This is a genomic window from Croceitalea marina (assembly GCF_042684265.1).
In the GTDB taxonomy this organism is placed as follows: domain Bacteria; phylum Bacteroidota; class Bacteroidia; order Flavobacteriales; family Flavobacteriaceae; genus Croceitalea; species Croceitalea marina.
Genome location: NZ_JBHULB010000079.1, coordinates 1 through 57,671 on the forward strand (window position 1 = coordinate 1; position 57,671 = coordinate 57,671).

Annotated in this window: 46 protein-coding genes (1 of these 46 running past the window's edge); 32 read left to right on the forward strand and 14 right to left on the reverse strand. The window is 36.4% G+C overall.

What is annotated here, in order from left to right:
* The first annotated feature begins 158 nt into the window (after window positions 1–158).
* Together ACFSQJ_RS15920 and ACFSQJ_RS15925 are read left to right on the forward strand one after the other, a co-directional pair.
* The gene (locus tag ACFSQJ_RS15920; protein ID WP_377767952.1) at window positions 159–350 is read left to right on the forward strand and encodes a hypothetical protein; all 192 of its coding nucleotides are present in this window, start codon (window positions 159–161) and stop codon (window positions 348–350) included.
* A gap of 30 nt (window positions 351–380) precedes the next feature.
* Window positions 381–899 carry a hypothetical protein gene (locus tag ACFSQJ_RS15925; protein WP_377767953.1) on the forward strand — a complete coding sequence of 173 codons (519 nt, stop codon included), beginning with the start codon at window positions 381–383 and terminating at the stop codon, window positions 897–899.
* Between the two features lie 351 nt (window positions 900–1,250).
* Here the strand turns inward: ACFSQJ_RS15925 and ACFSQJ_RS15930 are convergent, their stop codons facing one another.
* Genes ACFSQJ_RS15930 through ACFSQJ_RS15945 form a run of 4 tightly spaced genes read right to left on the reverse strand, consistent with a single transcriptional unit; the run spans window position 1,251 to window position 5,468 of the window.
* Complete coding sequence (locus ACFSQJ_RS15930; RefSeq protein ID WP_377767954.1) at window positions 1,251–1,844, reverse strand: hypothetical protein; 594 nt, start codon at window positions 1,842–1,844, stop codon at window positions 1,251–1,253.
* Between the two features lie 58 nt (window positions 1,845–1,902).
* Window positions 1,903–2,565 (reverse strand): hypothetical protein, encoded by a 663-nt coding sequence (locus ACFSQJ_RS15935; protein WP_377767955.1) that lies wholly within the window; start codon window positions 2,563–2,565, stop codon window positions 1,903–1,905.
* A 5-nt stretch (window positions 2,566–2,570) separates the two neighbouring features.
* Complete coding sequence (locus tag ACFSQJ_RS15940; protein WP_377767956.1) at window positions 2,571–4,127, reverse strand: hypothetical protein; 1,557 nt, start codon at window positions 4,125–4,127, stop codon at window positions 2,571–2,573.
* A gap of 3 nt (window positions 4,128–4,130) precedes the next feature.
* Complete coding sequence (locus ACFSQJ_RS15945) at window positions 4,131–5,468, reverse strand: tetratricopeptide repeat protein (protein ID WP_377767957.1); 1,338 nt, start codon at window positions 5,466–5,468, stop codon at window positions 4,131–4,133.
* A gap of 319 nt (window positions 5,469–5,787) precedes the next feature.
* On the opposite strand from ACFSQJ_RS15945, the gene ACFSQJ_RS15950 reads away from it, so the two are divergent.
* Window positions 5,788–6,249: a hypothetical protein gene (locus ACFSQJ_RS15950; RefSeq protein ID WP_377767958.1), complete on the forward strand. Its 462-nt coding sequence runs from the start codon at window positions 5,788–5,790 to the stop codon at window positions 6,247–6,249.
* Window positions 6,250–6,775: 526 nt separating this feature from the next.
* On the opposite strand, the gene ACFSQJ_RS15955 is transcribed toward ACFSQJ_RS15950, so the two are convergent.
* The 6 genes from ACFSQJ_RS15955 to ACFSQJ_RS15980 all read right to left on the reverse strand — a co-directional run bounded on the left by ACFSQJ_RS15955 (window position 6,776) and on the right by ACFSQJ_RS15980 (window position 11,614).
* Entirely contained in the window at window positions 6,776–7,954 is a 1,179-nt protein-coding gene (locus ACFSQJ_RS15955) for a VapE domain-containing protein (protein ID WP_377767959.1), read from the reverse strand.
* On the reverse strand, window positions 7,941–8,468 hold the full coding sequence (locus ACFSQJ_RS15960; protein ID WP_377767960.1) for a hypothetical protein: 528 nt from the start codon (window positions 8,466–8,468) through the stop codon (window positions 7,941–7,943). The genes ACFSQJ_RS15955 and ACFSQJ_RS15960 overlap by 14 nt, the downstream gene beginning before the upstream one ends.
* A 217-nt stretch (window positions 8,469–8,685) precedes the next feature.
* Window positions 8,686–8,970: a hypothetical protein gene (locus tag ACFSQJ_RS15965; protein WP_377767961.1), complete on the reverse strand. Its 285-nt coding sequence runs from the start codon at window positions 8,968–8,970 to the stop codon at window positions 8,686–8,688.
* A gap of 99 nt (window positions 8,971–9,069) precedes the next feature.
* On the reverse strand, window positions 9,070–10,122 hold the full coding sequence (locus tag ACFSQJ_RS15970; protein ID WP_377767962.1) for a hypothetical protein: 1,053 nt from the start codon (window positions 10,120–10,122) through the stop codon (window positions 9,070–9,072).
* A gap of 36 nt (window positions 10,123–10,158) precedes the next feature.
* A complete protein-coding gene (locus tag ACFSQJ_RS15975; protein WP_377767963.1) occupies window positions 10,159–10,341 on the reverse strand; it encodes a hypothetical protein in 183 nt (60 codons plus the stop codon).
* A gap of 7 nt (window positions 10,342–10,348) precedes the next feature.
* Entirely contained in the window at window positions 10,349–11,614 is a 1,266-nt protein-coding gene (locus ACFSQJ_RS15980; RefSeq protein WP_377767964.1) for a tyrosine-type recombinase/integrase, read from the reverse strand.
* Window positions 11,615–12,032: 418 nt separating this feature from the next.
* Here ACFSQJ_RS15980 and rimP point away from each other — a divergent pair, with 418 nt between their 5' ends.
* Genes rimP through infB form a run of 3 tightly spaced genes read left to right on the forward strand, consistent with a single transcriptional unit; the run spans window position 12,033 to window position 16,521 of the window.
* Complete coding sequence (gene rimP / locus ACFSQJ_RS15985; RefSeq protein ID WP_377767965.1) at window positions 12,033–12,494, forward strand: ribosome assembly cofactor RimP; 462 nt, start codon at window positions 12,033–12,035, stop codon at window positions 12,492–12,494.
* A 12-nt stretch (window positions 12,495–12,506) separates the two neighbouring features.
* A complete protein-coding gene (gene nusA, locus ACFSQJ_RS15990) occupies window positions 12,507–13,739 on the forward strand; it encodes a transcription termination factor NusA (protein WP_377767966.1) in 1,233 nt (410 codons plus the stop codon).
* 40 nt (window positions 13,740–13,779) lie between these two features.
* On the forward strand, window positions 13,780–16,521 hold the full coding sequence (gene infB, locus ACFSQJ_RS15995) for a translation initiation factor IF-2 (protein ID WP_377767967.1): 2,742 nt from the start codon (window positions 13,780–13,782) through the stop codon (window positions 16,519–16,521).
* Between the two features lie 60 nt (window positions 16,522–16,581).
* Here the strand turns inward: infB and ACFSQJ_RS16000 are convergent, their stop codons facing one another.
* On the reverse strand, window positions 16,582–16,950 hold the full coding sequence (locus tag ACFSQJ_RS16000) for an SPOR domain-containing protein (protein WP_377767968.1): 369 nt from the start codon (window positions 16,948–16,950) through the stop codon (window positions 16,582–16,584).
* Window positions 16,951–17,184: 234 nt separating this feature from the next.
* On the opposite strand from ACFSQJ_RS16000, the gene ACFSQJ_RS16005 reads away from it, so the two are divergent.
* From ACFSQJ_RS16005 to ACFSQJ_RS16045, 9 genes are all read left to right on the forward strand, one after another.
* Complete coding sequence (locus ACFSQJ_RS16005; RefSeq protein ID WP_377767969.1) at window positions 17,185–18,558, forward strand: cytochrome c3 family protein; 1,374 nt, start codon at window positions 17,185–17,187, stop codon at window positions 18,556–18,558.
* A 27-nt stretch (window positions 18,559–18,585) separates the two neighbouring features.
* Window positions 18,586–21,702: a TAT-variant-translocated molybdopterin oxidoreductase gene (locus tag ACFSQJ_RS16010; RefSeq protein ID WP_377767970.1), complete on the forward strand. Its 3,117-nt coding sequence runs from the start codon at window positions 18,586–18,588 to the stop codon at window positions 21,700–21,702.
* 33 nt (window positions 21,703–21,735) lie between these two features.
* Complete coding sequence (gene nrfD / locus ACFSQJ_RS16015) at window positions 21,736–23,484, forward strand: NrfD/PsrC family molybdoenzyme membrane anchor subunit (protein ID WP_377767971.1); 1,749 nt, start codon at window positions 21,736–21,738, stop codon at window positions 23,482–23,484.
* Window positions 23,484–24,011: a DUF3341 domain-containing protein gene (locus ACFSQJ_RS16020; protein WP_377767972.1), complete on the forward strand. Its 528-nt coding sequence runs from the start codon at window positions 23,484–23,486 to the stop codon at window positions 24,009–24,011. Before nrfD ends, ACFSQJ_RS16020 begins: the two co-directional genes overlap by 1 nt.
* A gap of 1 nt (window position 24,012) precedes the next feature.
* Window positions 24,013–24,582: a c-type cytochrome gene (locus ACFSQJ_RS16025; RefSeq protein ID WP_377767973.1), complete on the forward strand. Its 570-nt coding sequence runs from the start codon at window positions 24,013–24,015 to the stop codon at window positions 24,580–24,582.
* A gap of 10 nt (window positions 24,583–24,592) precedes the next feature.
* Window positions 24,593–25,975, forward strand: coding sequence for a quinol:cytochrome C oxidoreductase (locus ACFSQJ_RS16030; protein WP_377767974.1), 1,383 nt, complete (start codon window positions 24,593–24,595; stop codon window positions 25,973–25,975).
* A 26-nt stretch (window positions 25,976–26,001) separates the two neighbouring features.
* On the forward strand, window positions 26,002–27,066 hold the full coding sequence (locus tag ACFSQJ_RS16035) for a cytochrome c oxidase subunit II (protein WP_377767975.1): 1,065 nt from the start codon (window positions 26,002–26,004) through the stop codon (window positions 27,064–27,066).
* A 45-nt stretch (window positions 27,067–27,111) separates the two neighbouring features.
* Window positions 27,112–28,941, forward strand: a complete 1,830-nt coding sequence (locus ACFSQJ_RS16040) for a cytochrome c oxidase subunit I (protein ID WP_377767976.1) — start codon at window positions 27,112–27,114, stop codon at window positions 28,939–28,941.
* 154 nt (window positions 28,942–29,095) lie between these two features.
* Window positions 29,096–29,920, forward strand: coding sequence for a GIN domain-containing protein (locus ACFSQJ_RS16045; RefSeq protein ID WP_377767977.1), 825 nt, complete (start codon window positions 29,096–29,098; stop codon window positions 29,918–29,920).
* Here the strand turns inward: ACFSQJ_RS16045 and ACFSQJ_RS16050 are convergent.
* A complete protein-coding gene (locus ACFSQJ_RS16050; RefSeq protein ID WP_377767978.1) occupies window positions 29,917–32,181 on the reverse strand; it encodes an acyl-CoA dehydrogenase family protein in 2,265 nt (754 codons plus the stop codon). The genes ACFSQJ_RS16045 and ACFSQJ_RS16050 overlap by 4 nt on opposite strands.
* Before the next feature lie 86 nt (window positions 32,182–32,267).
* Here ACFSQJ_RS16050 and ruvB point away from each other — a divergent pair, with 86 nt between their 5' ends.
* Both ruvB and ACFSQJ_RS16060 read left to right on the forward strand, forming a co-directional pair.
* Complete coding sequence (gene ruvB / locus ACFSQJ_RS16055) at window positions 32,268–33,290, forward strand: Holliday junction branch migration DNA helicase RuvB (protein WP_377767979.1); 1,023 nt, start codon at window positions 32,268–32,270, stop codon at window positions 33,288–33,290.
* The gene (locus tag ACFSQJ_RS16060) at window positions 33,291–34,619 is read left to right on the forward strand and encodes a cytochrome P450 (RefSeq protein WP_377767980.1); all 1,329 of its coding nucleotides are present in this window, start codon (window positions 33,291–33,293) and stop codon (window positions 34,617–34,619) included.
* Window positions 34,620–34,660: 41 nt separating this feature from the next.
* On the opposite strand, the gene ACFSQJ_RS16065 is transcribed toward ACFSQJ_RS16060, so the two are convergent.
* Window positions 34,661–35,839: an ABC transporter permease gene (locus ACFSQJ_RS16065; protein WP_377767981.1), complete on the reverse strand. Its 1,179-nt coding sequence runs from the start codon at window positions 35,837–35,839 to the stop codon at window positions 34,661–34,663.
* Window position 35,840: 1 nt separating this feature from the next.
* Entirely contained in the window at window positions 35,841–36,596 is a 756-nt protein-coding gene (locus tag ACFSQJ_RS16070; RefSeq protein WP_377767982.1) for an ABC transporter ATP-binding protein, read from the reverse strand.
* A 141-nt stretch (window positions 36,597–36,737) separates the two neighbouring features.
* On the opposite strand from ACFSQJ_RS16070, the gene queG reads away from it, so the two are divergent.
* The 15 genes from queG to ACFSQJ_RS16145 form a co-directional block, all read left to right on the forward strand.
* On the forward strand, window positions 36,738–37,658 hold the full coding sequence (queG, locus tag ACFSQJ_RS16075) for a tRNA epoxyqueuosine(34) reductase QueG (protein ID WP_377767983.1): 921 nt from the start codon (window positions 36,738–36,740) through the stop codon (window positions 37,656–37,658).
* Between the two features lie 149 nt (window positions 37,659–37,807).
* Window positions 37,808–39,451, forward strand: coding sequence for an MFS transporter (locus tag ACFSQJ_RS16080; RefSeq protein ID WP_377767984.1), 1,644 nt, complete (start codon window positions 37,808–37,810; stop codon window positions 39,449–39,451).
* 4 nt (window positions 39,452–39,455) lie between these two features.
* Complete coding sequence (locus ACFSQJ_RS16085) at window positions 39,456–40,691, forward strand: MFS transporter (RefSeq protein WP_377767985.1); 1,236 nt, start codon at window positions 39,456–39,458, stop codon at window positions 40,689–40,691.
* Window positions 40,688–42,553 (forward strand): trehalase family glycosidase, encoded by a 1,866-nt coding sequence (locus tag ACFSQJ_RS16090; protein WP_377767986.1) that lies wholly within the window; start codon window positions 40,688–40,690, stop codon window positions 42,551–42,553. Before ACFSQJ_RS16085 ends, ACFSQJ_RS16090 begins: the two co-directional genes overlap by 4 nt.
* A 38-nt stretch (window positions 42,554–42,591) precedes the next feature.
* Window positions 42,592–44,886, forward strand: coding sequence for an NADP-dependent malic enzyme (locus ACFSQJ_RS16095; RefSeq protein ID WP_377767987.1), 2,295 nt, complete (start codon window positions 42,592–42,594; stop codon window positions 44,884–44,886).
* A 28-nt stretch (window positions 44,887–44,914) separates the two neighbouring features.
* A complete protein-coding gene (gene ruvA / locus ACFSQJ_RS16100; protein ID WP_377767988.1) occupies window positions 44,915–45,496 on the forward strand; it encodes a Holliday junction branch migration protein RuvA in 582 nt (193 codons plus the stop codon).
* 5 nt (window positions 45,497–45,501) lie between these two features.
* A complete protein-coding gene (sov, locus tag ACFSQJ_RS16105; RefSeq protein WP_377767989.1) occupies window positions 45,502–52,662 on the forward strand; it encodes a T9SS outer membrane translocon Sov/SprA in 7,161 nt (2,386 codons plus the stop codon).
* A 92-nt stretch (window positions 52,663–52,754) separates the two neighbouring features.
* Window positions 52,755–53,135 (forward strand): glycine cleavage system protein GcvH, encoded by a 381-nt coding sequence (gene gcvH, locus ACFSQJ_RS16110; RefSeq protein ID WP_377767990.1) that lies wholly within the window; start codon window positions 52,755–52,757, stop codon window positions 53,133–53,135.
* Complete coding sequence (locus tag ACFSQJ_RS16115; RefSeq protein WP_377767991.1) at window positions 53,128–53,523, forward strand: VanZ family protein; 396 nt, start codon at window positions 53,128–53,130, stop codon at window positions 53,521–53,523. The genes gcvH and ACFSQJ_RS16115 overlap by 8 nt, the downstream gene beginning before the upstream one ends.
* 64 nt (window positions 53,524–53,587) lie before the next feature.
* Window positions 53,588–54,292: an energy transducer TonB gene (locus tag ACFSQJ_RS16120; RefSeq protein ID WP_377767992.1), complete on the forward strand. Its 705-nt coding sequence runs from the start codon at window positions 53,588–53,590 to the stop codon at window positions 54,290–54,292.
* Between the two features lie 127 nt (window positions 54,293–54,419).
* Window positions 54,420–55,319, forward strand: coding sequence for a heme o synthase (gene cyoE / locus ACFSQJ_RS16125; protein WP_377767993.1), 900 nt, complete (start codon window positions 54,420–54,422; stop codon window positions 55,317–55,319).
* Window positions 55,320–55,328: 9 nt separating this feature from the next.
* Entirely contained in the window at window positions 55,329–55,910 is a 582-nt protein-coding gene (locus ACFSQJ_RS16130) for a cytochrome c oxidase subunit 3 (RefSeq protein WP_377767994.1), read from the forward strand.
* Window positions 55,911–56,002: 92 nt separating this feature from the next.
* Window positions 56,003–56,980 carry a cytochrome c oxidase subunit 3 gene (locus tag ACFSQJ_RS16135; protein WP_377767995.1) on the forward strand — a complete coding sequence of 326 codons (978 nt, stop codon included), beginning with the start codon at window positions 56,003–56,005 and terminating at the stop codon, window positions 56,978–56,980.
* 51 nt (window positions 56,981–57,031) lie between these two features.
* Window positions 57,032–57,415: a cytochrome C oxidase subunit IV family protein gene (locus ACFSQJ_RS16140; protein WP_377767996.1), complete on the forward strand. Its 384-nt coding sequence runs from the start codon at window positions 57,032–57,034 to the stop codon at window positions 57,413–57,415.
* A 146-nt stretch (window positions 57,416–57,561) separates the two neighbouring features.
* On the forward strand, window positions 57,562–57,671 hold the beginning of the coding sequence (locus ACFSQJ_RS16145; RefSeq protein ID WP_377767997.1) for a hypothetical protein. 523 nt of this gene lie beyond the right edge of the window; only the first 110 of its 633 coding nucleotides appear in the window; it begins with the start codon at window positions 57,562–57,564; the stop codon falls past the right edge of the window.

Below are 57,671 nucleotides of genomic sequence, written 5' to 3' on the forward strand. Positions count from 1 at the left end.
AACACTCAAATAGAATCGATCTTTTTAGTGGCTCACTTTCATCCGCCCCACTATGCTCACTTTGGTCCGCCGCGGGTGGCTCAGTTTAATCCGCCGCAGGTGGTATACTATGCCCGTTTTTTGCAGTTACGGCCATAAACAAACAACTTCCTATTTATATGGAGAGTGCAGAAACATTACATGGTATTTATCTGCCAGTTTGGTTTAAAAATGAAAATTTTAATAAACCAAAAAAATATTCGAGCTTAAAGGAATTGGTATCTAAAATAGAAAGTATCAAAGAGGTTGAGGGAGTATCTGTTTTTGGACTTGATGTTACAAAACCTGTCAGCCCTTCGAAAAACAAATAGATTACTATATTATTTGATGAAATTTAATCAATGATAGAATACCATATTGAAAATTATGTGAGACCATGGGAGCCTTATAAAGAGTCTCTTTCCGATAAGTTAAGAATAGGTCATCTAGTTTTGGATAGATGGGCTAAAAAAATTGTTCTAGTTGATATAAATATATTACTAGAAGTTTTGGAGAATGAAAGAACAAATTCTGGTTCAAAAAAAAGTAAATACTACCCAATTGCAATCACCAGAGAATGGCTTGAAGACGTATTTATGTTTGAATCTAAATATAATGCTCCACATTCAATGACGATATACACAAGTTTAAGGAATGGCTTCCAAGTTCATGAATACAGGGGAAATTTCTATGTAGCAATTAGAATAACGGAAAAAATTTCTGATTACGGAACCCTAAAAACCAAACCGAAAATATTATTTATTAATGAATTGATGGATTATCTTTTTTTATTAAAAAGGGATACATATGGGTTTATAGAAGAAGATTTATTGAAAATAAATTCAGCTATGAATATTGATTGGGAATCATACCTACAATAATCGTTTTATTTTAATGGTTTGAATAGATATTTTATTTAGTTCCTTTAACTTCAAAAACTTAAGATTATCTATAAATTTATTAAGCAAATTAAACGGCATCTAATCTAAAATATCCTCCCCTAATTATAAAAAATCATAAAGTTATGATGAGTTGTATAGAATTTGTTTGTTAGTGGACCACTAAAAATGGCTTAAATGAAGCTATTGAACCTTATTCTCAATAAAGATTTCTGAGCTAGTTACCCCAATAATTTCAGAGATTAGGGGTATATCTACTGTAATGGCGCAACAAATGAGTACGTTATATAGTTATGAAGTATTGTGATTTTTTTTAAATCTGCTTGCTACAAATTATTCATTTACTCTTTTTATTAACAGTTCGTTAGAAAATCCTGGAACACCATATACTGAAAAAGAATCCTTAAAGATTTCTCTAATTGGAAAAGTATATTTTCTTGTTTCACGTAAATAAAATGATAGAAAATATGTTCCTTCTGAGTATTCAACTATTATTTTGTTTACCAAAAACGATTTGTTCTTAATGTAGAGTATGTTATTATCATGAATTTCTTCACCAATTCTAACTTCTAGTGCAGGTTTGAAAAAGGGGAAAATATAGGTATTACTTGTTAAACTATTTATTAATTCACCTTTTGTTTGTGTCAACTTGATGAACTCAAGAGGATATTTCGCCGTATTTTCTTTTGTTGAACTTGAGTTAACATTCAACTTATTATTGTTTGCCAAAGTATACCTTAGTGTTAAGGTATCCTTATATAAAATTATTCTATCTTCTAATATAGCAGGACCCTTTTCAATTAGATTATTATAATCATAAATATAAATACTATCCATTTCAATCCTCATGATTTCCAAAACAGGTGTAAGCGATAAGGAAGGGTCACGAACGTGCATCCATCTTCCATCAATATTTTGGGAATACATTGATTTCATAAAAATTATAGAGCATAAACTTGCAAATAATTTTACTTTCATGAAGTATTTAAGATAATTGATTAATTCTGTAATCTTGATTGCCAATAACTGTAAAATCTTTATTATCCGGTATAAATTTTTTAAAAAAAGCATCACCTACAGTATTTTGAATATTGACTGAATGCGGAATAATTAGATTATCTAATATAGTTTGATCTACACTATATGGAAGAAAAATAGGATTAACAAGAAGTTTGTTTAATAAAAGTTCAATTTTTGCAAATACTTTATCAAGGTGGTGATATCCCGGGGATACGATTATTTTTTTTATAATTCGTAAAGAGGGGTCTAGTTCGAGAGGATGAATTTGTCTATTAGTTTCTTCCATTTCAATAATTTGAACAGAAATGACGTTCTCAATTAAACTGACATAAAAATGAATTTGTGTGGAAACAAATTTATCTGACTCGTTTTTATTGTTAAAATAAACCATCCCCCCATAATTAGGAATGGTTCCAAAAGTTAAATCAATTACTTCTTGCCCTAATTCCTTTTCTATAGTTTTAAGAATTCCTTTAACCCATATTTTTTGATAATTCTTTTGATTAATTAATTTATAATTAATCAAATCATCTAGATTTGAGTGACCCGCTTCAGTATTATCGTAATAATACTTCTTAATTAAACCTGCCAATTTGGGATAATTTAATTTTAAATTTTTAATATCCATATGAATTATTCTGTACAATGCTTAGCTCGACTATTTGGTATAGTTCCTGAACAGAAACGATTGATTACGGATGACCCTGGAGATAAGATTTTCAGATTTAAATTTAGATTGGCAATAAACAAGGCTTCGACACCTTTAACACCTGGATTTGAATTCCCAAGTTCAACCCTAGTAGAAAACAAGGCGGCTCTCCAAGCCAGATTGAATTTACCCGTTGCTTGAGCTTGTGTAACTAGACTTTTCTTACCATTGTACCATCTATATTTTGGTATAGTTACACACATATTTGGAAAGGTTATATTAAAATCGACAGCTCTTCCAAAAATGGCACTTTCACGATAAGATCCTATAATTCGAGCTCCAGTAATATTTGCTACGTTGGAAGCTCCGACACTTCTCCAATTATAGGAACCGCAAAGTAAATTTGTAGTACGTTGAGCATCATCAGGGAAAAGGTCAACTATATTTTCTGTGTACTCATCTAAAATTGATTTTTGAAGATTTTTAAAATATGTAAGTCTTTCATTTGCAATTGAAGGTCCATAAAAATTTAATAATAGATTTATTTGTTGATTTACCCATCCTTCCTTAAAGATTAAAGCATCTACAGGAAGAGGTTCTTGAAAATCTTTTGCTAAATCCTTTAAAATATCATCGTTCCAAAATTGAGGAATAACGACCTGTGGTATTCTTATTCCAAATGGTGAGCTCACGTTTGTTCTTGTGAAAGTCAATAGAGCTGTCATGTAAAAGACTCTTTGTCCAAGATTAAGTCTTTCATAATATTGTAAATGCGCATCAGTAAATCTTTTGAGAAAGAAATCTTCATTCATCGCTTTGACAAGAGCATCAGTTAAGAACTCAGCTTCAATTTTTTTAAAGTGCTTTTCACCAAAATCACTTATGGCATTGTTCCTTAAAGCATCAAGCTGACTAATACTTCTAATATCTCTATATTTCATTCCCTGAATACTATAATCTCTGTAGCCCATGGTAAAATCGCAAACTCCAGGAAAGTTTCGATTACATTCTAATTCAGATAGAAATTCTTTTCTAAAAGATTTTTCTAGATATAATTCATTTGAGTATTTGACTTTATCAACTTCTAAATTTACCCCTTCTCTAGATGTACTAGTTGCTATCCTGGATACATTTTCGTTTACCTTCGTTAGATTTTCTTCGTAGCTACGGAAAAATGCTTTTTGTGCATCTTTGAAGGTACTATAGTTTTTACCATATCGTTCACTAATTTCTTTTTTAAATGTATCTTCTTGATTCTTGTACCAATCATTTAATTTTTTTTGAGCTATACCTATAATTGCATTTTCAAGATCTAGTAATACCCCTATATCATCGAAATAAAGTTCAAAGTTAAATTCGCCACTCTCTGTACAACAGCTGTTGTCTATTGGCTCTCCAAAAGGATCTACTATAGGGACACCATTGCCGTCAATGTCTTCTATTCCAACGGGTTGGTCGAACCTTCTAAATTGTGCGTTCAATGTATTTATATGAAATAAGACCGAATAAAGAATAATAAGAATAGTTAGATATTTTTTCATAGTCTAGTTTTTTATAATGATTTTGTTTTCTGTATGTCCATTGGCTGTAACAGAAACTACGTACTGACCTTTCTCGCTAGGGGGATTGTTGATTTCAAGAGTGTGATTACCTGTTGTTTTCATTCCGTTGTAAAAAACCTTTTGGTAATTAGGAGTTCCATAGTGATTGAGAATTTCAACTTTAACCTTCGAGTCTTCAGGTAAATCAAAGTTTATCAGGAAATAATTTTCAAACCCGTTAGGATATAACCTTATAAAATCCGCAGCCTGCTCTTTAAAAGCACTTTGAGCATTATCCCAATCTTTATCCTTTTTCTTAAGTAAAATTATCATTGGCCTTCCCTTTTCGTTCCATAAAGGGATATAATTATTGACTCTACCTAATAAGTAATCATGACCATTTAAAGTTATTTTCCTAATCTCTAAGCTGTTTAATTGAACCTTGAGATGAGAAAAATTCTCATAATCAGTATACTTTTTTCTAATACTTAATGTTAATCTATTTAAGTCTAATAATCCAGAATTATAGGTTCCAGGCGCATATGCAATACTATCATTAATAATGGTTTTTACGTTTAGTCTGTTATTAATATTAGTTTCTTTTGTGAAACTAAATTCAACTGGATTTATTTTTATTATCTTTTCCTTGGACCAGTCCAATTCAATTAAATTTCCTTCCCATTCACCCTCAAGTTCGCTATGAATTGGTATGCGGTCATAATTTTTCAAATCATACATGCTTTGTATTTTTTTGTCTTTTATAAAAGCATTTAGATTTTTTGGAAGCTCTAACTCAGATTCTTTATTTTTCTCAAATTGTTTAACCAGAACTTGACTATTTAGTAATTGATTATTCTTCAAAAGTTGAATGGCCTTTTGCTTATTTACCTTTTCTCCAAAACCAAAAAAATACATTTTACCTAACCAATGCTGCGCCATCGGAGATTTACTTTTGTTGAACCATTTGTAGGCCTTTTTGTAATCTTGTTGTACATTACCCAGTCCCTTTAGATAATAATATCCAATCGCGTAGGCAGCATCTTTATTTCCTAGTTCAAAAGATTTCTTGAAAGATTTCAATGACTTTTTTAGATTTGCTTTCTTCCCAATACCTTTTTTTTGTAGTAGACCCAAATAGTAGTAGGCCATATCGTCTTCATTTTTAGAAAGCTCTAAAAGCTTATTATAGAACTCCTTAGATTTGCTTTTTTTTTGGTTTGCACCGTAGATATATGATTCTATGTTATTGTAAATTTCTGGAATTTTTTCCTTATTATTTTGTCCATGACAAAGATGAATTAAAGAGAATGTGATAACTAAAAAGAGTATTTTTTTTGTCATTGTTTATGCTTTTTTTTTATTTTGAAAATATAGGAGTTAAGTATTTTGGTAAAAGAGCTTTGGTTTATTTAAATATTTGATTTATAAATTTTTACAAAGTATAAATATCATAACTAAATTTGAACCAAAAGAAAGTTACAAAAGAATGAAGAAAAATTATAGATTAATTAAAAGAAAAATAGATTCGTGTAACTCCTGGATTTAGACTAGATAATTTTTTTTAACTTCAAAAACCCAAACCCATCTATAAATTTGTCAAACAGATTTAGCTTAACTTAATTCCAAATATCCCCTGATAACTATAAAAATTGTTAATATTATGACGAATTCAATACAGTTTGTATGTTATCGGGCCACTAAGAAGAGCCTGTATGAAGCTATTAGACCTTGTTCTCAACAAAGATTTTCAGAGTTAATTACCCCAATAATTTCTGATATTAGGGGTGTATCTACCGTAATGGCAAAACAAGTTAGTAGATTAAATAGTAATGAAGTTTTACATTTTATTGAATCCGTGGGGTTAGAATCGCATGATTTCGGTAAACTAATAATTTTTAAAGGACTACAAGTTTCTAAAAAAGAGATTACAGATAAAATACCTCATTTGAATTTTATTGACTTTGAAACTAAGCTTAACCCAATAATTGCAAGAAATAGAAGGGTGTCTTTTCATGAAGTTAAATGGGTTAGATATGTAGACTTGTCTGAACTGAGGAGTTTTTTGTTTGAAATAGGAGAAATTGTTGAAATAGATAGCGAAGAGGTACTCGTATTAAAATGATAATTTAATTAAATACTAAGACTTATTATTAGATTTGTATTGAACTATCAATTTTATTTCGTTTCAGAGAAATCTCAGTGAGCCCTTATAGGTTTGCTAGTTTATAACTGACAATGCTTCACCGTCGAAAGGCTCTTGACAAAATCCTTTGTAAGCATGTCAGTTTTTTTGTGCTATAATTTTGAGGTTTTTTTGTTTTCACCCTCCTCACCCTCCTCTTTAGGCCGAACCATCAATAAAATGAGCTATTTAGAAGAGTGAGTTAATTTTAGAATTGGATTTTTAACCCCTCCTGTTTAAAATCATCTCTCATTTTAAGGGTAGTTATGTAGGGTCAAAGGAGGGTTTCCAAATAACAACCCTCCTCTTGCCATCATCTTTAAATATTTAACCTGTGAGAATAAGAGGAGGGTAAGGAGGGTGAAATATAGATTTATTTATTTAATTATCATCGCTCACGATTAGAATCCAGCTTTTAGTGAACTTAAAATTCATTTATACCCCGAATTTAGGGGTCTAATCAAATCTAATACTGATTATATGTTTTTTTTACTAGGTACACTGTAGAGCCATTATTTCTTTTCTTTTCATAGTTTTCCCTTGAAAGGGCCTTGCCCATATTTACAGGCGTAATTCTTAACCTAGTTAAATTATTGTTCATTAAATAATTCACAATATCCGTTGAAGTCATATATTCAGCTTCTTCTCTATTTTTAGCATATTCAAAATACTTCAGAAGCATTTCATGTTCATCTGTAATGTTTTGGAATTTTTTATTTCGGAGCTCATTTTCAATTATATCTTTTCTTGTCATAGTTTCATCAAAACCGTTGTCTTGAGATAAGAAAAAGGCTTGGGACCATAGCATGTCCACATCAAAATCTTTCTTATATGTAAAATTTATCCTCTCTATAATAAAGCACAACCATCTCACACTTCCTGTTTCATCTTGCAGAAATGTAGATTGATTAGTGGAGCCGATGAATGATGCTACTCTTTGGAGTATAGAATTTTTTCTGTCATATGGTAGACGCTCATTGATTTGGTCTTTTGAAAGCTGTGACTTCAACTGATTAATGTCTTTTTTTGCTAAAGCCGCCAGCTCATCGAGATTTATTAATAGGTTTTTACAAAGTAATAATCTAGAGTCTTTGTCTGACCCTCCAACATCTTCAGCAATGTAAGCAGATAGTTTTTTAGGGCATAGATTTCTGCACCAGGTAGATTTACCAATGTTTTGGCCCTTTCCATCGTCAGATAAAATGAATGCTTGTTTATTGAAGTAACCGTCAATTAAGGCACATTTTACGGTTCTAACACACCATTTTTTAAAATTGAGCAAAAATTGCTTTTCATTTTCTTTTGGAGCAAGGGTAATATATTTGGCATACTGCTCAATATAATCTGTTTCGCCATCCCAATCAGGTAAGTTTTCAAAATATGACTTCAAAGGATTATAATATTTTACATAGTCACTTCTTAAAATTGCGGTAAGACTACCCATTGGAATTTGAATGCTATTTTTTCTTAATTCTACAAAAAGACTATTCTCATTGCATATCTCCCATTCGTCTTTATCCTTTAAAGAAATTTCAAGATTTAAAGAAATTTCATTGAACCTTAAATCATAAATACCATTTAGATATTCTTCCACCATGTGGAAAATGGTAGTACCTGTTTTTTTTTCTTTTTTAATAATGCTCACTACAAAAGTTTTTAAATTGATTTAGCATTCCATTTTTTACCTCCATAAAATCCCAAAACGTGCCAAATAATCTCTTCTTACTGGTTTCACTTTGTAATAAATGTTGAATTTTTAGGATCGCTAATTGTTGTTCGCTTTCAGAAAATTCTACTGGATGTTTAGTCTGGTTTAGGCTTGTATTTTCTATTGTGTTTAAGACTTGGTTCTGTTCAAATTGGTTCAATAAACTTGTTAAATCACTGATAGAGTTATCTATTGGCCTCGTCATTATACGATGCAGCTCTCTATGAGGAATAGGATTTATTATTGATGTCTTATAATGAATTAAGAGCTTTGATAATGTGTAAGTGTAAAGGTTGAACAGGGGCTTAGTTTTACTCAAAAAATTTGTTTCTAGAAACCTATGAAATTGTAGTATTTCTTGAAAGGCTAATTTGTCTTTCTCATTGACATAGATGATATTGCATTCGTAGAATCTCCATTCTAGTCTTTTAGTAGCTTCAGTTATACCCATAATCACCTAATTTTTTTGTTTAATTGATGGGTTAAACTGTCTTCTTAAATCTAGCTCAATTTTAAATTGATGCAATAAATATTTAAGTGATTTAGGACATCTGTATCGGAGACTTTCTTTTGCACTGTGATTATGCAATAAGTATATTTGCTTCATCATTTGATTATTTATTTCTTAACAGAATTAAAAAGGAGTAGCTCGAACTACTCCTTTTCTATTATTTTACAACAGATTGCTCTAAAATTGTCTCAATTTCTTCGTTTAAATAGAAAACCTTGTTTCCTATCTTTCTCTTTTTGAGAATCCCATTTTTATCCCATTCATTAAGGGTTACATATGAAATCTGAAGTTTATTGGAAGCTTCTTTTCTAGATATATATTTTTTTGATTTTACTTGATTTAAGCGTACTTCCAAAGAGGAAAGCCTTTCGTCTATAATCTTATCTATTTGTTGGATTAGTTGCTCGGGAGTAATATTGAAAACTTGAGTGGATGATTCCATTTCTTATGATTTTTATGTAAAGAAATAGTAATGCCCGTGATTCCTTTATATCATCTAATATGGGATTTATAAAGAATTAATATGGGATAGCTAAAACAACTATGATTTGGTATGTTTTGGAAAAAATTTAGAAATAGCCGGATCAAGTATTTCTTTTTGCCTTTCAATTGTTGCACTATCTGTAAAAACACTTCCTTGAGGTATTTTTGCATTATAGGTGTCGGTTAAGTTCAGATACCTTATGAAATCGGCTTTGGTAGTGGAGTAAATTATTGTACTGTAAGATGGTTTTCTAAGAATTTCATAGAGATATCCACAGCAGCCCTTAAAGATTTTATCAGTTAATATGATTTTATCATTTTTGATGATAATAGCTTGAGCCTTTAAAAGTATTTTGAAAAAAGTTTTTTCTCCATTTTCCAAAAAGACTGTAGAATTAATCTTGAATGGAGGTAGAATGCTATTTTCCTCTATCCCCGAAGTTTGGTTTGAATAAAAAGGATCTGTTAGAAATGAACTTAGGATATTGACCATTCTTGAAGATAAATCCATTTTAACCCAAGTTTTAACATCAACTAATATGTTTCCATAGGGGTGGGGAATGGTGCGTTTGAAAATTTTCGATTCTAATTTTGCAATAAATTTGTCATTTTCAAAAGTCAAGGTGTAAGGGACGTCCAATTTATTGTTAAATGTGATATTATAGTATTCACCTTCTTTTTTTCTAAAGCCATCATTATGGTACGCTAAATAGTGCGGCTTGTTTTGTATTCTAAAAATATAGTATTCTAATTTTGACTCCAGAAAATTATGATTCTTTGACTTGCTCATATTAGAAAGAAAAAGCTTATACTCTTGAAGTTTTTTCTCTAGCTTTTCGATTACAGTGATGATGACATATGCATAATTACTTAAGAAAGCTTCTTTTTTAAAACTATCTGTCCATTCATAATAACTCTCCTCTACAACCTTTAAAGCTCCAAGCTGAACTAATAATTCGGGGTCTTTTTTTCTTAATAATAGAAAGTTGCCTTTTAAATTTGGAATAGAGTTTTTGAAAAAATGGGAATATCCATATTTATCAAACAAATTATCAAACTCTTGATTTAAATCTGAAATTGACCTCTTGAATATGTTTTCGAGCACTTCCATTTTATAATTTTATCAACTACAGTTCTCTAATCTTTTTTATCCAAGTAGATAATCGAGAATATTATCATTTCCGTTTAGAAATTCTTTTTTTGTTAGCTTGTCATGTTCCTTTTTTAGCTCTAATAAGAGTTTCCTGTATTCATCATTTGAGAACACCCCTTCATCGTAAAGTTTAAGGGTAAGTTTAAGTTCTTGATTTATTCGTTTTTGTTCAGTCATAATCGGTTTAATTAAAAAATGGATGTTTTGCTATTTTTCTTAGCCGCTCAAGGTTACTTACCTTGATATATTTATAAAATGATTTCTCTGTTTTGTGTCCGGAAATAGCCATAATATCAAATGTAGCCATACCAGCTAGATAGGCATTGGTGCAAAAGCTTCTCCTTGCTGTGTGCGTAGTAATCATTTGATTTTTTGGCTTGGTTATCGAGACTAATTCACCTCCTTTAGTTTTCTTGATAGAAATGGGCTCAACTATCCCAGCAAGATTTCCAATATCCTTTAGTAGATTGTTTATGTTCTGTTCTGGCATTGAGTACGGGAGTTGTCCTTTTCTCTTTTTTAATATCTGTAACACCACTTTTTTTAAAGGTATAGCGACTAATTTTCCAGTTTTTTTCGATTTGATTTCTAAATACTTAAATCCATCACCATTTTTAATGTTATTGGCCGTTAGACGGTTAAAGTCTGAAACTCTTAACCCAGTGTTGGCTCCTATAATAAACAAGTCCCGAACATTGTCTAATCTACCCTCAAGTTTTATATTTTGGATTCTTTCAAGTTCTTCTTCATTTAAATATATACTGTCAATCTCTTCATTAATTTTTGCGAAGGACTTAGATTTAAAGTCTAATGAGTTATGAAATTTCTTTTCCCATGCATAATTCATTATGGTTTTAAGCATTTTAATGTGATTTGCTATATAGTTTCTAGAGAATCCTCGCTCATTTAAGAAATCAATAAAATCTGTATAAAAATTGAGATTAATCCTGTCGTAATTTACGGCGTATACTGTGTCATTAAATTGTTTAATTACACTAAAGGAAGTTCTGTAAGATTTAACGGTCCCTATAGCCAATGGTCTTTTTGTAGTTGGAAGTGGATTTACTGAGTAATATTCATAATACCATTCATAACACTCCAGAAGAGTTTTGTATGATGTCAGTGTTATCTTTTGTTTTTTCTTTTTAAGATAAAGGTCAAGTTCATTTCTTAATACCTGATTATTGATTTCTATTCTGGAGGCTATTAATTCATTGTATTTATTTTCAAAATGAATTTCCAACTTCTGTAATGCTTGATTTATTTTGCTGGCTAATGGTTCTGAAACAACAACTTTTAAGCGTTGCTTTCTCGAATCCCAATTTTGAGGGTTTTTAACTTTCCAGCCTGTTGAGTATCTAAGTTCTTTCTTTCTTCCATAGCTAAATATAAGATAGATAGGTGCAGCCTTATTGGAGCCAGGTCTTAATTTATATGATATTGTTGCCATAATTGTACGTTCAAATGTACGTACATTTACCTTATTTAGACTTATTTATCTTTATCTAAATTTATTAGAATAGCCTTTAAATGCTTTTATTTATAAAGTTTTAATTATTATAAGGGTTAATTAGATAACTTTAATAATATTCTAGTAGGCCAACAAAATAAGATACAATCCCGATTTCGAAAGAGGTCGGGATTTTTGTTTTTGAATCGCTGTTGGACGAGAAGTTTATCCTGAGCTTGTAGAAGGATTCCTAGTTGGTCAACACTATGTAAGGCAAAATCCTAACTTATACACCGATTTTTTTTGTTTTAAAGTTCCATTTTGCAAACTATTAGAATTCATTGTATATTTGCACCACTGAGCGGATATTAGGTATTCATGAGGGGACTTCGAGTCCCCTCTTTTAGTACTAAGATTTATGTTTAAGGACAAAGTAACGGAGCTTTTGAATAAAGCATTGGAAGAGAATAAGTCACTTTTTTTAATAGACTTCACTATAGATGGAGGTAATAAAATAAGGGTTATTCTAGATGGGGATGAGGGTGTAAGTCTTAGTGATTGTATGGCCGTTAGCAGGGCTATTGAGCATAATTTAGATCGAGAAGAAGAAGATTTTTCTTTGGAAGTGACTTCAGCAGGGGCGACATCGCCTTTAGTACTTCCTCGTCAGTATAAAAAAAATATAGGTAGAAAGTTAGAAGTTAAAACCTCTGAGGAAACTTTTGAAGGTAATTTAACCGCTACTTCTGAAGAGTCGATAACATTAGAGTGGAAGGCTCGAGAACCTAAACCGGTAGGTAAGGGTAAGCATACGGTTCAGAAGAAAGAAGAAATTGTTTTTTCTGATATAAAAGAGGCAAAAGTTGTATTAAAATTTTAAATGTAGACCAGAATGGAAAACATGGCGCTTATTGAATCCTTTTCAGAATTTAAGGATGATAAGTTTATTGATAGGGTAACTCTAATGGCAATTTTGGAAGATGTATTCCGAAATGCATTAAAGAAGAAATTTGGTTCTGATGATAACTTCGATATCATTATTAACCCTGATAAAGGAGATTTAGAGATTTGGAGAAACCGTATTGTTGTAGAAGACGGTGAGGTAGAAGAACCTAACGAAGAAATTTCATTGACCGAGGCCAGAAAGATCGAGCCAGATTTTGAGGTTGGTGAAGATGTTTCTGAAGAAGTGAAGTTAATGGATTTGGGTAGACGTGCAATTTTGGCCTTACGTCAGAATTTGATTTCTAAAATTCATGAACACGATAACACTACGATATATAAGCAATTTAAAGACTTAGAAGGCGAAATATATACTGCTGAGGTACATCATATTCGTCATAAAGCGATTATTTTGTTAGATGACGAGGGTAATGAAATTATTATGCCTAAGGAAAAGCAGATTCCTTCAGATTTCTTTAGAAAAGGGGATAATGTTCGCGGTATTATTGAAAGTGTAGAGTTGAAAGGTAATAAACCGGCAATCATAATGTCAAGAACTTCACCTAAATTCTTGGAGCAATTGTTCTTTCAAGAAATACCGGAAGTTTTCGATGGTTTGATTACCATCAAAAAAGCAGTTAGAATACCAGGTGAAAAAGCTAAGGTTGCCGTTGATTCTTATGATGACAGAATTGACCCTGTAGGGGCCTGTGTTGGTATGAAAGGGTCTAGAATACACGGTATTGTTCGTGAATTGGGTAACGAAAATATCGATGTTATTAACTGGACTGGTAATCCGCAGCTTATGGTTACAAGAGCTTTGAGTCCTGCTCGTGTTTCATCGGTGAAGTTGAACGATGAGAAAATGACCGCTCAAGTATACCTTAAGCCAGAAGAAGTATCCAAGGCTATTGGTCGTGGGGGTCATAATATCAGGCTTGCAGGTCAATTAACTGGTTATGAGATAGATGTATTTAGAGAAGGGGTTGAAGAAGACGTTGAGTTGACGGAATTCTCTGATGAAATCGATGCGTGGATTATAGAAGAATTTAAAAAGATTGGTCTTGATACGGCACGTAGTGTTTTAGAGCAAGATGCAGGTGATTTGGTAAAACGTACTGATTTAGAAGAAGAGACCGTGGCAGAAGTGGTGCGTATTCTTAAATCAGAGTTTGAAGATTAGATTATATTTGCACGAATTATAAAGGAATAGGAAACTATTTATGGGAGGAAATCCAACAATACGATTAAACAAAGTTCTAAGGGAATTGAATATTTCATTGGATAGAGCTGTTGATTATTTAACATCGCAAGGTCATGATGTTGAAGCTAGGCCAACAACTAAAATCACTGATGAAGTATACCAAGTCCTGTTGGATGAATTCCAAACGGATAAGAGTAAAAAAGTTGCTTCTAAAGAAGTGGCCGAAGAGAAGCAGAAAGAGAAGGAAGAGATTCGTTTAAGGTTAGAGCGTGAACAAGAAGAGCGCAGACTGGCTAGAGAGAAGAGACAGGCGGCATCTGAAGAAGTAATAAAGGCAAAGGCTGAGCTATCAGGTCCTAAAACGGTTGGTAAAATCGATTTGGACAAAAAACCTAAGGTCGAAGAGAAAGTTGCTGAAGAGGTAGCTTCCGAAACTCCAAAGGTTGAAGATACGCCCAAGGAAGTGAAAAAGCCTGCCGATAAGAAAGAAGTTACGAAAGAAGCACCTAAAGAAGAGGTGGTAAAAGAAGTAGCCAAAAAAGAAGCGCCAGCTAAAGAAATAGAAGTTGAAGCTACAGAAGAAGCAGCTGTTCTAGAAACAATAGAGACCCAATACAAGAAACTATCTGGGCCAAAAATTACGGGTGATAAGATAGACTTGACCAAGTTTGAAAAGCCCAAGAAAAAGAAAGAAGAACCTAAGAAGTCCGATGCTGCGGCTGATCGTAAAAAACGAAGAAGACGCATTGTAAGTAATAATGGTTCCGGTGGAGGTGCAAGACCTAGAGGCACGGGACCTGCTGCTAATCGCGGTCGAGGAGGGCAAAGACCAGGTGCGACGCCTAAGGTTGAGCCTACGGAAGAAGAAGTGCAAAAACAGGTTCGTGAAACTTTGGAGAAACTTCAAGGTAAATCGAACAAGGGCAAAAAAGGCGCAAAATATAGAAGGGACAAAAGAGATCAACACCGTCAACAGACAGAAAAAGATCTTGAACAACAAGAGTTAGAAAGCAAGCTTTTAAAAGTAACCGAGTTCGTTACCGCCAATGAGATGGCTACCATGATGGATGTTTCTACTACAGAAATCATTTCGGCATGTATGTCGTTAGGTATGATGGTTACGATGAACCAGCGATTAGATGCTGAAACATTGACTATTGTAGCAGAGGAATTCGGTTATGAAGTTGAATTTGTTACTGCTGAGATAGAAGAGGCTATTGTTGTTGATGAAGATTCTGAAGAAGATTTAAAACCTAGGGCTCCAATTGTGACCGTGATGGGGCATGTGGATCATGGTAAAACTTCATTGCTTGATTATATACGAGAAGAAAATGTAATTGCTGGTGAAAGTGGTGGAATTACCCAACACATCGGCGCCTATGGGGTTACGCTAGAAAGCGGTCAGAAAATCGCGTTTTTAGATACTCCGGGTCACGAGGCTTTTACCGCCATGCGTGCTAGAGGTGCTCAAGTAACCGATATCGCTATAATCGTTGTTGCTGCAGATGATGACATTATGCCGCAAACGAAAGAGGCTATTAGTCATGCTCAGGCAGCTGGGGTGCCAATAGTATTTGCTATTAACAAAGTTGATAAGCAAACTGCGAATCCTGATAAGATTAAAGAAGGATTAGCACAGATGAATCTTTTGGTTGAAGATTGGGGTGGTAAAATTCAGTCGCATGATATTTCGGCAAAAACAGGACAAGGGGTAAAAGAGCTTCTTGAAAAAGTATTGTTAGAAGCTGAATTGCTTGAACTGAAAGCTAATCCTGATAGATTGGCCAATGGAACTGTCGTTGAAGCCTTCTTGGATAAAGGTCGCGGATACGTTTCTACAATTTTAGTGCAGGCAGGTACACTTAAAGTAGGTGATTACGTTTTAGCCGGTACTACTAGTGGAAAGGTAAAGGCTATGCAAGATGAAAGGGGCAAGACCATTAAAAAAGCTGGGCCGGCTACTCCTGTATCTATTTTAGGTTTAGACGGTGCGCCACAAGCGGGGGATAAGTTCAACGTATTGGATGATGAGCGTGAAGCTAAACAAATAGCTACCAAACGTTCACAACTGCAACGTGAGCAATCCGTTCGTACACAAAGACATATTACACTTGATGAAATCGGTAGACGTATTGCGCTGGGTGATTTCCAAGAGTTGAATATCATATTAAAAGGTGATGTTGATGGTTCGGTAGAGGCATTGACGGATTCTTTCCAAAAACTTTCAACAGATGAGATTCAGGTGAACATCATACATAAAGGGGTGGGTGCTATCACCGAGTCTGATGTCTTGTTGGCAAGTGCTTCCGATGCGATTATTATCGGATTTAATGTTCGACCGATGGGCAACGCCCGTGAAATCGCTGACAAGGAAGAAATCGACATCAGAATGTACTCCATTATTTATGCAGCCATCAACGATTTGAAGGATGCAATGGAAGGGATGCTATCTCCGGAAATCAAAGAAGAAATTACAGGTACCGCTGAAATCAGGGAAACCTTCAAGATTTCTAAAATTGGTACAATCGCAGGTTGTATGGTTACCACAGGTAAAATCTTTAGAAATTCACAGATCAGGTTGATTCGTGACGGTGTGGTTATTTATACAGGTGAGTTGGCTTCGCTGAAACGATTTAAAGATGATGTTAAAGAAGTTGCTAAGGGTTACGATTGTGGATTACAGATAAAGAACTACAATGATATTAAGGAGTTGGATATCGTAGAAGCATTCCAAGAGGTGGCGGTCAAGAAAAAACTTTAAAGATTTTATAAAAGGTATAATTAAAAAAAGGTCGAGTTAACTCGACCTTTTTTTATTGATTTAGGCGCCTATTTTTTGAGGGAGCAAAAAAGCATTAGGGTACTTTTTTCTCACCTTAATAAGTCTACGTTGGGCTTCCATTTTTGTTTTGAATTTACCTAGTCTTACGCGATATGTGGGTTCTTTAAAATCAATTTTAGAAAACCACCCAGGAAAGTCAATATCAATTTGAGATTTCAAATTTTGAGCATAGGTATGTCCTCCGAAACCAACTTGAATTTGGTAGTATCCTGAGTTGGTATTGGCATCTTTATAGATTTCAACAAGCTTGTCGATATCTGGGTTTTGTTCAATGGTAATAGTGCCTTCTTGACTAAAGGATAGAAATGAAACACTTAAAAAAAGTATAGTGAATATAGGGGTTCTCATGAATTGTATACTGTAAAATTCTTACCTGAAGTACAAATGTAATTTTTTCTATTCTAAACAAAATGGAATCATCTTATTTAGAATGTTTATAAATTAGATATTATAAATCCCTTAACATTTTAAAAAAGCTGGCTGTGTCGTATTTTTGTACCCAATTTGAAACACGCTAAAACCTAACTCTCACAGTATCAATAGGAAATATCGTGCCAAAATTCTGATAGCAATTAAGATAATATGAAACAGGTTTTGAACCGCATTCAGTTTTCAAGATTTTTAAGCCTTACTTTACTATTAGTTACCCAACTAATCGCATTTTCGTCGTTTTCTCAAGATGCTGCCGCTGAAGCTGCGCCTGTTGAGGAACCTGCTGCTGATTTGGGTGGTGACCCTGTCAATGGAAAGCAGTTGTTCAATCAAAATTGTGCTGCTTGTCATGCATTAAATAGAAAAATGACGGGTCCTGCTTTGGCTAATGTGGAAACAAGGCTTTCTGAAAATGAAGGTTTAGGTAAAGAGTGGTTGTATAAGTGGATCAAGAATAGCGCAGGTATGATTGCATCTGGTGATGCCTATGCAAACAAAATTTACAATGAGTACAATCAGTCGGCGATGACTGCTTTCCCGACCCTATCCAATGAGGATATTGATAATATTTTGGCATATACTGCTGCGCCTGCTCCTACTCCAAAGGTCGCCGTAGCTGCAACTGGTGGCGGAGAATCTACTTCAGGTGGTGGTGGAGTTTCCAATGAAATTATTCTAGGTGCTCTTGCTTTGGTTTTTGGTCTTTTGGTCGTCATGCTTTTCTTGGTGAATAACACACTAAGAAAAATTGCCGAGGCAAATGGGGTTCAAGTGGTCAAAGAAGCGGCAAAAAAAAGGACTCCGATTTGGAAAGCTTTTGCCCAGAATCAGTTTTTGATTTTCTGTACGGTAATCGTTTTTCTACTAGGCAGTGCTTATTTTGCTTATAGCTGGATGTCTCAGATTGGTATCGATCAAGGTTATGCTCCTGTTCAGCCAATTCACTATTCTCACAGAATACACGCGGGGGTCAATAAAATAGAATGTCAATATTGCCATTCTTCAGCTAGAGTGTCGAAACATTCTGGTATTCCTTCTTTAAATGTTTGTATGAACTGTCATAAGTCGATTTATGAGTATAAAGGGCCTGCTGAAGGACCTAGTGCTGATGATTTGGCTAACGGGTATACAAATGAGTTCTATACTAAGGAAATCAAAAAGTTATACAAAGCTGTTGGATGGGATGAACAAAACCAGCAATATACCGGAGATTCTCAGCCTGTAGAATGGGTGAGAATCCATAACCTACCTGATTTTGCTTATTTCAATCACTCGCAACACGTTTCTGTTGGTAAAATAGAATGTCAGACTTGTCACGGCCCTGTTGAAGAAATGGAAATCATTTATCAGTATTCACCACTTACCATGGGCTGGTGTATTAATTGTCATAGAGAAACAGAAGTTCAAGTGGCGGATAATGAGTATTATTCAAAAATTCATGAGGAGCTTTCGAAGAAATATGGTGTAGAAAAGCTGACGGCAGCTCAGATGGGTGGATTGGAATGTGGTAAGTGTCACTATTAATAAAAAGAAGTTATTTCAATAAAGCATATGGCATCAAACAAAAAATATTGGAAAAGTGAAGCGGAGTTGAATCCGAACGATTCCATTGTTGAGACGCTGAAACAGAACGAATTTACGGAGCAGATACCTGTTGATGAGTTTTTGGGCGATAAAGAAACATTGTCTGAATCATCTACCAATAGAAGGGATTTCTTAAAGTATGTTGGCTTTAGTACTGCGGCTGCTTCTTTAGCTGCATGTGAAGGTCCGGTTCATAAATCTTTACCATATGTGGTGCAACCGGAGAATATAGTTCCTGGTGTTGCTAACTACTATGCTACTGCAATTGCAGATGGATTTGATTTTGCTAGTGTCTTGGTTAAAACACGCGAAGGCCGTCCTATAAAGATTGAAAATAACGATAGAGCAAAAGTTAATGGAGGGGCAAATGCAAGAGTAAATGCATCTGTTCTTTCTTTATATGATAGTACGCGAATTCAAGGTCCAAGTGCCAATGGAGAAGCTATTTCTTGGGAAGATTTAGATAATAGAATAAAAGGTGGTCTTACTGCTGCTAAAAATTCTGGAAAGCAGATTGCATTGTTAACGCAAACTTATGCAAGTCCATCTACTCATAAATTGATAGAAGAATTTACAGCTGCTTATGGTAATGTAAGTCATGTTATTTACGATGCTATTTCAGAAGACGCTGCTTTAAATGCTTTTGAAGCTGCTTATGGTGAAAGAGCATTAGCAGATTACCATTTTGATAAAGCAGAGCTTATCGTTTCGTTTGCAGCAGATTTCCTTGGAGATTGGCAAGGTGGAGGTTATGATACTGGATATTCTAAAGCAAAAGTTCCTCATCATGGAAAAATGTCTCGTCATATTCATTTAGAATCGAATATGTCGTTAACTGGAGCAAATGCTGATAGAAGAATTCCAATGAAGCCATCGCAATTAAAGGTTACACTAGCTAAATTGTATGGTAAATTAAATGGTAGCAATGTTGCGGGAGGAAGTTCGGATATTGACGCAGTTGTAGAGCAAGTTGCTAAAGAAGTAAGAAAAGCTGGAAGAAAAGCTGTTGTTGTTTGTGGTTTGAATGATGAGAATGCACAAACCGTAGTTCTTGCAATTAATAAATTATTACAAAGTGAGGCTTTCGATGCAGAAAGTCCAAAATATATACGTCAAGGTAGTACAGCTAAAGTTAATAAGTTAATTGCTGATATGAATGCTGGACGTGTTGGTGCTTTATTGATAGATGGTGTTAACCCTGTTTACTCATTACCAAATGCTACAGATTTTGTAGAAGGATTGGCAAAAGTAGGCCTAACGGTTAGTTCATCTTTCAATAATGATGAAACGGCTCAGGCTGTTGCTAATGTTGCTGCGGCTTCACATTATTTAGAGTCTTGGGGCGACCTTGAAATGAAAAAGGGGCACTTTGCCTTAATGCAGCCAACAATACGTGAGTTGTTTGATACAAGGCAATTTCAGTCGTGTCTGTTGAAATGGATGGACAGTGATAAAACCTATTACGATTATATCAAGGAGAATTGGTCTTCATCAATTTTAAATGGAGCTAGCTGGAATAAGGCATTACAAGATGGAGTTTACGCTGCACCAACTATGGTTGCTGCTAATGAAGTAGATGTAATTACTGCCACTGAGGTTGAAACTGAGGAAACGGAGTCCGTTGTGCCAATTGCATCGGCAATCAGGGCATTGGCCAATACGACTTCTGATGATATGGAGTTGATGTTGTATTCTAAAGTAGGTATGGGTGACGGTCAACAGGCCAACAACCCTTGGTTGCAAGAATTCCCTGATCCTATTTCAAGAGTTTCATGGGATAATTATGTAACCGTTTCTAAAGCGGATGCTGAAAGATTAGAACTTGAGAATTATAATGTCGCCAATGGTGGATTGGATGGTAGTTATGCCAATATTACTGTTGATGGTGTGGCCTTGAAAAATGTGCCTGTAATTATTCAACCAGGTCAGGCCAAGGGAACTGTAGGATTATCTTTCGGTTACGGAAAAAGTGCTGGAATGAAAGAAGAAATGCAGACTGGTGTCAATGCATTTCAACTCTATAAAGATTTTAATAACGCGCAGTCGGTTTCAATAGCTAAAGCTGATGGAATCCATGAATTTGCCTGCGTGCAATTGCATAATACTTTAATGGGTCGTGGGGATATCATTAAAGAAACAACATTAGAGATTTTCAACACAAAAGACCATCATGAATGGAATCCCGTTCCTGAAGTGTCTTTAGACCACCAAGAAGTTCCTGCAACTTCGGTAGACTTATGGGCTGAATTTGATCGCTCTATTGGGCATCACTTTAATTTGTCCATAGATTTAAATTCATGTACGGGTTGTGGTGCTTGTGTTATTGCTTGTCATGCAGAAAATAATGTACCTGTAGTAGGTAAGCAAGAGATTCGTCGCTCACGTGATATGCACTGGTTGCGAATTGACAGGTATTATTCTTCAGAAGATACTTTTGAAGGAGACAATGAGAAAAAAGATAATATGGATGGCCTTTGGGGTGATAATGGCTCTTTAGGTGGTTTTGGTGAGATGGAAAATCCTGCGGCCAATCCACAAGTAGCTTTCCAGCCAGTAATGTGTCAGCATTGTAATCATGCACCTTGCGAAACGGTTTGTCCGGTTGCTGCAACAGCGCATAGCCGCCAAGGTCAAAACCACATGGCGTACAATAGATGTGTGGGTACTAGATATTGTGCAAACAACTGTCCATATAAAGTAAGACGATTCAACTGGTTCTTATATAACAATAATGACGAGTTCGATTACCATATGAACAATGACTTAGGTAAGATGGTTATCAATCCTGATGTCAATGTACGTTCAAGAGGGGTAATGGAAAAATGTTCTATGTGTATACAAATGACTCAAAAAACCATTTTGGATGCAAAAAGAGACGGACGTCAAATTAAGGATGGTGAATTCCAAACAGCTTGTTCTTCTGCATGTAGTAGTGGAGCAATTGTATTCGGAGACATTAATGATAAAGAGAGTAAAGTGGCCGAGTTGAAAGAAGATGATAGAATGTATCACTTATTAGAGCATGTAGGTACAAAGCCTAATGTCTTTTATCACGTGAAAGTGAGAAATACCAACGAAGCATAACCAAAGAATAAGCAAGAAACTAGAATAGATATTATGGCGTCGCATTACGAAGCACCTATACGAAAACCCCTAGTACTTGGCGATAAAAGCTATCACGATGTATCCGTTGATATTGCTCGCCCGGTTGAGGGAAAGGCCAACAAACAATGGTGGATTGTATTTTCCATTGCTTTGGTAGCATTTCTTTGGGGTATCGGTTGTATCATTTATACCATTTCAACAGGTATTGGAGTTTGGGGATTAAACCGGACCGTTAACTGGGCTTGGGATATTACCAACTTCGTTTGGTGGGTAGGTATTGGTCACGCGGGTACCTTGATTTCAGCGGTACTGTTACTGTTTCGCCAAAAATGGAGAATGGCAATTAACCGTTCTGCAGAGGCGATGACAATTTTCTCGGTAATTCAGGCGGGGCTTTTTCCAATTATTCATATGGGCCGTCCTTGGTTGGCCTATTGGGTATTGCCAATTCCTAACCAATTTGGTTCGCTTTGGGTAAACTTTAATTCACCACTACTGTGGGATGTATTTGCGATTTCTACGTATCTATCCGTTTCATTGGTATTCTGGTGGACAGGATTATTGCCTGATTTCGCAATGATTCGAGATAGGGCTGTAAAACCATTTCAGAAGAAAATATATAGCTTATTAAGCTTTGGTTGGACAGGTCGCGCAAAAGACTGGCAACGTTTTGAAGAAGTTTCTTTAGTATTGGCTGGTTTGGCAACTCCACTGGTACTTTCAGTACATACTATTGTATCTTTTGACTTCGCAACTTCGGTAATACCAGGTTGGCACACCACAATTTTCCCCCCATACTTTGTGGCGGGTGCAATTTTCTCTGGTTTCGCCATGGTAAATACGCTGTTGATCATCATGCGTAAAGTGTGTAGCTTAGAAGATTATATCACGGTACAGCACATAGAATTAATGAACATTGTAATTATGATTACAGGTTCAATAGTTGGTTGTGCTTATATAACAGAGCTATTTATAGCATGGTACTCCGGAGTAGAGTATGAGCAGTATGCATTCTTGAACAGGGCTACTGGGCCTTATGCTTGGGCGTATTGGGCAATGATGACCTGTAATGTGTTTTCACCGCAGTTTATGTGGTCTAAAAAGTTACGTACCAGTATCATGTTCTCTTTCTTTATTTCGATTGTAGTGAATATCGGAATGTGGTTCGAGCGTTTTGTAATTATTGTTACATCATTACACAGAGATTATTTGCCATCATCATGGACGATGTTCTCTCCAACATTCGTAGATATTGGAATATTCATAGGCACCATCGGTTTCTTCTTTGTATTGTTCTTGCTCTATTCTAGAACATTCCCTGTAATTGCACAGGCGGAGGTAAAATCGATTCTTAAGGCTTCAGGTTCTAAATATAAAACCTTAAGAGATTCGGGTAAGCCTTTATATGAAATGCCAGCGCGTGGCAAACAAGTTGCTTCTGAATCGATTACGGATGACGTTTTGATGGGTGAGGTTGTTCCTGCAAAAGGTGATAAAGTAGGAGTTTCAGAATTGTTAAGTTCTATCGGAACTTTTGACGCAACTACAGAAACTGCGGACGATTTGAAGAAAATTAAAGGTGTCGGTCCTGAAATGGAACGCATTCTAAACGAAATAGGTATATACACATTTGCCCAAGTAGGAAGAATGACTAACAAAGAATATGATTTGTTGGATTCTATTACGGGTAAATTCCCAGGTCGTGCGCAGCGTGACGATTGGGCTAGTCAAGCTAAATTATTAAACAATAAAAAGCAATAATGGCATCAAAAGTTATACACGCAGTTTACAACGACGATGACATATTAATGCATGCTGTCAAGGAAGTTCGTGCAGCTCATCATCATATAGAAGAGGTATATACGCCTTTCCCTGTGCATGGTCTAGACAAGGCTATGGGCCTAGCAGATACGCGTATCGCCATCACTTCATTTATGTATGGTTGTTTAGGTCTTACCGTAGCTATTCTTATGATGAATTATATCATGATAGAAGATTGGCCTCAAGATATTGGGGGTAAACCAAGTTTTAGCTATTTGGAGAATATGCCTGCTTTTGTGCCAATCATGTTCGAGCTTACTGTATTTTTTGCAGCACACTTAATGGTTATAACATTTTATCTAAGAAGTAGAATGTGGCCATTTAAAAAGGCTGAAAATCCAGATAAAAGAACTACGGACGCCCATTTTTTAATGGAAGTTGGAGTTCATGGTAATGAAGAGGAATTAAAAGATTTATTGCTTAACACAGGAGCAATTGAAGTAAAAGTTACAGAAAAGGATGAATAGCATGAAGCAATTCGTAAAAATAGTTTTTGCAATACTACTAGTAGTTGGGGTGTCTTCTTGTGCTGACAAAAACTCACCTAATTATCAGTATATGCCAAACATGTATGAATCTGTTGGGTATGAAACTTATGCAGGTGTCGATAATGGATTATTTCCAGAAGGAACAGAGGCTATGCTTCCACCAGAAGGCACTATCTCAAGAAATTGGATGCCTTTTGAATATGATAATTCGCCAGAAGGAAAAGAATTGGCAAGAGTAATGGCAAGTCCACTTGATTCGTTAAGCACAGATGAAAATCTAGCCAAGGGCGCAGAGCTATATGCCGTTTACTGTGCCATATGCCACGGGGTTAAAGGAGATGGACAAGGTTGGTTGGTTAAGCAAGAAAAGATTTTAGGTGTGCCTAGCTATGCCGATGTCGCAAGAAATATCACGGTAGGCAGTACGTATCACACCATGTATTATGGTTTAAACTCGATGGGTTCTTATGCTTCTCAAATGAGCAGTGAAGAAGAACTTTGGCAAGTTGCCGAATATGTGATGAAATTAAAAGGAGACCTTTCAAAATAAGAAAACTATAATGAAGTACACGTTTTCAAATAGATTAAAAATTGGTTCTTACGTCTTGATGGCGGTTGGCGCAATTTGTCTTGTAATAGGATTTTTAGGAGCTCCTAGCACGGTGGAGGAAGCAAAAGAAATGGTTGCAGCTGCCCATAGAGATGGTCACGGTGGTGGTCATGGAGAAGAAGCCTCTCATGGTACCGAGCATGAAGCCGATTATATGAAAAAATCTGGGCATACTGCTGAAGCGGATAGCCATGGCGCAGATGAGGCTCATGGCGGAGGACACGATGCTGCACATGACGAACATGTTTTTCATCAATTGCAGAACAGACCTTGGTCTGCATTGTATGTAGCGGCTTTCTTTTTCTTTATGATTTCATTGGGTGTATTGGCTTTTTATGCCATACAAAGAGCTGCGCAAGCGGGCTGGTCACCATTACTATTCAGGATAATGGAAGGAATTACCTCTTACATTGTTCCAGGTGGTATAATTGTATTCGTGATTTTATTACTTTCAACTTTGCATTTCAACCACTTATTCACATGGATGGATGCCAGTGTTGTTGAACATGATAAACTGTTGCAAGGAAAGAAAGGATATTTAGACCCAACTTTCTTTTTGATTAGGGCGGCTATCTTCTTAGGGGGTTGGATCGCTTATAGACAGTATTCAAGAAAATTATCTTTAGCACAAGACAAAGCGGATGACAATTCTAATTTCAAAAAGAACTTCAGAATTTCAGCGGCCTTTTTAGTATTCTATTTGATTTCTGAGTCTATGATGTCTTGGGATTGGATTATGAGTTTAGATCCACATTGGTTCAGTACTTTATTTGGTTGGTATGTTTTTGCCAGTATGTTTGTTTCTGGTATTACCACTATTGCATTGATTACAATTTATCTAAAATCCAAAGGATATTTACCTGAAGTAAATAATAGTCATATTCATGATTTGGCGAAGTTTATGTTTGGTATCAGTATTTTCTGGACATACTTATGGTTTAGCCAATTTATGTTGATTTGGTATGCAAATATTCCTGAAGAGGTTACTTATTTTGTTACCCGTATCGAAGATTACAAATTACCATTCTTCGGTATGTTGGCGATGAACTTTATTTTCCCATTATTAGTATTGATGAACAGTGATTACAAAAGGGTGAATTGGTTTGTTGTTATGGCAGGTATCGTAATACTATTCGGCCATTACATGGATATCTTTAATATGGTGATGCCTGCTACGGTAGGTGAAAACTGGTATTTAGGAATACCTGAAATCGGGGGAATATTATTTTTTGCAGGGTTATTTATTTATTGGGTTTTCAATGCTTTGACCAAAGAAGAGTTGACACCAAAACGTAATCCGTTTATAGAGGAAAGTAGACATTTCCATTACTAAAATTCGAAAGAGAAAGTAGTTAAAGAATGACGACATTATTAATATTAACAGTTCTAGTTTTAGTGGCCATTGCAATCTGGCAAATGGGTAAAATCTTTGAATTGTCACAATTGAAAGCGGACGCTTCTAGGGCACAGATCGCTAACGACACCGACAACAAAAACCAAGGATACCTGCTGTTTGCATTTTTGATTTTCATTTATGGAATCACCATATTCAGTTTTGCAAAATATTCTAAATTTTTACTTCCGGAAGCTGCATCGGCACACGGGCAGGGTTATGATAATTTGATGTGGATTTCATTTGCGGTTATCTTTTTTGTGCAGACCATTACACAGGCTTTATTGCATTATTTCGGTTACAAGTATCGCGGCGAAGAAGGTAAAAAAGCATTGTTCTATGCAGATAATGACCGTTTAGAGTTTATCTGGACTATAATTCCTGTAGTTGTTTTGGCAGGATTAATTATTTGGGGTCTATATTCTTGGACAAACATTATGGATATTAATGAAGAAGATGATCCGCTTATTGTTGAGTTATATGCACAACAGTTCAACTGGACGGCTCGCTACGGTGGAGAAGATAATGTATTGGGTGATGCAAGTGTACGTTTAATAGATATTGATAGAGCAAATGTGATAGGTCTAGATGAAGCCGACCCGAATGCTACCGATGATATAATCGTTAAAGAGTTGCATTTGCCTGTAGGGAGAAAAGTTAATTTCTACATGCGTTCGCAAGATGTTTTGCATTCAGCGTATATGCCTCACTTTAGGGCCCAAATGAACTGTGTACCAGGTATGGTAACACAATTTTCATTCACTCCCACGATAACTACAGAAGAGATGCGTTTAAATCCTGAAGTAGTGGATAAAGTAAAAAGAACAAATGTTATAAGAGCTGAAAAAGCGGCCCAAGGGGAGCCAAATATGGATCCTTGGGAATTTGACTATGTATTATTATGTAATAAGATTTGTGGAAAATCACATTACAATATGCAGATGAAGATTATTGTAGAAACCGAAGAGGAATACAATAAGTGGATGGAAAGTCAAAAAACATTTGCAGAGACCGTTTTACCGGTACAATAGATTTAGGCTAGAAAAAGAAAACAATAAATTAAAAATCATTCGATTATGTCTGCAGTAGCAAACGCACAAGTTGACGATCACGCACACGATGATCATGGACATCATCATAAAGAAACTTTTATAACCAAGTATATCTTTAGTCAAGACCATAAGATGATTGCTAAACAATATCTTATTACCGGTGTTTTGGTTATGGGCTTTATTGGTATTGCGATGTCATTGTTATTTAGAATGCAGTTGGCATGGCCAGGAGAATCTTTCTCTGTCTTTGAAGCCTTTTTAGGGAAATGGGCCCCTGAAGGAGTTATGGATGCCGATGTGTACTTGGCGTTGATTACGATGCATGGTACCATTATGGTATTCTTTGTACTCACAGCGGGGCTAAGCGGTACGTTTAGTAACTTATTAATTCCGTTGCAGATTGGTGCACGTGATATGGCCTCAGGATTCTTGAACATGCTTTCTTTCTGGATGTTCTTTGTATCTGCGGTTATCATGGTGATTTCATTATTTGTAGAAGCTGGTCCTGCGGCAGCTGGGTGGACGATATATCCGCCTTTAAGTGCCTTGCCAATGGCCCAACCGGGTTCTGGTATGGGTATGACCTTATGGCTCGTATCTATGGCTATTTTTATCGCCTCGTCACTTTTAGGTTCGCTTAATTATATCGTAACCGTAATCAATTTGAGAACCAAGGGGATGTCTATGACAAGACTTCCATTAACCATATGGGCTTTTTTCGTAACGGCGATTATTGGGGTGATTTCTTTCCCCGTACTATTGTCGGCAGCCTTATTGTTAATTATGGATAGAAGTTTTGGAACTTCATTCTTCTTATCGGATATTTTTATTCAAGGTGAAGTATTGCACTATCAAGGTGGTTCGCCAGTATTGTACGAACATTTATTTTGGTTCTTGGGTCACCCTGAGGTTTATATTGTATTGTTGCCTGCTTTGGGTATTACATCTGAGGTAATGTCAACAAATGCGAGAAAGCCAATTTTTGGATATCGTGCGATGGTAGCTTCCATTTTAGCGATAGCATTCCTATCAACAATAGTATGGGGTCACCATATGTTTATTTCAGGGATGAATCCTTTCTTGGGCTCAGTATTTACATTTACAACCCTATTGATTGCGATACCATCTGCGGTAAAGGCATTTAATTATATAACGACATTATGGAAAGGAAACTTGCAGCTCAATCCTGCGATGCTTTTTTCAATAGCATTGGTGTCAACATTTATTACTGGTGGTCTAACCGGAATTATTCTGGGAGATAGTGCATTAGATATTAATGTACACGATACGTATTTTGTGGTAGCGCATTTCCACTTGGTAATGGGTATATCAGCGCTTTATGGACTTTTTGCCGGGGTGTACCATTGGTTCCCTAAAATGTTCTTTGGGCGAATGATGAACAAAAATTTAGGTTACGTCCATTTCTGGGTAACTGCTATTTGTGCCTATGGAGTCTTCTTCCCGATGCATTTTGTGGGTATGGCAGGTGTTCCTCGTAGATACTATGAGAATACCGCTTTCCCGATGTTCGATGAGTTAACAGACGTTCAAGTATTAATGACGGTATTCGCATTAATCGCTGGTGCTGCCCAGTTGGTATTTGTATACAATTTTATAAGAAGTATTTTCTATGGAAAGAAAGGACCTCAAAATCCTTGGAAATCGAATACTTTAGAATGGACGGCTCCACAAGAACATATTCATGGTAACTGGCCAGGTGAAATACCTCATGTACATCGTTGGGCTTACGACTATAGTAAAACCTATGAAAACGGTGAATATATTATAGAAGGACAGGATTTCGTTCCTCAAGACGTGCCATTACAAGAAAACGAAGAAGAGATGAATCATTAAGATAATCTCGTTTAAATACTATAAAAAACCCAACTTTTTGAAGTTGGGTTTTTTATTTGGTTAATTTGGCATAGATTTTTCTTGATATGGAGTGGATGACTTTTTTAAAAAAAGTGTTTCTAATTTTATATCGGAGAAGTAAACTTTATGAATTATGAAAAAACTAATTGTTCTTTTAATAGTCTGCGTTCCAATTTTTTTACAGGCGCAAAGAAAGCCAAAGATTAAAGGAAATCGTTCCGTAACTGAGGTTAGGGAAAACCTTCCGGCATTTAATGCAATCGAGTTAAATGCTAATCTCGATATTGAACTAAAGAAGTCTTTTGGTGAAGGCTATGAGATTACCGCTGATGATAACTTAATAGACGTATTAAAGTTTAAAGTGGAAGATAGTACCCTTATAATATCTGCCTTTTATGATATTACCGCAAAAAAGAAACTCGAAATCACGGTAAACTATAAAGAACTTAAGGCAATTACCCAACGTGACGGTAAAATAACAATGCTTGATGTATTATCGACAGATAATCTATATGTAAACGCCTTTGGTTCCTCAAGGTTGTCTTTGAAAGCTAGTGCATTTATGGCAAGTTTGAATATGGAAGATACCAGTAAAGGAGATTTTAATTTAGATGTAGATTCTTTAAATGTAAGTCTCAAACATAGATCTGATGCCACGGTGTATTCGGTAAGTAGCGCTAAGAATATTGAATTGCTCAATACCGCTTCTTTGGATATTGAGGGAACAACAGATTCCCTAAACCTGAAGATGTTCAATAACACCAAATTTACCGGCCAAAAATTAGAATCAGGGACAGCTAAAATTAAGCTTGAAGAATCTGCCAGTGCTCGAATTAATGCCTTCAGGGAAATAGAGCTAAAGTCTAGAGGTAGCTCCAAAACCTATCTTTATGGTGATCCAAAAATTTCAATTTTAGAATTTATGGATACCTCTCAATTGATTAAAAAGAAAGATTAGTTGGCAATTGGCGCGGTAACTAAATGTTCAGGTATTCCGAAACCTTCGACCAATGCATGGGCATGAGGCCTAAGTTCTGTGCTTAAACGTTCAACACGCTGCCTAATAGCTTTTGACTTGGTGCTGCTTAAGTAGCCCTGTTCCAGATACCAGACGGCATCTTTTCTAATAATACTTAGTGAATGTAGAGCGCCAACTTGCAGCAATAGGTTTTTATATTTTCCTTCAGGTAAATCGGTTATAAACTCATAGTACCATTTTATCGATAATACTTCGCTGTAGGCTTTGCCAACTTCTAATAAATGGGTCTGAACCTTTAAAAACGCCTGATAACTTGGCACTCCCTTTTTAATATAGCCACGAATTCGCATGGCGGCCGTATCCGTTAGCCTACGTAACCTATAGTCCATGGCATGCAAATGAAATTTTGGATTGTATAGATGGTCTTTGTCTGTCTTGTTGCTATATGCAGGATTTATAGTGGCCAACTTATCGGAGAATCGGTCTCTTAATAATTTAAGAACGCTCACAAAACCACCGGCATTGAGTTCAGATTTAAAATCAGATAAGACCCCTTTGGCCGCTAGTTGTAGTAATACGGTGTTGTCACCTTCAAAAGTGGTAAAAATATCAGTGTCGTTTTTTAAATCGCCAATTCTGTTCTCTAACAAATAACCTTTACCTCCGCAAGCTTCCCTACATTCTTGAATTGTTTCGGTGGCGAACCATGTGATACAGGCTTTTAATCCGGCAACTTGAGTTTCTATTTTTCGTTTATCGTTAGAAGTGTTTTGTGCATACTCTTTCATTGCTTTTTGCAATACTACGTGATATACATAGCTAGTGGCTACTTTTGGGATTAAGCGTAACTGATGCGTAGGATAGTCTAGAAGTAAGTCTTCTTGTACTTTTAGGGAATCATTGAACTGTCTGCGTTGTAATGCATGTTTTATGGCAACGGTAAGTGCCATTTTTGATCCGGCCAAAGCTCCTTTAGCAACACAGATACGACCACCTACCAAGGTGCCTAACATGGTGAAAAAGCGCTTGTTCGGATTTTTTATTTCAGACTCATAATTACCATCGCTGTCGATACGGCCATATTTATCCAAAAGGTTGGCGACGGGTACTTTTACTTGATTGAACCAAATCTTACCATTATCAACCCCATTTAAACCTAGTTTATAACCATTGTCTTTTACTGTTATCCCTTCTAAAACCTCATGTTTGTCATTTCGAAGTGGTACTAATATAGCGTGTACTCCCCTGTTTTTTCCATTGACGATAAGCTGTGCAAAAACACTGGCCATTTTAGAATCTAATGCGTTGCCTATATATTCTTTGTTGTCATTTTTGCCAGGAGTATGTATTACCAAAGCTTTCTCATTATGAATATAGGTGGCCGTTGTCTTAATGCCGCGAACGTTACTACCATGGCCAGTTTCAGTCATAGCGAAGCAACCCAGTAAATTAGTTTCACCTGTAGCTTTTAAATACTGGTCATGATGGCGTTTGCTTCCTAAATTGTGAATGCTGCCGCCAAAGAGTCCAAATTGTACTCCAAACTTAATAGCAAGGCTACCATCGATAAACATTAAGTGCTCAAAGATAGAAGCGTAACATTCCATATTATCTTCGCCGCCATAGGCTTTTGGATAGGCTAGTGCTCCCCAACCATTGGCCGCGAGCAATTTTACCTGAGATAAGACTTTTTCACGTGCTTTTTCCTTATTGGTTTCAATATTCCAATTAAAGGTGTCTTGTTTTAAGAATGTTCTAAACGTATTGATTTTCTTTAGAAAAGGTTTGTTTAAAATGGCATCGATTTCAGCCCCATTGTAAAAATCGGAGAATGGCTGTTGTATCACCTCAACATTAAAAAGGTGGTTGTAATGATTGGGTTGAATACCGAGATTTAGTTCTATTTGCTTCAATAGTTCGTTGCTGCTGCATGAGTTGCAATAGAAATTAGCAACTTTTCGCGCAAACGCCTCAAGGGGAAATGCCTCACTTTCTATAAGGGTAACACCACTATTTGTAATTAGTTGTTGCCATTGTTTTATTTCTTCATTTTGGGGCGGATTGGATTTATCGAGCCATGCACCAAGTTGTTTCTTATCCTCATTATTTAAAGAATCATCTTCTTTTATGGCGGTTTTTACAACTTCGATTTCTGAGGCAGATAATAAATCGTCTGACCAGATTACATAGAAGAAAGGAATGTAAGGTAAAATGCTATTGCTATACTTGTTTAAATCCATACAATGAAAATACGATAATTACTCCTATTGAATATTGGTTTTGTATTTGAAAATCTTATAGCCTAATTACTTTATATTTGTTAGGTATGAACGAGAATCTTGATCCGACACCTGATAACTTTTCGCAAGAAGAGCTCGATATAGAAAGAGCTTTAAGGCCTATAACCTTTGATGACTTTACGGGCCAAGAGCAAGTGCTTGAAAACTTGAAAATTTTCGTGCAGGCTGCGAACCAAAGAGGAGAGGCATTGGATCACACCTTATTTCATGGCCCACCAGGATTAGGAAAGACTACGCTTGCCCATATTCTGGCAAACGAACTAGGCGTAGGAATAAAAATCACTTCAGGGCCGGTTTTGGATAAGCCGGGAGATTTAGCTGGTTTACTCACAAATCTCGATGAACGTGATGTATTATTTATAGATGAGATCCATCGGTTAAGTCCTATTGTAGAAGAGTATTTATACTCTGCTATGGAAGACTATAAAATTGATATCATGATCGAGACAGGGCCTAACGCCCGAACGGTACAGATAAATCTTAGCCCATTTACCTTGATAGGGGCAACCACAAGATCTGGGTTATTGACTGCCCCAATGCGAGCTCGTTTTGGAATACAGAGCAGACTTCAATATTACGATACAGAACTCTTATCTACCATAGTGGAACGAAGTGCCGAAATTTTAAAAGTGCCCATTACGAATGATGCAGCTATAGAAATTGCAGGAAGAAGCCGAGGAACCCCTAGAATATGTAATGCGCTCTTGAGAAGGGTGCGTGATTTTGCGCAGATAAAAGGCAATGGGAATATTGATATGGCTATTTCAAAGTTTAGTTTAAAAGCCTTGAATGTAGATGCTCATGGTTTGGATGAAATGGACAATAAGATTCTTACCACGATTATCGATAAGTTTAAAGGAGGCCCTGTTGGTATTACTACCTTGGCAACTGCCGTTTCTGAAAGTGCAGAGACTATAGAAGAAGTTTACGAGCCCTTTTTAATTCAACAGGGTTTTATTATGCGAACTCCCAGAGGTCGTGAAGTAACAGAACTTGCATATAAACATTTAGGCAGAATAAAGGGAAACGTACAAGGAGGATTGTTTTAAATGAAAAAACTGCCCCAAGTATCGGTGATAAAAGTTCTTTGGAACAGTCAGCAAATTTTAAAAAACCCGCTTCCGTTTCATAAAGTAAATTTTCAAAAGCTTGGAGACACCTTTGAGATTACAACACTTGGTGATGGAAAATTGGTTTTTTCAAGAAGCCCTCGGTTTATTAAAGAGGTATTGCAAAAGAAGCACAAGTCTTTTTCAAAATCAAGGTTACAGACCCGCGATTTGGCCAAATATATCGGTCATGGCCTTTTGACTTCTGAGGGAGAACATTGGCGAACACATCGCCGAATGATTCAACCGAAATTTCATTTAAAGAATTTAAGGTCGCTAATACAGATAATGTTCGAGGCTATTGAAAAAGAACTCGACCATATTTTAATTGCTAACGAGCAAGACATTTTTGGGTTAATGGGCGATGTGGCATTTCAAGTAGTCGCAAAAAGTCTTTTTAGTTCACTTGAGATAAATGATCGAATTGCCAAGTTCAAGACAATAACCGAAGAAAATCAGATGATGCTCATTCGAGAAATGAGACAACCTTATTTAAAATGGTGGTTTAGGGTATCGGGCAAAATCAATGGGGCATTAAGAAAATCATCCACTGCGCGAAATATTCTAAATGAACTTATTGAAGAGCGAATTGATAGCGGTCAACGAAGTACTGATTTGCTAGACATGCTCTTGGAAGCTACTTATGAGGACGGAAGTAAAATGCCCAGAAAACAACTTATAGATGAGTTGTTCATACTATTTACAGCTGGTTACGAAACTACAGCTAATGCACTTTCTTTTACCTTATACTTTCTTGCTCAAAACGCAGAATTACAGGAAGAGCTGTTTAAAGAAATAGCAATGTTGAATAGTGATTCAATTGAGATTGAAGATCTACAAAAATTAGTGCTGACGCAATCCTGTATTAATGAAGCAATGCGATTATATCCGCCCGCCTATTTTATTGATCGTGTGGCAACCGAAGAAGTTGAGATAGACGGATACCAATTAAAAAAAGGCACACTGGTATTGCTTTCAATATATGAGCTCCATCGATATGCAAATTATTGGGAAAATCCAGAAGATTTTATAGGCTCTCGTTTTAAAGATTTAAAAGATAAAGGATACACCAACTATTTCTACCCTTTTGGAGCTGGCCCAAGAATGTGCATTGGTAATGCCTTTGCTACTTATGAAATGATTATGGTAGTGGTAAGCCTAATCAAGAAATATAGAATTTCTACTAAAATGGACTGCGTAGAAATTAACCCGATGATAACCTTAAAACCTAAAGAGGTCAAACTTAGTTTTCATAAAAGAAAAGCCTAAGTAAACATACTTAGGCTTTAAATTTCAGGGTATTCAAATTATTAGCTCAATATAGCACTCTCATCTGAAAATTTCTTGTAACTAAAGTAAATTGCGGCAACAGCAAAGGTTACTAAAGATAGCAGCATGGCCGCATACATACCAATATTTATAGTGCCGGCCATAATCTCTTTTACACCAAGACCTATATTCAGAACCGGGATAAAAACCGTAGCCCATGTAAACTCAATACCTGGCATTAAGGCCATAACCAATGGAATGATGATAAGGATAATTATAGGTGAAGCTTTACTCTGTGCTTCTTTAAAAGTTGAAGCTCCGGCTACTAAAGAAATTATTAGTCCTGCAAGGAATAATGAAAAAGGAATCAGTAGCAATAAAATCATAATGATAGATTGCGGATTCAACATTTCAGTAAGGGCCACTTTAAAAGTATCGGGAATATCGTCTATAAAATTTAGACCTATAATTAAGCCTGTTAGGTTTAAAAGTGCTGGAATAAAACCTAATAAAGAAGCTACCACCGCCTTGCCCATAAGCACAGAGAATTTAGAAACGGGCAGTGATAAAGTGGTTTCTATGGTTTTACGCTCTTTTTCGCCAGTAACCAAGTCTATAGCTGCCAAAAGGCATCCACCCCACATCGTTAATATAAAAATGTAGGGAATAAAACCACCAACTCTTTTACCGATAAGTTCTTTTTGTTCGCCGGCCTCTTTATAGGTTTGAATCATTGGGGTCATTTTCTCTACAGGAATTTGCAGTTTTGAAATTCTTTCCTCCTTTAGTTGTGTATTGTAAACTTCCATAAGTTTAGAAACTCGTCCATTTACATTGTCTTTAGTGCCATTTCTATGCACCAAAACTTCGGCGACATCAAGACTATCCATTTTTTGTTGCCAATCTTCTGGAAAGACCAGGGCAGATTGTATAGACCCATCATTGATCAAGGCTTTAAAATCTTCTGTACCGTCATACATCGTCACTTTATTTAAAGTGTCGTTGGCAACTAGTTTTACGAAATCTTGAGGTGCATTGACCAAGCCAAGTTTTACCTTTTTTTGTTGATTGCTTTCCTGAATCATTTGGCTGACCTTAATACCCCCGAACATTAGTATGGGTATTAATAGTGTAGGTAAGACGATAGAATTTATTATGGTCTTTTTATCTCTAAGAAGCTCGGTAAGTTCTTTTCTTATAATTATAAATAAATCTCTCATTTTATGCTTCTTTTACTCGGTTAATGAATTCTTGGGTAAGATTGTCTGCTTTCATTTCTTTTTTAAAGTTGTCAAAAGAGTCGTTAAAAATTATCGATCCTTTGCTAATAATGGCAAGATCATCGCATAGCAAATCAACTTCGCTCATAATGTGAGATGAGAAAATAACGGTTTTGTTATTTTCCTTAGATTCTCTAATAAGTTCAATAATGCTGTCGGCCGTAATTACATCGAGACCAGAGGTAGGTTCGTCAAAAATTAAAACCTCAGGATCATGTATAAGTGTTCTGGCTATAGAAACCTTTTGTTTCATACCAGTGCTCATTTGTCCCATTCTTTTTTTACGAAACTCATTGATTCCCAATTTTTCAAAAAGATATTCTTTACGCTCCGTATACGTTGGCTCTGGCAGTTTGTATAGCTTGCCAAAAAAATCTAAAGTCTCATCAGGATTCAATCGTTCGTAAAGTCCGGTAGAACCTGTTAAAAAACCAATCCGCTTTTTCACTTCGTCGTTGCCTTGAGAAATATCAATTGTATCAACAATTGCATTGCCAGAAGTTGGGTTGATAATTCCGGCAATCATCCTTAGTGTGGTGGTCTTGCCCGCGCCATTGGGCCCTAAAAGGGAAAAGATTCGCCCTGGTTTACATTCAAAAGAAACATCATTTACCGCGTTTACTGTAACAGTCTCTTTTTTAAAACCCTTCCCTGTTTTAGAGGTAAAAGATTTAGTGAGATTATTTATTTGTATCATGTCGTTGGTTTAGAAGTATACACCTGTTAGTAACAAAAACTAAAAAATGTTACATGTTCTTTTACAATAGTTTTAATAACGGTATGAGCAATTTCTTCTTTTTGATAATTGTATTTTAGCTAATGCCTACATGCGGCACTTATGATCTCAAAAGAAGCATATTCAAAAAAGATTAAGGAAGAAGCCAAGCGCTTGGGTTTTTTGTCATGTGGTATTTCTAAAGCTGAATTTTTAGAAGAAGAAGCCCCACGACTCGAAGAATGGCTCAATAAAAATATGCATGGCGAAATGGGGTATATGGAAAACCATTTTGACAAAAGACTTGACCCTACGAAGTTGGTCGAAGGTTCAAAGTCCGTCATATCATTAATACTTAATTATTATCCAGTGGAAAAACAAAACCTAGATTCCTATAAGATTTCTAAATATGCATTTGGGCAGGATTATCATCATGTTATAAAATCTAAACTAAGACAGCTCCAAGAATTTATGTTAGAAGAAATAGGCGATGTACATGGTCGTGCATTTGTTGATTCCGCTCCCGTTTTAGATAAGGCATGGGCAGCAAAAAGTGGTTTGGGTTGGATCGGTAAACATAGTAACCTTTTAACACAGCAGGTAGGTTCATTTTATTTTATTGCAGAATTAATCGTAGATCTAGAATTGGATTATGATACACCCGTTACAGACCATTGTGGCACATGCACTGCATGTATCGATGCTTGCCCCACAGATGCAATAGCAGCGCCTTATGTGGTTGATGGTAGTAAGTGTATTTCATATTTTACCATAGAGCTGAAGAACGAGATACCTAATGAATTTCATGGAAAATTTGATGATTGGATGTTTGGTTGTGACGTTTGCCAAGACGTCTGCCCTTGGAATCGTTTTTCTAAATCGCATCAAGAACCATTGTTTAATCCGCATCCAGAATTACTCTCTATGACCAAGAAAGATTGGGAAGAGATTACAGAAGACGTTTTTAAAAAAGTATTTCAAAAATCTGCCGTAAAACGCACTAAGTTTTCAGGTTTACAACGTAACATCAAATTTCTAAAGTAGCAATAGCATTAACGAAATCGTTTTCGTTGTCAAATTCACTTTTTTAAGATTAAAAAACTATCAAAACATCAAAGATTATAGTATATTGAAAGGATATATTAATTAAGGCAAGCAATGTATTGTCGCTCAATTTAATATCCAAACCAACTATGAAAATCAATAAACCTAAATTAAGTTTCTGGCAGATATGGAATATGAATGTTGGATTCTTTGGTATCCAGTTTAGTTTCGGACTTCAGCAAACTGCTATAAATCCTATTTTTGAGTTTCTAGGAGCTCATCATAATGAACTACCACTTTTAAATTTAGCAGGACCGGTCACGGGGTTATTGATTCAACCAATTATTGGGGCAATAAGTGACAAAACATGGTTGCCGAAGTGGGGAGGTAGACGCAAGCCTTTTTTCTTAATTGGTGCAATTGCAGCCAGTCTTTGTTTATTTGCATTTCCTTTTAGTCCTAGTCTTTGGTTCGCTGTTGGCCTACTATGGATTCTTGATGCTGCAAATAATACAGCAATGGAACCTTATCGTGCCTTTGTAGGAGATAAACTCCCCGATAATCAATTAACTTTCGGTTACCAAATGCAAAGTCTTTTTGTGGGTGCAGGAATCACTTTGGCTAATTTTTCATTGTTTTTATTTCAAGATTGGTTTAGTATCCCTGTTGATACTACTGCAAGTTTATGTACAACAAGTACTGAAGTAGTGAGTTCTATCCCTAAATGGGTATACTATTCATTCTTTTTAGGAGCAATCGCATCGATAGGAACTATTCTTTGGTCGGTTTGGAAAACACCTGAAATACCTCCATCAGAAGAAGAATTGGTTGAAATAAAAGAATTTAATAAAGATAAGCCCTCTCCTCTAATACAAATTTTGAGTGTGCTTTTTGTGGTGTTTTCTGTTCCTGTTTCATTGGGTTTTCTAATAGGTTATGCCTTTCCGTATTTATTTGAGAATATAAATCTTTGGGTGATTATTGTATTGATTATTGCCTTTATTTGGTTATTCATTTTATATAGAATAATTAAAAATAATAGTAATAATAGAACAATCAAGAAACTTGGTGATGTATTGGCCCCTTTCATTGAGTCTGCCGATGCGATCGGAACAATGCCCGTCTTTTTATGGAAACTTTCCGCGGTATACTTTTTTCAATGGTATGCATTATTTTGTTATTGGCAGTTTATAACTCCAATGATTCGTAAGAGTTTACTTGGCATTACCAGCAATGATACTAAAAGATATGATGGTATTATTGAAGCCTGTAAGACTGGAGTAGAAATTAGCAGTAGCGATACTGCATTTGCCCAAAATATAAAATTACTATCTGAGCAGGCACTGGCACAAACTGGATTGATGAATGGGACATATAATTTTGTTACAATGATTACTGCTCTTGCTTTAGTGCCCTTAGCAGCGAAATACAGTTCGAAATTGGTATATTCTGGAAGTTTGATTCTTACTGGTATAGCAATGTTGAGTATGCCTTATATAGGCAATCAATATGTACTTTTAATTCCCATGGTCTTATTCGGAATTGGATGGGCAGCTATGATGGGTATTCCATATGCAATGGTCTCGAAGGTTATACCAGAGGAAAGAAGAGGTGTATATATGGGAATTGTTAATATGATGATTGTTATACCAATGCTAATTCAAACCGTTTCTTTCGGTCCAATTATCGAAAACTTCTTAGGAAATGACGCCGTAAATGCGATTTTGTTTGGCGGTGTATTCTTTATTATTGCAGCAATCCTCGCGATGCGTTTAAATGTATCTAAAGAGTAATTTCATGAAAAATACAGGTATAAAAATTTCACTGTTTCTGAACTATTTTGTTTTTGCCATTTTACTGAATAGCGTAGGTATCGTTATTGCAAAATCAATAAATGTTTATGGGGTAAGTGAATCTCAGGCATCAGTTTTAGAGGCGTTTAAAGATTTGCCTATTGCCATAATTTCATTTATCGTAGCTTCTTTTTTACCACGTTTCGGTTATAAAAAAGCCATGCTCACGGGGCTGGTAATTGTCTTCTTGGGTTGCTTATTTATGATTTTTGGCAACACTTTTTTTTCTACCAAAATCCTTTTTATGTCGATTGGTGTGAGTTTTGCGTTGATTAAATTATCGGTATACTCTTTAATTGGAATTATAACCAATTCTAAAAAGGAACACTCTTCTCTAATGAGTTCTATTGAGGGGTTTTTTATGGTAGGTATTGCTTTTGCCTATTTTTTGTTTCCTGCTTTTTATTCCGAAACCGATGAAAATGCCTGGCTTAATGTTTACTATGTACTACTGGTTATAATTGCCTTGGCCTTTGTTTTTCTTTTGTTCTCAAAAGTTGAATACACTGTTGATGCTATTGGTTCTAATCTAAAAGAAGACTTGGCACAATCATTAAAACTTATCATTGTACCCTTAGTGTTGGTCTTTTTGGCCTCAGCTTTCTTTTTTGTGATGATCGAACAGGGTATTATGACCTGGTTGCCTAGATTCAATGAAAAGATTTTTAGGTTCGATGAGGTATTAGCAACGCAAATGGCCGTAATATTTGCCTTGTCACTCGCCGTTGGAAGGTTTATAGCCGGCTACTTGACCAAAAGAATGTCTTGGGTGTTTTTGGTAATTGTTTGTGTTGTTATTTCTGGTGGTATTCTCTTAGCAGTTTTACCGCAATTAAAAGTAGATGGTGATACTTTGGTTGAGATTAAAAGTTTAGGAGATGTACCGATTTTAGGATTCGTTTTGCCGCTAATAGGCCTTTTTATCGCACCGATATATCCTTTGTTGAATTCTACAGTGTTAAGTTCGCTGAAGAAAAGTCTTCACTCTCCAATGTCGGGATTAATAATTATTTTTTCCGCTCTAGGGGGTACCTTAGGTTCAAGAATTGTTGGTGAATTGTTCGAAAGCATTGGCGGGGCGAACGCCTTTTATTTTCTATTGATTCCCATGTTCTTATTGATAGTATTTGTTTTATTAATTGATAGAATTTCTAAGAAACAAACGGCGGTAGATTCATGATATTTAAATTACCAATAGAAGAAACCCTAAACAAATTATTACTTCAAGAGGATACCGATAAGGATAAAAAAATCACCAAGGAGGATAAAGGGCCAAAAAACTTCACTGTAAGCTCTGAAGATGGAAAGGATTATGAAGTGAAAGGAACCTATTTCTTATCAAACCTTTTGCAGGAGCTAGCTTTGGAAAAAAAGTTGGGGAAGTCCGAGGCAATAATCCCATTGTACAAAATTGAAGAAGCTCCTTCTTCTAGAATTCCTAGAATGATCAAAGATTATTTCTGGGACGATTTAACGCGTACTATCGATGAAAAAGGCCTTAATGCAATTCTTTCTGACGATAAGACCTCTGGTGGCATACAACGATTATATGTTCCTCATGATGATGAAATCGGGAAAGCTTATTTCAAAAACATTCAAAAGCAAAAAGGAAATGTGAAGGTTGAAATTCTGCCTAAGAATATTACACCAGAATATGTAAAATCAATAAATACAAAACCGGGTATTCTTGCACTAAAGTTAGAAAATGATAAAGGCGTTCCCTTTGTTGTCCCTGGTGGAAGATTTAATGAAATGTACGGATGGGACAGTTATTTTGAAGGTGTTGGACTTCTTTTAGATGGTAGATTGGATTTGGCTAAAGCCATGGTTGATAATTTCTGTTATCAAATTAAGCATTACGGCAAGATTTTAAATGCAAATCGTTCCTACTATCTAACCCGAACGCAACCTCCTTTTTTAAGTTCTTTTATTAGAGAGGTCTATGAAGCGGATACTTCTATCGGATTAGATTGGCTTTCTTCGGTTTTGAAAATTGCAATTTTAGAATACAATTCGGTTTGGATGCTTCCTGAAAAACGGCTTACATCTAACGGGCTGAACAGATATCTGGCTGAAGGTATCGGTATTCCGCCAGAAACCGAACCTGGGCATTTTGATGAGGTACTAGCTGAGTATGCTGAAAAACACGAGCTTTCTGTAATGGAATTTGAAGAAAAATATGCTTCTGGTAAGTTAACGGATAAAGATTTAGATACCTATTTTATACACGACAGAAGCTTGCGTGAAAGTGGTCATGATACCTCATGGCGTTTAGATGATTGTTGTGCTGATTTAAATACCGTAGACCTAAACTCACTTTTGTATAAATATGAAACAGATTTTGCCCATTTAATTTCAGTTTATTTTAATGGAGAGTTGGTGGATGGTAAAGGGGTGAAAACTACAGCTGGGTTTTGGTCGAAAAGAGCTGAAGAGCGTAAAAAATTAATGAATTCGTTCTTGTGGGACCCTGATAAGAAAACCTTCTTTGACTACAATATAGTGTCCGGGGAACGAACCAATTTTGAATCCGCCACAAATTTTTATCCGCTTTGGGTACAGTCTTGTAGTAAAGAACAAGCCGATTTGTTAGTAAAGAAATTATGTAAAGCCTTTAAGGCTAAGGGCGGAATTCTTGCAACCACCATGACAGCGGTTGAAAAACTGGCTATGGGGAAAGAACAAAAACAATGGGATTATCCAAATGGTTGGGCGCCGCATCAGATGTTAATATGGAAAGGGCTTTTAAATTACGGTTTTGAAAAGGTAGCGCATGAATTTATATACAGATGGTTGTGGATGATAACCAGAAATGCAGTGGACTATAATGGTACTATTCCTGAAAAATATGATGTAGTTGCCTGTACGCATAAAGTATATGCAGAATATGGCAATGTAGGCACCGAGTTTGACTACATAACTACTTCAGGTTTCGGTTGGATGAATGCTTCCTATCAATACGGATTAAGTTTATTGCCCAAAAACTTGATCATTAGTTTAGATAAATTAGAAGATCCTGACACTCTTTTTAGCAAAACTTAATCGAATACAATTACCTTTGTTTCTTATCAGTATATGAAATGAGTAAAGAGAAACAACGCCGAGAAGCTTTAGTTTATCATGCAAAACCACAGCCTGGTAAGATTAAAGTTGTTCCAACGAAACCATACGCAACACAAAGAGATTTAGCACTGGCCTATTCACCAGGGGTGGCAGAACCATGTTTGGAAATTAGTAAGAACAAGGAAGATGTTTATAAATACACTGCCAAGGGTAATGTGGTGGCGGTCATATCTAACGGTACTGCTGTTCTAGGTTTAGGGAATATTGGCCCTGAGGCCTCAAAACCCGTAATGGAAGGTAAAAGTTTGCTCTTTAAAATCTTTGCTGATATCGATGGAATCGATATAGAACTCGATACTGAAGATGTAGATAAATTTGTTGAAACGGTAAAGATTATAGCGCCGACTTTTGGAGGTATAAATCTAGAGGATATAAAGGCTCCGGAAGCGTTTGAAATTGAACGAAGATTAAAAGAAGAGCTCGACATTCCCGTAATGCATGATGATCAGCACGGTACGGCAATCATATCTGCTGCTGCATTATTGAACGCCCTTGAGCTTACCGAAAAGAAAATGGAAGATGTGCGAATTGTGGTCAGTGGCGCGGGGGCCGCGGCAATTTCTTGTACAAGACTCTACAAGGCTTTTGGTGCTCGGGCCGAGAATATTGTAATGCTCGACAGTAAAGGTGTTATTAGAAAAGATAGAGGTAACCTTTCTTCTCAAAAGGAAGAGTTTGCCTCTGATAGAAATATTTCTACCTTGGAAGAAGCCATGGTAGATGCCGATGTTTTTATCGGTCTGTCTATGGCGAATATTGTTTCTCCAGAGATGTTAAAGTCTATGGCCAAGAACCCTATTGTTTTCGCAATGGCAAATCCTGATCCAGAAATTGAATATGATTTGGCATGCAGTACCCGAGATGATATTTTAATGGCGACGGGGCGTTCAGACCATCCGAATCAGGTAAATAATGTTTTGGGCTTTCCCTTTATTTTTCGTGGGGCTTTAGATGTAAGGGCGACCAAAATAAATGAGGCAATGAAGATGGCTGCGGTTAGGGCTTTGGCCGAACTTACCAAAGAACCAGTGCCTGAGCAGGTTAATATTACTTACGATGCGACGAGACTTACTTTTGGTAAGAACTATATAATTCCAAAACCATTTGATCCAAGATTAATAGCAAAAATTCCTCCTGCGGTGGCAAAAGCAGCAATGGAGAGTGGGGTTGCAAAAGCACCTATTACAGATTGGGATAAGTATGAAGAAGAACTGATGCTTCGTTCAGGCAATGATAACAAAACGGTTCGTATGCTTCATAATAGGGCCAAGGTGAATCCGAAGAGGATTGTTTTTGCAGAAGCTGAGTTACTCGACGTTTTGAAAGCTGCGCAAATAGTTCATGAAGAAGGCATTGCCATACCTATTCTTCTAGGTGATAAGGATATCATCAATAAACATAAAAAAGAGCTGGAGTTTGAGGCCGATGTTACCATAATCGACCCAAGATCAGAAGAGTCAAAAACGGTCAGAACCATGTATGCCGATAAGCTTTGGCAACTTCGTAAACGTAAGGGAGAAACCCGATATAGTGCAAAGGTCAACATGGGCAAACGCAACTATTTTGGTGCTATGATGCTGGTCGAAGGCGATGCCGATGGTATGATTTCAGGTTACTCAAGAGCATATCCAAAAGTATTGAAGCCCGTTTTTGAAGTTTTAGGAAGGGCCAATGGCGTAACCAAAGCATCTACGGTAAATATTATGATAACAGAAAGAGGTCCAATGTTTTTGGCAGACACGTCTATCAATATTGATCCGAATGCAGAAGAATTGGCAGAAATTGCCCAAATGACGGCAAACGTGGCTTCTACATTTGGTTTTGATCCGGTTGTGGCCATGTTATCATATACGAATTTTGGTTCTTCAAATCATAAAGGAGCCCAAAAAGTTAGGGATGCTGTGAGAATTCTGCATGAAAAAAATCCTGATTTAGTGGTAGATGGCGAGATACAGACAGACTTTGCACTTAGCCAAGACCTATGCCATAATAATTTTCCATTTTCGAAACTGGCAGGTAGAAAGGTAAATACCTTAATATTTCCGAATCTCGATGCTGCGAACATTACCTATAAGTTATTGAAAGGGCTAAACAATTCCGATTCTATTGGGCCCATCATGATTGGATTAAAAAAATCCGTGCATATCTTACAGCTTGGGGCTAGTGTCGATGAAATGGTAAATATGGCTGCGGTTGCGGTTATTGACGCCCAAGAGCGTGAGAAACGCAAGAAGGCTAAAATGGGCAAATAGGCTAGTATATAAAATTCACTTCCATAAAATGATACATCACCTTAAAGGAAAATTAGTAGAGAAAAACCCAACTTACGTTGTAGTTGAATGCAATGGAGTAGGTTATTTTTTGAATATTTCTTTACATACATTTTCATTATTACCAAGTGATGAAAATATTACACTCTATACGCATTTTCAAGTAAAAGAAGATTCCCATACACTATTTGGCTTTTCGGATAAAGCAGAGCGTGAAATTTTTAGATTATTACTTTTGGTTTCGGGTATTGGAGCCAGCACTGCCAGAACGATGTTATCTTCTTTGAACCCTACTCAAGTTAGGGATGCAATTGCAAGTGGTGATGTAGCTACAATCCAAGGAATAAAGGGGATTGGAGCCAAGACAGCACAGCGTGTTATTTTGGATCTTAAAGACAAGATTTTAAAAGTCTACGATATTGATGAAGTTTCACTACAATCGAACAATACAACGAAAGAAGAAGCGTTATCTGCATTAGAGGTTCTTGGTTACACAAGAAGACAATCTGAAAAAGTTGTGGAAAGAATACTTTCTCAAGATTCCTCGCTGAGCGTTGAGGGCATTATTAAGTCCGCGCTTAAAAATTTGTAAGTAGTTTGAAGATAGGGGTAAAATCATTTCTTAAATCTAAAAGATTTAGGCAGTTTTTCTTTTGCATTGTGTTTCTTGGTGTCGCTACTACTGCGATGGCACAAGATACCAACGAACAGGCAACGGATTCTGTAAAAACTGGATTTGAAATAGGTAAACTAGTCCTAGAAAATCCTGATAGCATAGTTTCTAAATATACCTACGATGAAAAAATTGATCGTTATGTGTATAAAGAAACTATTGGTGAATACAATATCAATTACCCGTTATTCTTAACTCCAGACCAGTATTTTGAATTGGTCCGTAAAGAATCGATGAAGTCTTATTTCAAGGAGAAAATAGACGCTTTTACGGGCAGAAAAGAAGGTTCTGAAGAAGCACGTAAAAACCTACTTCCTAACTTTTACGTGAACAACAACTTTTTTGAGTCAATCTTTGGTGGAAATACAATCGAGGTAATTCCCCAAGGTTCCGTAGCGATGGATTTAGGTGTGATATGGCAGAAGAATGATAATCCTGCACTATCCCCTAGAAACCGAACAAATCTTTCGTTCGATTTTGACCAACGCATTAGTTTGAGTATGCTCGGTAAGGTTGGTGAACGACTTCAGGTTTCAGCTAATTATGATACGGAGGCTACTTTCGATTTTCAAAATCTAGTCAAACTTGATTATACCCCAACGGAAGACGATATACTTCAAAAGATAGAGATCGGTAATGTAAACATGCCCCTGAACAGTTCTTTGATTACCGGGGCACAAAGTTTATTCGGCGTTAAAACACAATTACAATTTGGTAGAACTACGGTAACAGCAGTTTTCTCAGAACAACGCTCACAGAACAATACGGTAGTTGCTCAAGGTGGGGGAACACTAAATGAGTTTGCCCTAACAGCTTTAGACTATGACGAAGACAAGCACTTTTTCTTGGCACAATACTTTCGTGATAATTATGATAGTGCCCTTGCTAACTATCCATTTATTCAAAGTCAGGTTCAGATTACACGATTAGAAGTTTGGGTAACCAATAGAAACCAGCAAACGTTAAACGTAAGAAATGTAGTCGCTATCCAAGATTTAGGAGAGGCAGTGTCGGAACAAACCAGAATAGGAAACCAAGGTGGAGCTCCTGCGGGCTTTTTTAATGCCTCTTCCGCGAATGGTCTCCCACAGAACAATGCAAATGATTTTGACCCTGAATTGATTGGAGCTGGAGGCGCTTTGACCAATTCGATTCGTGATATTGCAACTGTAGATGCAGGATTCAATGTTCCTGGGTATGTCATAAATCAAGGATTTGATTACGCTATTTTAGAGAACGCTAGAAAACTGGAGCAAGGAAGAGATTATCAGTTTGATCAACAGTTAGGATATATCTCGTTAAATCAACGCTTGAGCAATGATGAGGTAATCGGGGTGGCCTTTCAATATACTTTTAATGGGCAGGTTTTTCAAGTAGGTGAGTTTGCCAATGGCGGTATAGATGCTACTACGGTTTCCGGAGGTGTAAATCCAATAATAGAAAACAATACGCTAATACTAAAGCTGCTAAAAAGTAATATTACCAATGTAGACGACCCAATATGGGATTTGATGATGAAAAACATCTACGCTACAGGGGCTTTTCAATTAAGTCAAGAAGACTTTAAGCTTAACATTCTATATTCAGATCCTACACCAAGAAACTATATCACTCCGGTAGACCCTAATGCTGGTTGGCCCGCCGGTTTTGAAGATAGAATACTGATCAATATTTTTAATCTCGACAGACTAAATATCTACAATGACGTTCAGGCAGGGGGTGACGGTTTCTTTGATTACGTTCCGGGTATTACAGTTGACACACAAAGTGGTCGTATCATCTTTACCAAGGTAGAGCCGTTTGGAGAATTCTTATTTGAACAATTAGGCGGGGGTACATATGATGTTGAAAATGATCAAGGTTACAATGTGAATCAACAGCGCTACGTATTTCGAAACATGTATGCGAAAACTAAGGCAGCTTCATTGCAAGATGCTGAAAAGAACAGGTTTCAACTAAAAGGACGCTATAAATCACAAGGGAATAATGGAATTCCTATCGGCGCATTCAATGTTCCAAGGGGGTCTGTAAGAGTTACTGCCGGTGGACGGCAATTGCAGGAGGGTATCGATTATACCGTAAATTATCAGGCCGGCACGGTACAATTGTTAGACCCGAGTTTAGAAGCATCTAATACACCGATAAATATTTCAGTTGAAAACAACGCTGTTTTTGGGCAACAGACAAGGCGTTTTACAGGCATTAATGTAGAGCACAAGTTTAACGAAAACTTTGTCTTGGGCGGAACGCTTTTGAATCTTAATGAACGGCCATTGACTCAAAAGTCAAATTTTGGAGTAGAACCTGTAAACAATACGATATTTGGTCTTAATGGTAATTTTAGTACAGAAGTTCCCTTTCTGACGCGACTGGCTAATAAACTTCCGAATATCGATACTGATGTTCCGTCTAATCTGTCGATTAGGGGAGAAGTTGCGGTTTTACAGCCTAACTCACCCAAGAATGCCGATTTTCAAGGGGAAACCACTACATATTTAGATGATTTTGAAGGTGCACAAGCTTTAATTGATATTCGTTCTTCACTTGGCTGGTCATTAGCGAGTCCACCATTGGAGTTTGCACCTGGTGGACAGTTGGAAGGAAGTACTCCTGAAGACCCTAACAACTTATTAAATGGTTATGGTAGAGCTAAAATGGCTTGGTACACTATTGATCCTATTTTTTATACCAATCAACGCCCGGCCGGGGTTACGGATAATGATATTTCTTTAAACCCTACACGTAGGGTTTTCATTGATGAGGTATTTCCTCAGGTAAATATTGCCCAGGGTCAGACAACAGTACAGGGAACATTGGATATAGCCTATTATCCAAACCAAAAGGGCCCTTACAATGCAAACCCAAGCTTTGAAACAGAGCAACCTAATGAAAAATGGGGTGGCTTAATGCGTTCTTTGAGCAGTACCAATTTTGAGCAGTCGAATGTAGAATTCGTTCAATTTTGGGTTTTAGATCCTTACGTTGATGGTATCACCCCAAATACGAATGCCGGTGAATTGGTGTTGAATTTGGGTAACATTTCAGAAGATATTCTAAAGGATGGTAAAAAACAGTACGAGAATGGGTTGCCAGGTGTAGATAGTAACGATTTGGTCGCCCCGACATCTTGGGGTGAAGTGCCAGCAACGCAGTCATTAGTTTATGCTTTTGATGCTGACGAGACGAATCGAAGCTTACAAGATTTAGGATATGATGGTTTGGCCAATGCAGAAGAAGCGGCTATATATAATGGTCCGGCAGAAGATCCGGCTTTAGATGATTTTCAGTATTATTTAAATAGAGAAGGTGGTATACTTGAAAGATATATCGATTTTAATAACCCTGATGGTAATTCTCCTGTTGCAGTGACCAATACCAATAGAGGCTCAACAACTTTACCCGATGTAGAGGATATTGATCGTGATTTAACAATGAACACCGTAAATAGCTATTATGAATATCGTATTCAGATTAGACCTAATACTACCATTAATGATCAATACGTTACGGATATCAGAGAAGGAGTAACCCCTGAACTTCCTAATAATACGCAGTTAAATAGAAGATGGATTCAATATAAAATTCCTTTAAGCGATTTTACAAATGCAGTAGGCGGAATTACCGATTTTCGTTCCATAAGTTTTATGAGAATGTACCTAACCGGATTTACCGATGATGTGGTGCTTCGTTTTGCAACCTTAGATTTGGTAAGAGGAGATTGGCGTAGTTATACCAACACCTTGCAACCAGGTGTTGATGATATACCTGGCGACGATGGTACGATTACAGACGTAAACGCGGTAAATATTGAGGAAAATGAGCAGCGGACCCCAATCCCTTATGTATTGCCTCCAGACGTTGTTCGTGAGCAATTGAACAATAACAACACGATTATCAATCAAAATGAACAGTCGTTATCTTTTGTGGTCGAAAATTTAGAATCTGAAGATTCGAGAGGTGTTTTTAAAAATGTAAACATAGATGTGCGACAGTATGAGCGTATTAAAATGTTCATGCATGCTGAAAAAATAGTGGATAGCGATTATTCTAATGACGATACTCCATTAGTAGGGTTTCTAAGAATTGGAACCGACTTTTCAGAGAATTTTTATCAGATAGAATTACCCTTACAGTTTACTCCTTTTGGTTCAGGAACAGCTGAAGCGGTCTGGCCAGAGGTCAATGAGCTTAATATTGCTTTGTCTGATTTGAACAAAGTAAAATCTCTTGGTATATCCAATGGAACTTTAAATGATATTAACTATTATGAAGTTGTAGATGGAGAAGTGGTTCCGGTTAGTGAATTCGCGCCTAGAACTTTAGGTAGAAACAGAATTGGTATTCGTGGAAACCCTTCTTTGGGAAGTATACGAGGTATGATGATCGGGGTAAAAAATGATGATGATTTGCCTGCAAGAGGTGAAGTATGGTTCAACGAACTGCGTTTAGCCGGATTGGATAATAATGGCGGATGGGCAGCCGTAGCGGCTATTGACGCGAATATGGCCGATTTTGCAAATGTAACCGCAACTGGTAGTACCAGTACTTCTGGTTTTGGTTCCATAGATCAAATGCCCAATGAAAGGGCTCGTGAAGACGCCATGTCGTATGATGTCGTTACCAATGTAAATGTAGGCCAATTGTTCCCTAAAAAATGGGGACTTCAAATACCTTTTAACTATGGGATATCCGAAACCCTAATCACACCTGAATTTGATCCTGTTTACGATGATTTAAAGTTAGATGATAGAATTGCAGCCGCCCAAACTCAGGAAGAGGCAGAAACTATTCTTGAACAGGCTGAAGATTATACAAAAAGAACGAGTATCAATTTAATTGGTGTTCGAAAAAATAGAGGAGAAGAGGCCGAAGAGAATTTCTATGATATTGAAAACTTTACCTTTAACTATTCGTATAACGAAACAAATCATCGCGATTTTGAAGTTGCCGATTTGCAAGATCAAAACGTGACTACGGGCTTTGTTTACAATCATAATTTTAAACCGGCACCGGTAGCACCTTTTGCAAAAAAAGATTCACTCTTTACAGGTAAATACTGGCAATGGTTAAAAGAACTAAATCTTAATTTACTGCCAACAAGTGTATCGGTTAATGCAAATTATAACCGGTCTTTTAATCAGCAACGTTTTAGAGATGTTCTAGAACCCGGTGTAGATGCATTAGACCTACCTTTATTACAGCAACGAAATTACCTTTTTAATTGGCAGTATGCTTTAAACTATAGTTTGACAAAATCGCTGCGGGTGAATTTAACTGCTTCGAATAACAATATAGTTCGTAACTATTTTAACATCGATGAAGATTCAGACTCGGGCATTAACCAAGATTTGGATTTATGGGATGGTTTCTTCGATATAGGAGAACCGAACAGGCATTCGCAACAAATGCAGGTAAACTATAAATTACCTTTTGATAAGATTCCATTCTTAAGTTTTATAGATTCTGAATATTCATATACGAGTAATTTCGATTGGCAACGCGGTGGTGATGCCTTAAATGAAGTGGCCGGTGAAGATATTAATACGGTTCAAAACGCCAATACCCATAACCTGATCATGAACATGCAAATGCAAGGTTTTTACGATATGATCGGTTTAAAAAAGCGAGATGGTAAAATAGCACCTGCTAGGGCCAATCCATTGGCAAGAACTGATAAAGCCGGTAATCCATCTTCGAAAGCACAAGATGAAAAACCCAAAAAGAAATCGGGCAAAGGTTTCAACACGCTTGTAGACATCTTGACTATGGTAAAACGTATCAATGTCAACTACAGTGAAAATAACGGTAAAGTGCTACCCGGGTACACGCAATCCATTGGTTTTATTGGTACCAGAAGGCCGTCTTTAGGTTTTGTTTTTGGCAGTCAAAGAGATGTCCGTTTTGAAGCAGCTAGAAACGGGTGGTTAACTACCTTTCCAGAGTTCAATTCGCAGTATCTAGAAAACACGAACAAACAATTAAGTATTGTTGCAACGGCCCAACCGACCCAAGATTTAACAATTGACTTGACCGCTGATAGACGTTTAACAACAAATTATCAAGAAAACTTTCAGGTGAATGATTTAGGCTCCGGGCAGTTTGAATATGAAAACTTGTTGGGTAATAACTTCGGTAATTTTAGTATTTCTACCATGATGATCGGTACCGCATTTGGTAAAAGTGATGAGTTTGATTCCGAGACCTTTGAAGAGTTTAAAGCTAACAGAATTACTGTTGCTAATAGGCTGGTGTCTGATAGAAACCAGAATACGGGTAATGTGGATGCCGAAGGATTTCCAGAAAGGTACGGAAAAACACAGCAAGAAGTTTTGCTTCCTGCATTTTTTGCGGCATATACAGGGCAAGATGTAAATAGGGTAAACCTAGACGCTTTTAGGCAGATACCAATTCCGAATTGGAATATAAAATATACCGGGCTTATGAAGCTCAAAAGCTTCAAGAAAAAATTCAAACGTTTTTCATTGAGTCATGGCTATAGAGCTGCTTATAGCATCAATTCGTTTCAAACAAATTTAGAGCGACAAAACGGAGCAATAGATACTGAAACCGGAGATTTCTTACCTGAAAACATCATTAATAACGTGATATTGACCGATGAGTTTAGTCCATTAATGCGTGTCGATTTTGAAATGAAAAATTCGCTGAGTGTTTTGGCCGAGGTAAGAACTGATAGAACCTTGTCGTTAAGTTTTGATAATAACCTATTGACTGAAATCAATGGGAAAGAATACACTGTTGGTCTAGGCTATCGTTTCAAAGATGTAAAATTTGTCACCAATATCGGGGGGCAAAAAACACGTCTGAAAGGCGATTTAAATTTAAAGGCAGATTTATCACTTCGTGATAATATTACAATTATCAGGAATTTGGATATCGATAATAATCAAATCACCTCGGGTCAAAATTTATGGTCCATAAAGTTCACGGCTGATTATGCGCTAAGCAAGAACTTGAACGCCTTGTTCTTTTATGATCATTCTTTCTCTAAGTTCGCGGTTTCCACGGCTTTCCCGCAAACTACCATAAATACAGGATTTACACTTAGATACAACTTCGGCAACTAACTTGTTTTTAGTAGCTATGATCTAGTTGAGATTTCTTTTGAAAACTCGTATTTATTCTTATACATTTGTTTGCATATCAAAATAGCATTCAAATGAATATTCCTTCCGAATTAAAGTACACAAAAGACCACGAATGGGTTAAGATTGATGGTGATGTTGCAACTGTTGGTATTACCGACTTTGCCCAAGGAGAACTTGGTGACATTGTTTATGTAGAAGTAGAAACTTTAGATGAAACTCTAGATAAAGATGAGGTTTTTGGCACGGTAGAGGCAGTAAAGACAGTTTCTGATTTGTTTTTGCCACTTACTGGTGAAATTATAGAATTCAATGAGTCTTTGGAAGATGAGCCAGAAAAAGTGAACTCAGATCCTTATGGCGATGGTTGGATGATTAAGATTAAGATTAGTGATTCTTCCCAGGTAGCCGAATTGTTAAGTGATGCCGATTATAAAGAATTAGTAGGTGCATAAAAAGCATTTATTTACAACTTTGTTTTTAAGCTGGGTGGTGTTAATAACATCACTCAGCTTATTTTCTTTTTCAGGTTTTGATAATGCAATCGGTATTGGAATGCCTCATATGGATAAAATCACCCATTTTGTCTTTCACCTCGGTTTTGTGGTATTGGGGTATCTTTTTATGAAGGAACGTGCCAAAGGTCTTTTTAACGAGCAGCAAGCATTACTTAAAATAGTAATAGCAGCTATTGTTTATGGGCTGCTAATTGAAGCTTTGCAATATATGATGCCTTTTGGTAGAGTAGCAGAAATTTCAGATGTATTAGCCAATGTTGGTGGTGCAATTTTTGGCTGTTTACTCATTAAAAAGTATTTTTCACTCAGTGAGAAGTTAAAATGACTCATTATAATTGTCATTTTATCGAATTAATATTTAAATTAGCAAACACTAAAATCAAATTAATATGGAACCAAAAAAGAATCCAAAAGCTGATGTAGGTAGAAATAGCAGTCTTTATTTCGTAATAGGACTAGCTGCGGTTATGGCATTGGTTTATGGAGCTTTAGAGTATAAGAACTATGACGATGATGGTGGTTATGACATCAGCCTTAATGTAGAAGATCAGCTAGATGAAGAGGTGCCGATGACGGAGCAGATTAAAACGCCTCCACCACCGCCTCCGCCAGCTGCTCCAGAGGTAATCGAGGTTGTAGAAGATGAAGAAGAGGTAGAAGAAACGGTTATAGAATCTACTGAGACCAGCCAAGAAGAAGAAGTAATGGAAGTTGAGGATGTTGAGATGGAAGAGGTAGATGAAGACATTTCGGTTCCTTTTGCTGTTATTGAAGATGTACCTGTTTTTCCCGGTTGCGAAAAGGCAAGTAATAAAAAGGCGTGTTTTCAAGAGCAAATGAACAAGCACATACGTAAAAATTTCCGTTACCCTGAAATTGCTCAAGAAATGGGTGTGCAGGGTCGTGTTAGTGTAGTTTTTGTTATTCAGAAAGACGGTAGTATCGGTAATATCAGAATGCGTGGTCCGGATAAAAATTTGGAGGCTGAAGCGTTGCGTATTATTAAAAAACTTCCTAAAATGACTCCTGGTAAGCAAAGGGGTAGGGCGGTAAAAGTACCATTTAGTATTCCTATAAACTTTAAATTACAGTAAGCGGATATGCTTTCAATACATAAAAAAAGGCTCGGTTTTCCGAGCCTTTTTTATTGCTATAAATCCAGCGAATTCGTTGCAAAAGAACATGCTCGGCAGTATCTTTGCAGGCCAATAGCGTTTGCGAATGAAGTCTGCTACAGGCACTCTTATCAATTCTGGTTTTTCCTCAGTTCTTTCTGATTTTAAAGAAATCACAAAGGTGCGATTGGCTGTAAGTGTTGTCTTCTCCTCAATAGCAGGATACTTTCTAGGGGCATATGAGTTACAATGGTCCGCTATTTTGCTTTTGGCCTTTGGGGGGTATTGTATGGTAGGTGCCTCTAACGCCTTTAATCAAGTGATAGAGCGAGATTTGGATGCGTTGATGAAGCGAACTCAGAATAGACCTATTCCTTCAGGAAGAATGTCTGTATCCAGCGCTATGACAACGGCAGTAATACTTACTGTTTTGGGTATTGTGGCGCTTTATATTCTTAGCCCTAAAACGGCAATGTTCGGTGCAATTTCCATCTTTTTATATACCAGTGTTTATACGCCGCTTAAAACGAAAACACCGTTGGCGGTCTTTGTTGGTGCAATACCTGGGGCAATACCATTTATGTTGGGTTGGGTAGCAGCGACTGACGATTTCGGTATAGAACCTGGTACATTGTTCATGATTCAGTTTTTCTGGCAGTTTCCCCATTTTTGGGCACTAGGTTGGATGTTGGACGAGGATTACAAAAAAGGAGGATTTAAAATGTTGCCCACTGGCAAAAAAGATACGGGTACGGTATTACAAATTATTTTATACACGATTTGGATGATAGTAATTTCCATCATGCCGGTATTTGGGTTCACGGGTAGGCTTCATCTTTCTATCCCAGCGGCAGTAATTGTATTCGTAATGGGTGTTGTAATGCTCATTTTTGCCTTTAAATTATATGAAAAAAGAGATAACAAAACTGCAAGAAGTTTAATGTTGGCAAGCGTCAGCTATATTACATTAATGCAGATTGTATACGTAATTGATAAATTTATTTAAGGTTTAGGTATGGATTTAACACAAGGTACGGCTAAGGAAAAGCATGAGAGGTCAAAAAAAATGATGCTCTGGTTTGGCATTATTAGCCTGGTTATGGCCTTTGCTGGTTGGACCAGTGCTTACATAGTAAGTAGTAAGCGTGAAGATTGGTTAGATAATATAGAACTACCGCAGGCTTTCTTTATCAGCACGGTATTGATAATTATTAGCAGTATCACCTATATTCTGGCAAAAAGAGCCGCAAAAAAGAACTATCAAAAACAAGTGACCAACTTTTTGTTGATTACGCTGGTTTTAGGAATAAGCTTTATAGTGCTTCAATTCGTTGGGTTCTCTCAGATGTTAGAGAGCGGTTACTATTTCACGGGGCCTACAAGTAATATAAAAATGTCATATGTGTTTCTTATCGCATTTGTACACATACTGCATGTAGTTGCAGGACTAATTTCATTGTTAGTAGTGATAACCCAGCAATTAAGAAAAAAATATACGCCAGAAAATATGTTGGGGCTAGAATTAGGAGCAACATTTTGGCATTTTCTAGATATTTTATGGGTCTATTTAATCGTATTTATGTTTTTTGTAAAATAAATCGCTTTTGAAAAAGTTTTCAACCCAGAATATCTTTTTCCAATAGCGCAAAAGATGTAAATTTGCTAAAGTTTTATTAAAACGCCTTTTTTATGGATACAACGGCAACGACCGGTACTGAAGAAAACGTTTGGGGAGGTGGTAACAAACCCCTAGGAGCTAGTTATGGTAAAATGATGATGTGGTTTTTCATCGTTTCCGATGCATTGACCTTTTCGGGTTTCTTGGTAGCTTATGGATTTTCAAGATTTAAATTTATTGAGACTTGGCCCATAGCCGATGAGGTATTCACGCACGTTCCGTTTTTTCATGGCAACTATCCGATGATTTATGTGGCCTTTATGACGTTTATTTTAATTATGTCATCTGTGACAATGGTTTTGGCTGTTGACGCTGGTCACCATATGAAGCAGAAGAAGGTTATCATATATATGTTTTTGACCATTATCGGGGGTGCTATTTTCGTTGGTTCACAGGCATGGGAATGGGCAACCTTTATCAAAGGCGATTTTGGAGCTTTAGAAACCAAAGGTGGTCGCGTATTGCAATTTGTAAAAGCCGATACCGGTGAACGTGCTGCTATTGCCGACTTTGCCGTTATCTTAGAAGAAGATAGAGTGGCCAATACAAGAGATAAAGGTGTGTGGTTTAATGCTGATGAGGCATCTTTGACTTCGCTTTCATTGAATGAGGTAATTACCGGGTTTAAAGCCAACCCGAATATTCTAATAAGAACTGAAAAGATCAATGAAGAGGGTGAGAAGACACTTTTAAATAGGGAGGAGTCTCTTTTAAAACTTACCGACGCTGTGCGTGTTGTTGAGGGTGCAAATCTTGTTAGAAATGAATATGGTAGTCGATTATTTGCAGACTTTTTCTTTTTCATTACTGGTTTTCACGGTTTCCACGTTTTTTCGGGTGTAGTTATCAATATCATTATCTTTTTTAATGTAATTCTTGGTACCTACGAAAAGAGAGGGCACTATGAGATGGTTGAAAAAGTTGGTTTGTACTGGCACTTTGTAGATTTAGTGTGGGTATTTGTATTTACATTCTTTTATTTGGTATAATTTAATTGTCAATCCTTCAGAAATAGGAACTTATAATAAAGCTTACGCGATATGGCGCACGAACATAAATTAGAAATTTTTAGAGGTCTTTGGAAGTTTAAATCGAACACTCAGAAGATTTGGGGTGTTTTGGCTTTTCTAACGCTGGTAACTACGATTGAAGTTGTTTTAGGTATCATAAAGCCTGAATTTTTAATCAAGACTTCTTTCTTGGAAATGAAATTGCTAAACTGGATTTTCATAATCCTGACTTTAGTTAAAGCGTATTATATCGCTTGGGATTTTATGCACCTTAGAGATGAAAAAAGTTCTTTAAGAAGAGCTATTGTTTGGACGCCGATATTCTTGGTAGTGTATTTAATTACCATATTACTTTTTGAAGCAACGTATATTTATGATGTATTCAAGAATGGCTTTATGGCTTGGGATTTTTAGTATGCTGAACTAGATAAAGTATAGTTAAAAAGACGGTTTTTAAAGCCGTCTTTTTTATTTTTGTTTATGCCAAACTTGTTTTGGTATCTGCTTATTTTTATTGAATTTATTTTGTGAAAACATAAAATAATTCAATTCGATGTTTTATGAAAAAAGTCTTTGTTTTAGTAGTGTTATTTATACTCCCGTTAGTGGCGTATCTCTTTTTTGCCTCAGGAGTCAATAACTTTGGAAGGTTACCGGTACTAACGGAAAA

Bases quoted from the DNA above. Each gene is read 5' to 3' on its own strand.
- ACFSQJ_RS15920 (WP_377767952.1), top strand. From the start codon at position 159: ATGGAGAGTGCAGAAACATTACATGGTATTTATCTGCCAGTTTGGTTT.
- ACFSQJ_RS15925 (WP_377767953.1), top strand. From the start codon at position 381: ATGATAGAATACCATATTGAAAATTATGTGAGACCATGGGAGCCTTAT.
- ACFSQJ_RS15930 (WP_377767954.1), bottom strand. From the start codon at position 1,844: ATGTATTCCCAAAATATTGATGGAAGATGGATGCACGTTCGTGACCCT.
- ACFSQJ_RS15935 (WP_377767955.1), bottom strand. From the start codon at position 2,565: ATGGATATTAAAAATTTAAAATTAAATTATCCCAAATTGGCAGGTTTA.
- ACFSQJ_RS15940 (WP_377767956.1), bottom strand. From the start codon at position 4,127: ATGAAAAAATATCTAACTATTCTTATTATTCTTTATTCGGTCTTATTT.
- ACFSQJ_RS15945 (WP_377767957.1), bottom strand. From the start codon at position 5,468: ATGACAAAAAAAATACTCTTTTTAGTTATCACATTCTCTTTAATTCAT.
- ACFSQJ_RS15950 (WP_377767958.1), top strand. From the start codon at position 5,788: ATGACGAATTCAATACAGTTTGTATGTTATCGGGCCACTAAGAAGAGC.
- ACFSQJ_RS15960 (WP_377767960.1), bottom strand. From the start codon at position 8,468: ATGGGTATAACTGAAGCTACTAAAAGACTAGAATGGAGATTCTACGAA.
- ACFSQJ_RS15965 (WP_377767961.1), bottom strand. From the start codon at position 8,970: ATGGAATCATCCACTCAAGTTTTCAATATTACTCCCGAGCAACTAATC.
- ACFSQJ_RS15970 (WP_377767962.1), bottom strand. From the start codon at position 10,122: ATGGAAGTGCTCGAAAACATATTCAAGAGGTCAATTTCAGATTTAAAT.
- ACFSQJ_RS15975 (WP_377767963.1), bottom strand. From the start codon at position 10,341: ATGACTGAACAAAAACGAATAAATCAAGAACTTAAACTTACCCTTAAA.
- ACFSQJ_RS15980 (WP_377767964.1), bottom strand. From the start codon at position 11,614: ATGGCAACAATATCATATAAATTAAGACCTGGCTCCAATAAGGCTGCA.
- rimP (WP_377767965.1), top strand. From the start codon at position 12,033: ATGTTTAAGGACAAAGTAACGGAGCTTTTGAATAAAGCATTGGAAGAG.
- nusA (WP_377767966.1), top strand. From the start codon at position 12,507: ATGGAAAACATGGCGCTTATTGAATCCTTTTCAGAATTTAAGGATGAT.
- infB (WP_377767967.1), top strand. From the start codon at position 13,780: ATGGGAGGAAATCCAACAATACGATTAAACAAAGTTCTAAGGGAATTG.
- ACFSQJ_RS16000 (WP_377767968.1), bottom strand. From the start codon at position 16,950: ATGAGAACCCCTATATTCACTATACTTTTTTTAAGTGTTTCATTTCTA.
- ACFSQJ_RS16005 (WP_377767969.1), top strand. From the start codon at position 17,185: ATGAAACAGGTTTTGAACCGCATTCAGTTTTCAAGATTTTTAAGCCTT.
- ACFSQJ_RS16010 (WP_377767970.1), top strand. From the start codon at position 18,586: ATGGCATCAAACAAAAAATATTGGAAAAGTGAAGCGGAGTTGAATCCG.
- nrfD (WP_377767971.1), top strand. From the start codon at position 21,736: ATGGCGTCGCATTACGAAGCACCTATACGAAAACCCCTAGTACTTGGC.
- ACFSQJ_RS16020 (WP_377767972.1), top strand. From the start codon at position 23,484: ATGGCATCAAAAGTTATACACGCAGTTTACAACGACGATGACATATTA.
- ACFSQJ_RS16025 (WP_377767973.1), top strand. From the start codon at position 24,013: ATGAAGCAATTCGTAAAAATAGTTTTTGCAATACTACTAGTAGTTGGG.
- ACFSQJ_RS16030 (WP_377767974.1), top strand. From the start codon at position 24,593: ATGAAGTACACGTTTTCAAATAGATTAAAAATTGGTTCTTACGTCTTG.
- ACFSQJ_RS16035 (WP_377767975.1), top strand. From the start codon at position 26,002: ATGACGACATTATTAATATTAACAGTTCTAGTTTTAGTGGCCATTGCA.
- ACFSQJ_RS16040 (WP_377767976.1), top strand. From the start codon at position 27,112: ATGTCTGCAGTAGCAAACGCACAAGTTGACGATCACGCACACGATGAT.
- ACFSQJ_RS16045 (WP_377767977.1), top strand. From the start codon at position 29,096: ATGAAAAAACTAATTGTTCTTTTAATAGTCTGCGTTCCAATTTTTTTA.
- ACFSQJ_RS16050 (WP_377767978.1), bottom strand. From the start codon at position 32,181: ATGGATTTAAACAAGTATAGCAATAGCATTTTACCTTACATTCCTTTC.
- ruvB (WP_377767979.1), top strand. From the start codon at position 32,268: ATGAACGAGAATCTTGATCCGACACCTGATAACTTTTCGCAAGAAGAG.
- ACFSQJ_RS16060 (WP_377767980.1), top strand. From the start codon at position 33,291: ATGAAAAAACTGCCCCAAGTATCGGTGATAAAAGTTCTTTGGAACAGT.
- ACFSQJ_RS16065 (WP_377767981.1), bottom strand. From the start codon at position 35,839: ATGAGAGATTTATTTATAATTATAAGAAAAGAACTTACCGAGCTTCTT.
- ACFSQJ_RS16070 (WP_377767982.1), bottom strand. From the start codon at position 36,596: ATGATACAAATAAATAATCTCACTAAATCTTTTACCTCTAAAACAGGG.
- queG (WP_377767983.1), top strand. From the start codon at position 36,738: ATGATCTCAAAAGAAGCATATTCAAAAAAGATTAAGGAAGAAGCCAAG.
- ACFSQJ_RS16080 (WP_377767984.1), top strand. From the start codon at position 37,808: ATGAAAATCAATAAACCTAAATTAAGTTTCTGGCAGATATGGAATATG.
- ACFSQJ_RS16085 (WP_377767985.1), top strand. From the start codon at position 39,456: ATGAAAAATACAGGTATAAAAATTTCACTGTTTCTGAACTATTTTGTT.
- ACFSQJ_RS16090 (WP_377767986.1), top strand. From the start codon at position 40,688: ATGATATTTAAATTACCAATAGAAGAAACCCTAAACAAATTATTACTT.
- ACFSQJ_RS16095 (WP_377767987.1), top strand. From the start codon at position 42,592: ATGAGTAAAGAGAAACAACGCCGAGAAGCTTTAGTTTATCATGCAAAA.
- ruvA (WP_377767988.1), top strand. From the start codon at position 44,915: ATGATACATCACCTTAAAGGAAAATTAGTAGAGAAAAACCCAACTTAC.
- gcvH (WP_377767990.1), top strand. From the start codon at position 52,755: ATGAATATTCCTTCCGAATTAAAGTACACAAAAGACCACGAATGGGTT.
- ACFSQJ_RS16120 (WP_377767992.1), top strand. From the start codon at position 53,588: ATGGAACCAAAAAAGAATCCAAAAGCTGATGTAGGTAGAAATAGCAGT.
- cyoE (WP_377767993.1), top strand. From the start codon at position 54,420: ATGAAGTCTGCTACAGGCACTCTTATCAATTCTGGTTTTTCCTCAGTT.
- ACFSQJ_RS16130 (WP_377767994.1), top strand. From the start codon at position 55,329: ATGGATTTAACACAAGGTACGGCTAAGGAAAAGCATGAGAGGTCAAAA.
- ACFSQJ_RS16135 (WP_377767995.1), top strand. From the start codon at position 56,003: ATGGATACAACGGCAACGACCGGTACTGAAGAAAACGTTTGGGGAGGT.
- ACFSQJ_RS16140 (WP_377767996.1), top strand. From the start codon at position 57,032: ATGGCGCACGAACATAAATTAGAAATTTTTAGAGGTCTTTGGAAGTTT.